Source organism: Rhodococcoides fascians A25f (genome assembly GCF_000760935.2).
GTDB lineage: Bacteria > Actinomycetota > Actinomycetes > Mycobacteriales > Mycobacteriaceae > Rhodococcoides.
In genome coordinates this window covers 5,514,459-5,570,905 of sequence record NZ_CP049744.1, presented here as the reverse complement: position 1 = coordinate 5,570,905, position 56,447 = coordinate 5,514,459, and the positions used below count along the sequence as shown (strand labels likewise).

59 protein-coding genes and 1 pseudogene (2 of these 60 cut by a window edge) are annotated in these 56,447 nt (G+C 64.5%); 31 read left to right on the top strand and 29 right to left on the bottom strand.

What is annotated here, in order from left to right; translation table 11 throughout:
- Positions 1-18, bottom strand: the 5' portion of a protein-coding gene (locus tag BH93_RS26150; protein WP_037172480.1) for an aldo/keto reductase. The gene continues 927 nt to the left of window position 1, outside the view; only the first 18 of its 945 coding nucleotides appear in the window; its start codon is at positions 16-18; its stop codon lies beyond the left edge, outside the window.
- 51 nt (positions 19-69) lie between these two features.
- Positions 70-1,002, bottom strand: a complete 933-nt coding sequence (locus BH93_RS26145) for a DNA-3-methyladenine glycosylase family protein (protein WP_037172483.1) — start codon at positions 1,000-1,002, stop codon at positions 70-72.
- Between the two features lie 122 nt (positions 1,003-1,124).
- Here BH93_RS26145 and BH93_RS26140 point away from each other — a divergent pair, with 122 nt between their 5' ends.
- Both BH93_RS26140 and BH93_RS26135 read left to right on the top strand, forming a co-directional pair.
- On the top strand, positions 1,125-2,318 hold the full coding sequence (locus tag BH93_RS26140) for an MFS transporter (protein ID WP_037172485.1): 1,194 nt from the start codon (positions 1,125-1,127) through the stop codon (positions 2,316-2,318).
- A 112-nt stretch (positions 2,319-2,430) separates the two neighbouring features.
- Entirely contained in the window at positions 2,431-3,045 is a 615-nt protein-coding gene (locus tag BH93_RS26135; protein WP_037172488.1) for a ribonuclease H family protein, read from the top strand.
- A gap of 17 nt (positions 3,046-3,062) precedes the next feature.
- Here the strand turns inward: BH93_RS26135 and BH93_RS26130 are convergent, their stop codons facing one another.
- The 4 genes and pseudogenes from BH93_RS26130 to BH93_RS26115 form a co-directional block, all read right to left on the bottom strand.
- Positions 3,063-3,947: a pirin family protein gene (locus BH93_RS26130; RefSeq protein ID WP_037172491.1), complete on the bottom strand. Its 885-nt coding sequence runs from the start codon at positions 3,945-3,947 to the stop codon at positions 3,063-3,065.
- Positions 3,944-4,402 carry a MarR family winged helix-turn-helix transcriptional regulator gene (locus tag BH93_RS26125; RefSeq protein ID WP_037172493.1) on the bottom strand — a complete coding sequence of 153 codons (459 nt, stop codon included), beginning with the start codon at positions 4,400-4,402 and terminating at the stop codon, positions 3,944-3,946. Before BH93_RS26125 ends, BH93_RS26130 begins: the two co-directional genes overlap by 4 nt.
- A pseudogene (locus tag BH93_RS26120) lies at positions 4,392-5,481 on the bottom strand (LLM class flavin-dependent oxidoreductase). The gene BH93_RS26125 and the pseudogene BH93_RS26120 overlap by 11 nt, the downstream one beginning before the upstream one ends.
- Before the next feature lie 86 nt (positions 5,482-5,567).
- Positions 5,568-5,942, bottom strand: a complete 375-nt coding sequence (locus tag BH93_RS26115) for a hypothetical protein (protein ID WP_037172495.1) — start codon at positions 5,940-5,942, stop codon at positions 5,568-5,570.
- A gap of 195 nt (positions 5,943-6,137) precedes the next feature.
- Between BH93_RS26115 and BH93_RS26110 the strand changes: the two genes are divergently transcribed.
- Together BH93_RS26110 and BH93_RS26105 are read left to right on the top strand one after the other, a co-directional pair.
- Positions 6,138-6,638: a GNAT family N-acetyltransferase gene (locus tag BH93_RS26110; protein ID WP_037172496.1), complete on the top strand. Its 501-nt coding sequence runs from the start codon at positions 6,138-6,140 to the stop codon at positions 6,636-6,638.
- Positions 6,639-6,857: 219 nt separating this feature from the next.
- On the top strand, positions 6,858-7,238 hold the full coding sequence (locus BH93_RS26105; RefSeq protein ID WP_037172499.1) for a hypothetical protein: 381 nt from the start codon (positions 6,858-6,860) through the stop codon (positions 7,236-7,238).
- Here BH93_RS26105 and zapE read toward each other — a convergent pair.
- Complete coding sequence (gene zapE / locus BH93_RS26100) at positions 7,194-8,108, bottom strand: cell division protein ZapE (protein WP_052064932.1); 915 nt, start codon at positions 8,106-8,108, stop codon at positions 7,194-7,196. The two genes, BH93_RS26105 and zapE, sit on opposite strands and share 45 nt — an antisense overlap.
- A gap of 60 nt (positions 8,109-8,168) precedes the next feature.
- Here zapE and BH93_RS26095 point away from each other — a divergent pair, with 60 nt between their 5' ends.
- A complete protein-coding gene (locus BH93_RS26095; RefSeq protein ID WP_037172501.1) occupies positions 8,169-8,711 on the top strand; it encodes a TetR/AcrR family transcriptional regulator in 543 nt (180 codons plus the stop codon).
- On the opposite strand, the gene BH93_RS26090 is transcribed toward BH93_RS26095, so the two are convergent.
- Positions 8,699-9,586 (bottom strand): oxidoreductase, encoded by an 888-nt coding sequence (locus BH93_RS26090; protein WP_037172503.1) that lies wholly within the window; start codon positions 9,584-9,586, stop codon positions 8,699-8,701. The genes BH93_RS26095 and BH93_RS26090 overlap by 13 nt on opposite strands.
- Before the next feature lie 35 nt (positions 9,587-9,621).
- On the opposite strand from BH93_RS26090, the gene BH93_RS26085 reads away from it, so the two are divergent.
- Entirely contained in the window at positions 9,622-9,831 is a 210-nt protein-coding gene (locus BH93_RS26085) for a DNA-binding protein (RefSeq protein WP_032378562.1), read from the top strand.
- Between the two features lie 3 nt (positions 9,832-9,834).
- Here the strand turns inward: BH93_RS26085 and BH93_RS26080 are convergent, their stop codons facing one another.
- The gene (locus BH93_RS26080; protein ID WP_037172583.1) at positions 9,835-10,644 is read right to left on the bottom strand and encodes a pentapeptide repeat-containing protein; all 810 of its coding nucleotides are present in this window, start codon (positions 10,642-10,644) and stop codon (positions 9,835-9,837) included.
- 43 nt (positions 10,645-10,687) lie between these two features.
- Positions 10,688-11,071 (bottom strand): MmcQ/YjbR family DNA-binding protein, encoded by a 384-nt coding sequence (locus BH93_RS26075; protein ID WP_037172505.1) that lies wholly within the window; start codon positions 11,069-11,071, stop codon positions 10,688-10,690.
- Positions 11,072-11,155: 84 nt separating this feature from the next.
- Between BH93_RS26075 and BH93_RS26070 the strand changes: the two genes are divergently transcribed.
- From BH93_RS26070 to BH93_RS26055, 4 genes are all read left to right on the top strand, one after another.
- Positions 11,156-11,917, top strand: coding sequence for a putative protein N(5)-glutamine methyltransferase (locus BH93_RS26070; RefSeq protein ID WP_037172507.1), 762 nt, complete (start codon positions 11,156-11,158; stop codon positions 11,915-11,917).
- A 48-nt stretch (positions 11,918-11,965) separates the two neighbouring features.
- Positions 11,966-12,667 (top strand): type 1 glutamine amidotransferase domain-containing protein, encoded by a 702-nt coding sequence (locus tag BH93_RS26065; RefSeq protein WP_037172508.1) that lies wholly within the window; start codon positions 11,966-11,968, stop codon positions 12,665-12,667.
- Between the two features lie 180 nt (positions 12,668-12,847).
- Positions 12,848-15,103, top strand: coding sequence for an endopeptidase La (gene lon / locus BH93_RS26060; protein ID WP_242459261.1), 2,256 nt, complete (start codon positions 12,848-12,850; stop codon positions 15,101-15,103).
- An 87-nt stretch (positions 15,104-15,190) separates the two neighbouring features.
- A complete protein-coding gene (locus tag BH93_RS26055; protein ID WP_037172512.1) occupies positions 15,191-17,149 on the top strand; it encodes an ABC transporter ATP-binding protein in 1,959 nt (652 codons plus the stop codon).
- Here the strand turns inward: BH93_RS26055 and BH93_RS26050 are convergent.
- The 3 genes from BH93_RS26050 to BH93_RS26040 all read right to left on the bottom strand — a co-directional run bounded on the left by BH93_RS26050 (position 17,071) and on the right by BH93_RS26040 (position 21,900).
- Positions 17,071-18,060 (bottom strand): iron-siderophore ABC transporter substrate-binding protein, encoded by a 990-nt coding sequence (locus tag BH93_RS26050; RefSeq protein ID WP_037172513.1) that lies wholly within the window; start codon positions 18,058-18,060, stop codon positions 17,071-17,073. The two genes, BH93_RS26055 and BH93_RS26050, sit on opposite strands and share 79 nt — an antisense overlap.
- 85 nt (positions 18,061-18,145) lie before the next feature.
- Positions 18,146-19,360, bottom strand: a complete 1,215-nt coding sequence (locus BH93_RS26045; protein WP_032402152.1) for a lipase family protein — start codon at positions 19,358-19,360, stop codon at positions 18,146-18,148.
- 233 nt (positions 19,361-19,593) lie between these two features.
- Positions 19,594-21,900: an ATP-dependent DNA ligase gene (locus BH93_RS26040; protein ID WP_037172516.1), complete on the bottom strand. Its 2,307-nt coding sequence runs from the start codon at positions 21,898-21,900 to the stop codon at positions 19,594-19,596.
- A 59-nt stretch (positions 21,901-21,959) separates the two neighbouring features.
- Between BH93_RS26040 and BH93_RS26035 the strand changes: the two genes are divergently transcribed.
- Positions 21,960-22,388 carry a type II toxin-antitoxin system Rv0910 family toxin gene (locus tag BH93_RS26035; RefSeq protein ID WP_032378553.1) on the top strand — a complete coding sequence of 143 codons (429 nt, stop codon included), beginning with the start codon at positions 21,960-21,962 and terminating at the stop codon, positions 22,386-22,388.
- A gap of 85 nt (positions 22,389-22,473) precedes the next feature.
- Here the strand turns inward: BH93_RS26035 and BH93_RS26030 are convergent, their stop codons facing one another.
- The 4 genes from BH93_RS26030 to BH93_RS26015 all read right to left on the bottom strand — a co-directional run bounded on the left by BH93_RS26030 (position 22,474) and on the right by BH93_RS26015 (position 25,467).
- Positions 22,474-23,946, bottom strand: a complete 1,473-nt coding sequence (locus BH93_RS26030; protein WP_052064933.1) for an HNH endonuclease signature motif containing protein — start codon at positions 23,944-23,946, stop codon at positions 22,474-22,476.
- Positions 23,947-24,079: 133 nt separating this feature from the next.
- Positions 24,080-24,667 (bottom strand): hypothetical protein, encoded by a 588-nt coding sequence (locus tag BH93_RS26025; RefSeq protein ID WP_037172519.1) that lies wholly within the window; start codon positions 24,665-24,667, stop codon positions 24,080-24,082.
- Positions 24,668-24,689: 22 nt separating this feature from the next.
- Positions 24,690-25,094, bottom strand: coding sequence for a hypothetical protein (locus tag BH93_RS26020; protein WP_032378551.1), 405 nt, complete (start codon positions 25,092-25,094; stop codon positions 24,690-24,692).
- Positions 25,087-25,467, bottom strand: a complete 381-nt coding sequence (locus BH93_RS26015; protein WP_032378550.1) for a hypothetical protein — start codon at positions 25,465-25,467, stop codon at positions 25,087-25,089. Before BH93_RS26015 ends, BH93_RS26020 begins: the two co-directional genes overlap by 8 nt.
- Before the next feature lie 272 nt (positions 25,468-25,739).
- Here BH93_RS26015 and BH93_RS26010 point away from each other — a divergent pair, with 272 nt between their 5' ends.
- The 8 genes from BH93_RS26010 to BH93_RS25975 are packed head-to-tail and all read left to right on the top strand — an operon-like array spanning position 25,740 to position 33,106.
- Positions 25,740-26,264, top strand: a complete 525-nt coding sequence (locus BH93_RS26010; protein WP_027495238.1) for an MSMEG_0572/Sll0783 family nitrogen starvation response protein — start codon at positions 25,740-25,742, stop codon at positions 26,262-26,264.
- A gap of 9 nt (positions 26,265-26,273) precedes the next feature.
- Positions 26,274-27,329: an MSMEG_0568 family radical SAM protein gene (locus tag BH93_RS26005; RefSeq protein WP_037172522.1), complete on the top strand. Its 1,056-nt coding sequence runs from the start codon at positions 26,274-26,276 to the stop codon at positions 27,327-27,329.
- Positions 27,316-28,743 (top strand): MSMEG_0567/sll0787 family protein, encoded by a 1,428-nt coding sequence (locus BH93_RS26000; RefSeq protein WP_052064940.1) that lies wholly within the window; start codon positions 27,316-27,318, stop codon positions 28,741-28,743. Before BH93_RS26005 ends, BH93_RS26000 begins: the two co-directional genes overlap by 14 nt.
- Positions 28,740-29,621 (top strand): carbon-nitrogen hydrolase family protein, encoded by an 882-nt coding sequence (locus tag BH93_RS25995; protein WP_032378548.1) that lies wholly within the window; start codon positions 28,740-28,742, stop codon positions 29,619-29,621. The genes BH93_RS26000 and BH93_RS25995 overlap by 4 nt, the downstream gene beginning before the upstream one ends.
- Positions 29,614-29,904, top strand: coding sequence for an MSMEG_0570 family nitrogen starvation response protein (locus BH93_RS25990; RefSeq protein WP_037172524.1), 291 nt, complete (start codon positions 29,614-29,616; stop codon positions 29,902-29,904). The genes BH93_RS25995 and BH93_RS25990 overlap by 8 nt, the downstream gene beginning before the upstream one ends.
- Entirely contained in the window at positions 29,901-31,190 is a 1,290-nt protein-coding gene (locus tag BH93_RS25985; RefSeq protein ID WP_242459074.1) for an MSMEG_0569 family flavin-dependent oxidoreductase, read from the top strand. Before BH93_RS25990 ends, BH93_RS25985 begins: the two co-directional genes overlap by 4 nt.
- A 6-nt stretch (positions 31,191-31,196) precedes the next feature.
- On the top strand, positions 31,197-32,048 hold the full coding sequence (locus BH93_RS25980) for a carbon-nitrogen hydrolase family protein (RefSeq protein WP_032402146.1): 852 nt from the start codon (positions 31,197-31,199) through the stop codon (positions 32,046-32,048).
- Complete coding sequence (locus BH93_RS25975) at positions 32,045-33,106, top strand: MSMEG_0565 family glycosyltransferase (protein ID WP_037172527.1); 1,062 nt, start codon at positions 32,045-32,047, stop codon at positions 33,104-33,106. The genes BH93_RS25980 and BH93_RS25975 overlap by 4 nt, the downstream gene beginning before the upstream one ends.
- On the opposite strand, the gene BH93_RS25970 is transcribed toward BH93_RS25975, so the two are convergent.
- The 3 genes from BH93_RS25970 to BH93_RS25960 are packed head-to-tail and all read right to left on the bottom strand — an operon-like array spanning position 33,088 to position 37,833.
- A complete protein-coding gene (locus tag BH93_RS25970) occupies positions 33,088-34,119 on the bottom strand; it encodes an adenylate/guanylate cyclase domain-containing protein (RefSeq protein ID WP_032378544.1) in 1,032 nt (343 codons plus the stop codon). The genes BH93_RS25975 and BH93_RS25970 overlap by 19 nt on opposite strands.
- Entirely contained in the window at positions 34,112-35,539 is a 1,428-nt protein-coding gene (locus BH93_RS25965; protein ID WP_037172530.1) for an HAD-IB family hydrolase, read from the bottom strand. Before BH93_RS25965 ends, BH93_RS25970 begins: the two co-directional genes overlap by 8 nt.
- Positions 35,536-37,833 carry a glycerol-3-phosphate 1-O-acyltransferase gene (locus BH93_RS25960; protein WP_032402142.1) on the bottom strand — a complete coding sequence of 766 codons (2,298 nt, stop codon included), beginning with the start codon at positions 37,831-37,833 and terminating at the stop codon, positions 35,536-35,538. The genes BH93_RS25965 and BH93_RS25960 overlap by 4 nt, the downstream gene beginning before the upstream one ends.
- Positions 37,834-38,303: 470 nt before the next feature.
- Here BH93_RS25960 and BH93_RS25955 point away from each other — a divergent pair, with 470 nt between their 5' ends.
- A complete protein-coding gene (locus tag BH93_RS25955; protein ID WP_037172532.1) occupies positions 38,304-39,053 on the top strand; it encodes a DUF6319 family protein in 750 nt (249 codons plus the stop codon).
- 66 nt (positions 39,054-39,119) lie between these two features.
- Complete coding sequence (locus BH93_RS25950; protein ID WP_032402140.1) at positions 39,120-39,776, top strand: hypothetical protein; 657 nt, start codon at positions 39,120-39,122, stop codon at positions 39,774-39,776.
- Between the two features lie 85 nt (positions 39,777-39,861).
- Here the strand turns inward: BH93_RS25950 and BH93_RS25945 are convergent, their stop codons facing one another.
- Complete coding sequence (locus tag BH93_RS25945; RefSeq protein ID WP_032378539.1) at positions 39,862-40,479, bottom strand: TetR/AcrR family transcriptional regulator; 618 nt, start codon at positions 40,477-40,479, stop codon at positions 39,862-39,864.
- 189 nt (positions 40,480-40,668) lie between these two features.
- Here BH93_RS25945 and BH93_RS25940 point away from each other — a divergent pair, with 189 nt between their 5' ends.
- On the top strand, positions 40,669-42,828 hold the full coding sequence (locus BH93_RS25940) for an MFS transporter (RefSeq protein WP_037172534.1): 2,160 nt from the start codon (positions 40,669-40,671) through the stop codon (positions 42,826-42,828).
- Positions 42,829-43,022: 194 nt separating this feature from the next.
- Here the strand turns inward: BH93_RS25940 and ilvD are convergent, their stop codons facing one another.
- From ilvD to BH93_RS25925, 4 genes are all read right to left on the bottom strand, one after another.
- Positions 43,023-44,750: a dihydroxy-acid dehydratase gene (gene ilvD / locus BH93_RS25935; RefSeq protein WP_037171477.1), complete on the bottom strand. Its 1,728-nt coding sequence runs from the start codon at positions 44,748-44,750 to the stop codon at positions 43,023-43,025.
- Between the two features lie 157 nt (positions 44,751-44,907).
- A complete protein-coding gene (locus BH93_RS28185) occupies positions 44,908-45,231 on the bottom strand; it encodes an alpha/beta hydrolase (RefSeq protein ID WP_277950848.1) in 324 nt (107 codons plus the stop codon).
- Positions 45,132-45,824: an alpha/beta hydrolase gene (locus tag BH93_RS28180; RefSeq protein ID WP_197914503.1), complete on the bottom strand. Its 693-nt coding sequence runs from the start codon at positions 45,822-45,824 to the stop codon at positions 45,132-45,134. Before BH93_RS28180 ends, BH93_RS28185 begins: the two co-directional genes overlap by 100 nt.
- Positions 45,821-46,360, bottom strand: coding sequence for a cupin domain-containing protein (locus BH93_RS25925; protein WP_037171475.1), 540 nt, complete (start codon positions 46,358-46,360; stop codon positions 45,821-45,823). Before BH93_RS25925 ends, BH93_RS28180 begins: the two co-directional genes overlap by 4 nt.
- Before the next feature lie 90 nt (positions 46,361-46,450).
- Here BH93_RS25925 and BH93_RS25920 point away from each other — a divergent pair, with 90 nt between their 5' ends.
- The 7 genes from BH93_RS25920 to BH93_RS25890 all read left to right on the top strand — a co-directional run bounded on the left by BH93_RS25920 (position 46,451) and on the right by BH93_RS25890 (position 51,313).
- Positions 46,451-47,068, top strand: coding sequence for a TetR/AcrR family transcriptional regulator (locus BH93_RS25920; protein WP_165712870.1), 618 nt, complete (start codon positions 46,451-46,453; stop codon positions 47,066-47,068).
- Positions 47,069-47,150: 82 nt separating this feature from the next.
- Positions 47,151-48,152, top strand: coding sequence for an Acg family FMN-binding oxidoreductase (locus BH93_RS25915; protein WP_037171472.1), 1,002 nt, complete (start codon positions 47,151-47,153; stop codon positions 48,150-48,152).
- Positions 48,149-49,030 carry a universal stress protein gene (locus tag BH93_RS25910; RefSeq protein ID WP_037171471.1) on the top strand — a complete coding sequence of 294 codons (882 nt, stop codon included), beginning with the start codon at positions 48,149-48,151 and terminating at the stop codon, positions 49,028-49,030. Before BH93_RS25915 ends, BH93_RS25910 begins: the two co-directional genes overlap by 4 nt.
- Positions 49,027-49,461 carry a hypothetical protein gene (locus tag BH93_RS25905; RefSeq protein WP_037171470.1) on the top strand — a complete coding sequence of 145 codons (435 nt, stop codon included), beginning with the start codon at positions 49,027-49,029 and terminating at the stop codon, positions 49,459-49,461. Before BH93_RS25910 ends, BH93_RS25905 begins: the two co-directional genes overlap by 4 nt.
- Positions 49,462-49,726: 265 nt before the next feature.
- On the top strand, positions 49,727-49,999 hold the full coding sequence (locus BH93_RS25900) for a hypothetical protein (protein ID WP_155290845.1): 273 nt from the start codon (positions 49,727-49,729) through the stop codon (positions 49,997-49,999).
- Between the two features lie 122 nt (positions 50,000-50,121).
- A complete protein-coding gene (locus BH93_RS25895; RefSeq protein ID WP_155290844.1) occupies positions 50,122-50,385 on the top strand; it encodes a hypothetical protein in 264 nt (87 codons plus the stop codon).
- Positions 50,386-50,434: 49 nt separating this feature from the next.
- Entirely contained in the window at positions 50,435-51,313 is an 879-nt protein-coding gene (locus tag BH93_RS25890) for a universal stress protein (protein WP_037171467.1), read from the top strand.
- Between the two features lies 1 nt (position 51,314).
- Here BH93_RS25890 and BH93_RS25885 read toward each other — a convergent pair whose 3' ends face one another.
- Positions 51,315-52,748: an MFS transporter gene (locus tag BH93_RS25885; protein ID WP_037171466.1), complete on the bottom strand. Its 1,434-nt coding sequence runs from the start codon at positions 52,746-52,748 to the stop codon at positions 51,315-51,317.
- A complete protein-coding gene (gene lppU, locus BH93_RS25880; RefSeq protein ID WP_037171506.1) occupies positions 52,745-53,347 on the bottom strand; it encodes an LppU family putative lipoprotein in 603 nt (200 codons plus the stop codon). The genes BH93_RS25885 and lppU overlap by 4 nt, the downstream gene beginning before the upstream one ends.
- Before the next feature lie 104 nt (positions 53,348-53,451).
- Here lppU and BH93_RS25875 point away from each other — a divergent pair, with 104 nt between their 5' ends.
- Positions 53,452-54,501, top strand: coding sequence for an ATP-dependent DNA ligase (locus tag BH93_RS25875; RefSeq protein WP_037171505.1), 1,050 nt, complete (start codon positions 53,452-53,454; stop codon positions 54,499-54,501).
- A gap of 2 nt (positions 54,502-54,503) precedes the next feature.
- A complete protein-coding gene (locus BH93_RS25870) occupies positions 54,504-55,589 on the top strand; it encodes a DNA polymerase domain-containing protein (RefSeq protein ID WP_037171464.1) in 1,086 nt (361 codons plus the stop codon).
- Between the two features lie 6 nt (positions 55,590-55,595).
- Here BH93_RS25870 and BH93_RS25865 read toward each other — a convergent pair whose 3' ends face one another.
- Positions 55,596-55,982: an SdpI family protein gene (locus BH93_RS25865; RefSeq protein ID WP_037171463.1), complete on the bottom strand. Its 387-nt coding sequence runs from the start codon at positions 55,980-55,982 to the stop codon at positions 55,596-55,598.
- A 54-nt stretch (positions 55,983-56,036) separates the two neighbouring features.
- Positions 56,037-56,447 carry the 3' end of a Na+/H+ antiporter NhaA gene (gene nhaA, locus BH93_RS25860; RefSeq protein ID WP_037171504.1) on the bottom strand. 1,461 nt of this gene lie beyond the right edge of the window, so 411 of the gene's 1,872 nt are visible here — the last part of the coding sequence; the start codon falls outside the window, past its right edge — the gene reads right to left on this strand; it ends in the stop codon at positions 56,037-56,039.

Genomic DNA, 56,447 nt, shown 5'->3' with positions numbered 1-56,447 from the left:
CGTGCCGATGGCAACCACGAAGTACTCCTTACGTTGGCGAACAACTCGACTGTACGAGCAGCCGAGGGCTCAGTGCCACGTGTGATCCACCAGAGCGGTTCGCGGACCGAACTTCGGCTTGGTGGCCTTCCCACTCAGGTACAGCAAGCGAATCGCGCGATGCCGATGCGGAGCCAGGGGCCGCAGGTACTCGACCATTTCGGCGTCGTTGATGGGCCTGCCCAACAGCGACCAACCCACCACCGCAGCCAGGTGATAGTCGCCGACCGATAACGCGTCGGGATCCCCCAGGGCACGCTGCGCGGTCTCTGCCGCGGTCCAGATACCGACGCCCGGGATCGCCCGCAGCCTGCGTTGCGCATCCTCGGGTGTCATCGTCGACGCCTCCTCCAGGCGTCCGGCCGCCTGCGCGGCGCGGACGATGGTCTTCGACCGGGCGGGGTCGACGTTGGCGCGGTGGTACTCCCACGAGGGGATACGACGCCACACGTCGGGTGCGGGGAAGACGAACATGGGCTTGGGAGTCGGCCCCGGTGCGCTCTCGCCGAACTTGCTCACCAGATAACGCCACGAACCGAACGCCGAAATGCCGTGTACGCGTTGCTCGATGATCGCCGGGATCAACGCCTCGAGTACCAGGTCGGTTCGGCCGAGACGCAGATGCGGCAGCTGCCGGTGTGCCTCTCGCAGAATCGGGTGCTCCGGTGCGAATGTGCTGGCATCGTCGCCGTGGCCGAGCAGCGCGGGCACCGCGTCCAGCAGTTCGAGTGCGCCGGGGCCCCATGCTCGGGCCTGGACGCTGGTCGGCGACGCTTGGGTCAGACGGTAGGTCACCGGACCCGACTTCATCCGCGACGTGCGCCAGATTCCGCCGTCCGGCGTCGACTCGTAGGTGGGATCGCCGCGGCCCCGACGCAACGGCGACAGCGACATCCGCACGTCGAGCCGCTTCTCGGACGTGACGACGCGTACGGTTCCGCTCGACCCGGTGGCGTCGGACATTGCGGTTCGTCACCTCCCGGACTGTCAGGACCAGCGTCGACGGTGTATCTCTGGCAGAGCCCAGTCAACACCCTCGGCGGAGTCGACGGGAAATATCGTGTACCCGTACAAGGAGGACAACCGTGACTCGATCGAGGGCAGCATCGTTCGTCGGGGTCGCATTCGCGTTCGTCGTCGCGATGATGGGCACGACGATGCCGACGCCGCTCTACGCGTTGTACGAGTTCGAATTCGGGTTCTCGGTATTCGTCGTCACGTTGGTGTTCGCCGCGTACGCAGTGGGCGTGCTCGGGGCACTGTTGGCCTTCGGTCGCTGGTCCGATTCGCTCGGTCGACGTCCGATGTTGTTGGCGGCGATCGCTTTCGGTCTCGTCAGTGCCGTGGTGTTCGTGACCGCGGACTCATTGACGGCCCTGGTGATCGGGCGCGTGTTGTCCGGTGTCTCGGCCGGGATCTTCGTGGGTACCGCCACGGTGACCCTGCTCGAACTGGTTCCCGAATCGTGGCGTGATCGGGCTCCGGCGATCGCCACGGCCGCCAATATCGGAGGTCTGGGTCTCGGGCCGCTGGTGGCAGGTCTGTTGGTGGAATACCTGCCGCAGCCCTTGCGGCTGACGTTCTTCGTCGACATCGCGCTGCTTCTCGTGGCGGCAGTTGCTGTGTACTTCGCGCCCGAAACCGTCCGAGTCGTCGCCGGTGCGCGTCCGCACGTGCAGCGTCTGTCCGTTCCGGTGGAGGTGCGCGGCACGTTCTTGCGCGCTGCGGTGGGCGGTTTCGCAGGGTTCGCGGTACTGGGGTTGTTCACCGCCGTCTCACCGGGATTCATCGCCGGTGTGCTGGGGATCGACAATCACGCGATCACAGGTGTGGTGGTGTTCGCCGTCTTCGCCGCGTCCGCGACCGCCCAGATCACGCTGCGCGCAGCCGATCCCACCTCGGCTCAGCGCTGGGGATGCCTGGTCTTGGTGTTCGGTCTGGCGCTGCTTGCCGCGTCGTTGCTACTGACGTCTCTGGTCGTGTTGGTGTGCGCGGCGCTGCTCTGCGGAATCGGGCAGGGCGTGACGTTCAGCAACGGGATGGCCGCGATCGGTGCGCAGCTTCCGCCGCACCGGCGCGCCGAAGTGACCTCCACCTTCTTCGTCGTGCTCTACGTGGCGATTTCGGTCCCGGTGATCGGTGCCGGGGCTGCGGCGACGGAGTGGGGCCTGGTGACTGCGGGGCTGGTGTTCTCGGCGCTGATCGCGGCGCTGGCAGCGGTGGCGTTCGTGCTGCTCACCGTCGACGGCCGAAGGGCCACGGGTACCGGCACGTCGTGACCCGGTTCGCCGAGATCGGTTCTCAGCACAGCGCAGACGATCACCAAGTAACTCGATGGCGGTGAGCGAGTCACCCGGAGTTTGTCGGTGGCCCGACGTAGGGTCTGAGACCGTGATCATCGTGAGTACGGACGGCTCGTGTCTGCGTAACCCCGGCGGAGCAATCGGGTGGGCGTGGGTCAACCACACGGGGCCGAGCAACTCCGGTGGTGAGCCCTCGGGCACCAACCAGGTAGCCGAGCTCCGTGCCCTGCTCGAGGCAGTGCTGGCCCACCCCGGGCCCGAACCGCTGTTGATCGAGTCCGATTCTCAGTACGCAATCAAGTGTGCGTCCGAGTGGCTCGCCGGCTGGAAGCGCAAGGGTTGGAAGACGGCGAGCGGCACTCCGGTACGCAACCTCGAGCTCGTGCAGAACATCGAGCGGGCCATCACCGATCGTGAAGGACCCGTCCGGTTCCGGTGGGTCCGTGGACACGTCGGCAATCACTTCAACGAAGCAGCCGACGCCTTGGCAGGCGAAGCTGCCAGGGCAATCGCAGCAGCGGGAGCCAACGCCGGGTCCAAGCCGGCCGTGACCGCACCGGCCGTGACCGCACCGGCCGTGACCAAGCCTGCCGTGACCAAGCCTGCCGAGGACGAGCCTGCCGAGGCCGTGCCCGCTGTGACCCAGCGCCGCAAGAGCGCAGCTCCGCGGTCGTCGGAGCCGGAGATCGCGACGCTGTTCTGACGGTTTGTGCTCGGCAGTCAGCCGCGAGGTTTCATGCGGGCGTTCGGAAGTTCGGGCGCATGGAGCCGCGGCCCGGGATAGCCCTCGACGGTGCCGAACTGACCGTTCTCGGCCTCGTAGGCCGCTCGATACTCGACGACGTCTTCGTGGCTGCGGCCGACGAAGTTCCACCACATCACGATCTGCTCGCCGAACGGCGGACCGCCCAGTAGCAGGAACCGAACCGGCTCCTGCATCGAATTGTGCAGGTGCAGTTCGTGTTCACCGGGTTCGACATAACCCAGTTCGGCAGCGCCTAGATCGACATCGGCCAGGGTCACCGATCCTCGGTCGACGATGATCCCGTGCTCGAACGTCGGGTCGACTTCGAGAGTGACCCGCGCGCCGGCGTCGAGCACCATCTCTGCCCCGAGCAGTGGGGTGTACGTCGACACCGGTGAGGTCTCGCCGAGCACGGTGCCGAGGAACACTCGGGCGGCGAGTCCGGGTGCAGTGACCGGTTCCGGCACGTAGTGCTCGAATGTCGGTGCCACAAAACGGGATACGGCCGGAAGAGCGACCCACAACTGCATGCCGTGCAGGATGTCGGTCTGCGGGGTGGAGACCTCGGAGTGACTGATGCCATGCCCGGCCGTCATCAGGTTCAGTTCGCCCGGCCGAACCATGGCGTGCGAACCCACACTGTCGCGGTGCTCGATCTCGCCCGAGAACAGCCAGCTGACCGTCTGCAGTCCGGTGTGCGGGTGCGGTGCGACATCCATGCGCGAGCGCTCCGGGCCGTAGTGATCGGCGAAACACCATGCGCCGATGAGGGATCGATCCTTGTGGGGCAGGGTGCGACGAACCTTCATGGCGCGGGGACCGCCGAGTGGAACTTCACGAGGGGTGAGGACCTGGATCATGTGTGCTCCCGGATGTCGGTCTGGGCGAGTCTGAGCTTGGTGCACAGACTTCGGAGTGTCTTCAGCTCGTCGGCATTCAGAGCGTCGCCGACGTAGCGCCTGATGCGGGCGGCGTGTTTCCGTCCGATGTTCGTCTGCACGTCCGCTCCCGTATCGGTCAGGCAGATGACCGTCCCGCGTTTGTCCGACGGATCAGGTTCTCGGGCAACGTAACCCAATGCTGCAAGGCGGTCGCACATCCGACTGAGCGACGGTTGGCTGAGCAGGATCTCGTCGTTGAGTTCGTGCAACCGGAGTCGGCGGTTCGGACTGGTACTCAGGGTGAACAACACGTCGTACTCACGCATGCCGATCGGATCCCAGATGTCGTCTGCGGTGAACCGGCGCATCAGCGCGACCTGGGAGCGAAACAGCGCCTCCCAGGCCTGGATCGACAACTCGGTGTCAGACGGCAACAGCTGCTTCTTTCTCCGCCAGCATCGACGCGTGAGTCGGGGGATTCTCCGGAACACCCTCGGGGCGTCGGGCAGCGAATTCTCTGCGCAGTACCGGCACCACGTCCTCGCCCAGGATGTCGAGCTGTTCGAGCACGGTCTTCAACGGCAGACCGGCGTGGTCCATCAGGAACAGTTGACGCTGGTAGTCGCCGAAGTAGTCCGCGAATGCGAGCGTCTTCTCGATCACCTGCTGCGGAGATCCGACGGTCAGTGGGGTCTGCTCGGTGAAGTCCTCCATGGTGGGGCCGTGGCCGTAGACGGGTGCGTTGTCGAAGTACGGCCGGAACTCCTTGACCGCGTCCTGGCTGTTCTTGCGCATGAACACCTGACCACCCAGGCCGACGATGGCCTGGTCGGCACGGCCGTGGCCGTAGTGCTCGTACCGTTCGCGATACAGGTCGATCAGCGCGATGTAGTGCTCCTTGGGCCAGAAGATGTTGTTCGCGAAGAAACCGTCGCCGTGATACGCGGCGATCTCTGCGATCTCCGGGCTGCGGATCGAGCCGTGCCACACGAACGGCGCAATGTGGTCGAGTGGGCGCGGCGTCGAGGTGAACCCGTCGAGGGGGTGCGGAAGTTGCCCTTCCAGCTCACGACGTCCCGGTCCACAGTCGTCGGAGGAGTTGGTAGTTCTCCAGCGCGAGCGGAATTCCCTGACGGATGTCCTGGCCGAACCACGGGTAGACCGGACCGGTGTTGCCGCGACCCATGATGAGGTCGACGCGTCCCTCGGACAGATGCTGGAGCATCGCGTAGTCCTCGGCGATCTTCACCGGGTCGTTGGTGGTGATCAACGTGGTCGACGTGGACAGAATCAGCTTCTCGGTCCGGGCCGCGATGTAGCCGAGCATCGTCGTGGGCGACGACGGCACGAACGGCGGGTTGTGGTGCTCGCCGGTAGCAAAAACGTCGAGGCCCACTTCTTCGGCATGTTCGGCGATGGTGACCATCGCGCGGATGCGCTCGTGTTCGGTGGGCGTCACACCGGTCGTGGGGTCGGTGGTGATGTCTCCGACGGAGAAAATTCCGAACTGCATGGTGCGCTCCTACCCGAACAAAAGTTCATGCGTTTGCATCGACTACGCCGTACAACCGACGTGCCGTTCGGGCTATTCCGTGTCGATCACCGGACGAGCGACGCGGTTCCGCCGAGCGAACGCACGTCGTACGACTCGGCCGCGCCGTGCTGCTCGGACGACCCGCCGTGCACGGTGTACAGCACTGCATAGGAGGTGAACGTGACGTCTTGGCCGTCCTCCGCGTCGATGTTGATCCGCGGCAGAACGATGAGTAGGTGGGTCCGGTTGCCGTCCGAGAGAGTCTTCACGAGGGTGCGCACCTCGAATCCCAGATCGGAGCGGGTGACGTCCGTGGATTCCAGCGTCTCACCACTGAGGACGAGCTGCGCCGCCCAGACGCCGGCGGATCGATGGGCGTCCACGGTTCCGGTGATGTCGTCGCCACTGAACTCGTAGTGGTTCGCTGCTGTGAAAGGCATGGTCACAGGCTATGCCCGGGCGGGTGAAAAAACTTCGAAAGAATTTCCCATCCGATACCCATCCACCCGGTGACGGGCCCCGAATGGTCAATGAGACACCCGCTGCTGCTGTCGCCCCCGACCGCCGTCAGTAGTGGGTGTCTCCCTTAATTTGTGAGCCCTCGTCGGCCCGACTCTTTCCCTAGCATCGACGTCATGGCGTTTCGCATCGTTCCTGTCACGGCCGAGTCCTGGCCGCTGTTCCGCGCTCTTCGGCTCGAGATGTTGGCAGACTCGCCGAAGGCGTTCGTCGAGACTCTCGATGCTGCGTCGCGACAATCGGATGACGACTGGGTGCGGCGAGCCGCCGAAACCAATTCTGCGTTCTCGTGTGGCTTCGCCGCGGTGGACGACGCGGGTCGGTGGGTAGGAATCATGCGGGCGCGGGTCGAAGACGGTAGGACATTTCTGCTGGGCGTCTACGTGACGCCCCTCCTCCGCGGCGAAGGCCTCGCCGAAGCCTTGCTGCTCGAAATCGAGCGTTGGGCCGGCGAACGCGGGCACGACCAGCTGACGCTCGAGGTGCACGAGCACAATCGACGCGCCCAGGCCTTCTATCGGCGCAGGGGATTCAGCGCTACCGGTGAAAGAGTTCCCTACCCTTTGGCTCCCCATGAGTTCGAAGTCGTGATGATCAAACCGCTCGGTGCGGAGTAGGTCTGCCGCGCTCTATCGGAGGAGCGCGATTCGCTGCTCGTCGAACGTCGTCATGGTGGTCGGCACATCCCTGGTTTTGTTGTGCTGAAGTAGTTCTTCGGTCCGATCGCGCGGATGCGGCAACTACACCGAACGCGATAGTCGCGCGACTTCGATGACCGTACCGAGCGTGGAACGCCCTTCGCTGAGTTTCACGCCGACGGCACTTAAGCTGCCCGTGTGTCCAAGAAAGACAACACGTCGGCGATCGAAGTGCAGACACTGCTTCGGCAGGATCGCAGAGATCTCGCCGCCCGGTTGCTCGTCTCCGCCTTCGTGCCGGTGATCGACGACCCTTACCCGTTGATGACGGGCGCGCGGCTGGGTGAATCGCTCGCCCGTGACGCCGGAATCCGAGTCAGTACTTGGTCCTGGAGCATCCGCCGCAATCCCGACGCCACCCTCGCGCGGCTGATTCTCGAACTGGTTCTGCTGTGGGAAGGAGCCGGACTGGCATGCCGCGGGCTCGCGCTCGACGGCAACGAGGTCGTTCTCCTGGCTCGCGGCGAAGAGCTGTTACGTACCGGCGGCGTCGACGCTGTCCGCCGTGCGCTCGCGTGAAGAAGACCCCAATTCGCTGAGTCGACTGACCAACCGATCGGTGTCGAGACCGGAACACCCGACGGCAAATTCGTGCAGCGGGACGAGAGCGTGGAAGTCGGTCCGTACGTCCCGGTCGTACAGGACATCCACGAGATTCGCGAAGCGCTGAGCGGCGAATTCGTCGACACCCGCAAGAGCCGGAATCTCGGTGACCGTCAAACTCGTTGCCGTCTCGATCATCTGGAGGTAGTCACCTGTCGAACGAGCGGCGTAGCACAACTCGGCAAACGTATGACCACCCGAGACCGGCTCGAGACTCCAACTCCCCGACGCGAATCGCGATCCGCTGGCGCCGGCGGAACGGTAGTCGACGGGACCGTCGACGCAGACCACGTCGAGTTCTTCCTTCAGTTTCTCGATCGTCGGCAGGAACGTCGGGTGGAACAGCGGATTCGGCAGCAACTCGTCGGGCGCGTAGTTCGAGGTGACGACCAGGACGACTCCGCGAGCGAAGAGGGCGTCGAGCATGCGGGTGATGAGGCGGGCATCGCCGATGTCGTGGACGTGGAATTCGTCGAAGCACAGCAGTGATGCAGGAGAGGATTCCGTCGACAGGATGTCGTCGATGGCCGCGTCGATCGAGAAGTTGCGGCGAAAGTACGCCGCGTGCAGGTCGCGGAAGAAGCTGTGGAAATGGACGCGCTTCTTGGCCGTGACGTCGACGTTGTCGAAATAGGTGTCGAGCAACCAGGTCTTACCGCGTCCGACCGGCCCCCACAGATAGAGGCCCTTCTTGCCGGGCGTGGACAGCGCGTCAGCTGCTGCGGCCTGGGCATCGTCCAGGATGAAGTCGGTGTCGAAGGTGCATCGCGGTGCAGTCGGCCTCATGAACCGAACCGTACTCCGACAGGCTCTACATTTGTAGAGTGCGTGTGTAGGCTCACGCCCATGGATCGTCGAACTGCCATCGCCGACGCCGCGCTCGGCGTCGTTGCTCGCGATGGTCTGCGCGCGTTGACCCACCGCGCGATCGACTCGACGCTCGAGTACCCGGCCGGGTCCACGTCGTACTACTTCCGAACCAAGTCCGATCTGCTCGCTGCGGTGGCCGCCAGGCTGGTCGAGCTGTCGCACGCGTCGTTCGTGGACATTGCCGACCACGAGACCGATGTCGCCACGGTGGTGGGGCAGTACCTCCACCGTGCGCTCACCCATCGCATGACCGAACTGCGGGCTCGTTACGCCCTGATGCTCGATCCTGCTGTTGCGCAGGATGTTCGGGATGTCCTGGCCCGCTCGTTCTTTTCGCTCGAACTGGCCCGCGAACTGTTCGACGAACCCGCTCACGGCGACGGACTCGTCTCGCTCTGCGAGGGCTTGGTTGCCGACGTGGTGTTCGGCCGTCGGACATCGAATACCGTTGCAGCGCTACGGTATCCGATCGCCGTCTACCTCGAGGGTGCTAAGGGGGCGGAGAATCAGAGCGGGTAGCCGACTCCGGTCAACTTCTCGCTGACGTCCCACAGCTTCGCCGCGAGTGCGGGATCCTGTGCCATGCGAGTCATCGACGCCGGGCCCGGCTTGCCGCGTGACTCGAACAGCGACGTGGGGCCGCTGTAGGTGCCGCCGCCTGCGACGTCGACGGCATAGATCGTGGGAAGTGCTCCGGCACGGGCGGATTGCGAGATGAACTTCAGTCCGATGGGTGCCAGTGCCGCCAGGATCTTGTTGCTGCCCAAGCCGTCCGGGCTCGAGTACAGCTCGGTGGAGGAGATGCCGGGGTGCGCAGCATTGCTGGTCACCTTCGATCCGGCCTTGTCGATCCGGCGCTGCAATTCCAGCGCGAACAAGATGTTCGCGAGCTTGGAGTTCGCGTACCCACGCTGAGCGCTGTAGCCCCGCTCGAGCTGGAGATTGTCGAAGTCGAGTTTGGGGCGCTGACGGTGCGCGACGGACGCGATGGTGGTGATCTTCGCGTCGTCGGCGAGCTTGGGAAACAGCAGGCCGGTCAGGGCGAAGTGGCCGAGGTGATTGGTGCCGAGCTGAAGCTCGAATCCGTCCTCGGTCTCGGTCCGCGAGGCCGGCATCATGACGCCTGCATTGTTGATCAGTACGTCGATCGACTCGGGAGCCGACGCGGCATATTCCCGCACCGAGGCCAGGTCGGCGAGATTCAGGGTCGCCGTGTCGACGGTTCCGTTCGGTGCCTCCGCTCGGATCTTCGCCGCTGCGGACTCGGCTTTCTCCTGGTTACGGCAGGCGAGCGTCACATGGTCGCCACGGTTCGCGAACTCCAAGGCGGTGAAGTAGCCGATACCGGTGTTCGCTCCGGTGATGACAACGCGTCTCTGCTTGGTTTCAGGCACGGCGTCAGGCTACCGGTCTGCTTTAGGATGCGCCCGTGAGCACAGCAGAAACCGATGAACATCCGGCCTTTCCGAAGGGGACCGGAAATCCTGCGTCTCGGGCGTTCCGTGCGGCGGGCTACCTGTGTCTGGACGACCTCGCAGGTGTGTCGGCGGCAGAGTTGAGAAAGCTGCACGGTGTAGGTCCGAAGGCGCTCACGGTCGTCCAAGCAGCATTGGAGCAGACCGGTAGATCACTCGGCTGATGGTCAGGCCCAGTGGCTCGGACGGGTCAGGGATTCGGGTAGCCGTGTCGCTCGGTCACCCCGTGCGGCGTTGATCTGGAACTGCGTGGCATAGATGCTGCCGCGCAGGTCTGCGCCTCTGAGGTCGGCACCGCGAAGATCCGCACCGATCACGTCCGCCAGTCGCAGGTCGGCCCCGCGCAGGTCGGCTCCGATGAGGTAGGTGCCGCGCAAGCTTGCGCCGCGCAGATCGGCACCGGCAAGCTTCGCGCCGATCATGTCGCGTCCGCGGTAGTTCGTCTTCTTGCCCACGACCTCGGCGCGCACCTGGTCGCCGGCATCGAGCAGCACGTCGTTGATACGCGAGCGCAGGACGGAGATGTCGACCGACATCAGGATCTCGGGAGTCGCCGAAGTGAGCGCATCCAGCTCGTCGTACTCGCAGGCAAGCCGGGTGTGCAGGCTTTCGGTCGACGTCCGGCCACGCGCATCCGCCAGATACCAGAGCAGTTCGTGCAGATCACGCATCACCGGAAAGACCGCGAACATCTCCGACGCGTTCGACGGCTGCTGCCGCCAGTCACGTCCCTCGAACGTGGACTGCGACACCTTCTGGCCCGCACCGAAACAGTCGTACACCGTGCACCCGGGAAAGCCCTTCTCCCGGAGCGACGAGTGAATGCCGCACCGCGAGTCCTCCAGGAGGTTGCGGCACGGTTCCCCAGCGGCCTTGTCCATTGCGAAATCCGATGACTTCGCGAAGGGCAGAGCGACGCAACAGAGCCCGAAACAACTGCCGCAATCGGCCAGCAAGTTCTCGCTCGGGGCAGCCATGCGTCCACTGTGTCCCTCGGCGTGCGTCAGCGTCAAACGAGATTCACTCGGGTAGATCGAGCAGTGCGACGAGCTTCTTCGGTGCCCGGTTGCAGTAACTCTCGGTGATCAGCTCGCCGAGTTCCACGCGGTCCACGGAGCCGTCGAGTTTCATGCCGATGATCTCGGGTCCCCAACCCGGAGCGAAGAAGCCGTCCCGCTTCGACAATGCGTCGAGTTCGATTCCGCGAGAACGGAAGATGAGGACATGGGCTGGGCCGTCGGTGCCTGCGGCCTTCGCGAATGCCGGCGGACTACCGTCGCGAATCTCGAGTAGGTGGGCAAACGTGCGACCGCGTATCCGCCAGCGCTCACCGACCCAGGCCTGTTCCTCGTACGTCTCGGGCAGCGCCAAGCACATTCGACGGACTGTGGCATCCCAGCTCATCGCCCTCTCCTTTGCTGCGACATACCGGGCTACAGTATTTCAGCGGGGTAGCTGGGCGCACAGCAATCCAGGAGGTCGAGCGCGTTGGAACCAGGGTTCGACGAGGTGGTGCCCGCGCTGCGCGCTGCCGGGTGTGTGTTCGCCGAGGAGGAAGCACACATCCTCGTCGAGTCCGCCTCGAACCCGGCAGAGCTCGCCCACATGCTGGGGCGACGCATCGCCGGTGAACCGCTCGAGCACGTCGTCGGGTGGGTGTGGTTCTGTGGTCGACGCATCGCCGTCGAACCGGGTGTGTTCGTTCCCCGCCGCCGCACCGAATTCCTCGTCGAATGCGCTGCAGCACTGCATCCTTCGACGCTCCTCGACCTGTGTTGTGGTTCCGGTGCGATCGGCCTGTCGGTTCCGGGCGTCACCGAGTTGCATGCGGCCGATGTCGACGCCGCGGCGGTGGAGTGCGCCGAACGCAACCTGAATGCCGTCGGAGGTACGGTGCACCGCGGCGACCTGTTCGACGCGCTGCCGCCGGAGCTGCACGGCAGATTCGACGCGATAGTCGTCAACGCCCCGTACGTTCCGACGGGCGAGATCGGGCTGATGCCGAGAGAGGCGCGACTTCACGAGCCGCGCATCGCACTCGACGGCGGCGTGGACGGTGCTCGTCTCCATCGGCGGGTAGCGGCGCACGCCCACGAGTGGCTGGCTCCGCACGGCAGTCTGTTCATCGAAACCAGTGCCCTGCTGGCGAATTCGACGTTCGAGGCCATCCACGAGGCCGGGTTCACGGCCGGTATCAGCGAATCCGAGATGTTCGACGCCGTTGTGGTGATCGGGTCGACGAGCACGTAGCGATCCAGCGCGTGTTTCGATCGCGGGTCTTGGTGGCATTCGTCGACCATGACTACATTGCTGTTCGCGGTAACCGCTGCCGACCACTGGACATTGAACGACGGAAGCAAGCACCCCACCGGGTACTGGGCCGAAGAGCTCGTCGAATCCCACCGCACCTTCGTCGACGCGGGATGGGACGTCACGGTGGCCACGCCGGGCGGCAAGGCACCGGTCGTCGACGAGGGCAGCCTGGCGGTCGACGCCAACGGCGGTGACGAGCAGAAGGTGGCGGATCAGAAGAGCTACCTCGCGTCCATCGAGTCCATTCTGTCCTCCCCCGCAGTGCTGGAGGAGCAGAAGGCGTCGGACTTCGACGTCGTGTTCGTTCCCGGCGGTCACGGACCGATGGAGGATCTCGCCGTGTCCGAGAGCTTCGGTGCGCTGGTGGTCGACTTCCTCGACGCCGACAAGGTGGTGTCCGCGGTGTGCCACGCGCCGGCCGCCCTGCTTCCTGCCGTGCGTTCCGATGGATCCTGGGCGTTCGACGGATACGAGCTCACCGGCTTCACCGACGAGGAGGAGACCCAGGCCGGGCTCGCAGACAAGGCCCCGTGGCTCCTCGAAACCCGGTTGCGTGAAAACGGTGCGAAGTTCGAGAATGCTGACGCATGGTCGCCGCATGTGGTCGTCGACCGAAACCTCTACACCGGACAGAACCCGGCCTCGACGCGTCCGCTCGCGGAGAAGCTGGTCGGCGCACTGAAGTAGTCGTCCTGATGTGAAGACGGTGGCGGCCGGTGTTCTGCCCACGGAGAACACCGGCCAGTAGCGGGAACATCACTACTGCTTTCGAAGTTGAGTCCCGATAGCTCAATCTTTGGAGGAGAAGTGACCGAAACCGTTCGTGTCCCCGTACTGTTCCTGACCGACCCGATAGTCCTGCCCGGAATGGTGGTGCCCGTCGAACTCGACGAGGCCGCGCGCGCCGCCGTCGATGCGGCGAAGGCCAGCAACGACGGCACGCTGCTCGTCGCACCCCGTCTGGAAGACCGCTATGCCGCGTACGGAGTCCTCGCGACGATCGTGCAGATGGGCCGCCTGGCCGACGGACGACCGGCCGCCGTCATCAAGGCCACGCGCCGCGCGCATATCGGCCACGGAGTCAGCGGTCCCGGTGCTGCCCTGTGGGTGGAGGCGGAGCCCGTGCCGGACGTGACCGCCAGTGATGACCTCAAAGCCCTTGCGGCCGAGTACAAACAGCTCGTCGTGGCGATGCTGCAACGCCGAGACGCCTGGCAGGTGATCGACTCGGTCAACAAGCTCACCGATCCGAGTGCCATCGCCGACACGGCCGGATATGCGTCCTACCTCACCGACGTGCAGAAGCGCGACCTTCTCGAAACCCCGGATGTGGCAACGCGTCTGGACTCTCTGATCGAGTGGACCAAGGCGCATCTCGCCGAGGTCGAGGTGAACGACAAGATCTCCGGCGACGTACGCGAGGGGATGGAAAAGACCCAGAAGGAATTCCTGCTCCGGCAGCAGCTGGCCGCCATTCGCAAGGAACTCGGCGAGGACGAGCCCGACGGTGCCGACGACTATCGTGGCCGCGTCGAGGCCGCCGACCTGCCCGAGAAGGTGCGCGAACAAGCGCTCCGCGAGGTCGGCAAGCTGGAGCGCGCCAGTGATCAGAGTCCGGAATCGGGCTGGATCCGAACCTGGCTCGACACCGTGCTCGACCTACCGTGGAACAACACCACGACCGACAACACCGATATCGATTCTGCGCGTGCCGTTCTCGACGCGGATCATCACGGACTCGACGATGTGAAGGATCGGATCGTGGAGTACCTGGCCGTCCGTGCGCGACGCTCCGAACGGGGCCTGCAGTCCGTCGGTGGGCGCGGATCCGGTGCCGTCATGGTGCTCGCGGGCCCACCCGGGGTGGGCAAGACCTCACTCGGCGAGTCTGTTGCACGTGCGCTCGGACGTACCTTCGTGCGCGTCGCTCTCGGTGGCGTTCGAGACGAGGCCGAGATCCGTGGGCACCGTCGCACCTACGTCGGCGCACTGCCGGGCCGAATCGTGCGGGCCATCGGCGAGGCGGGATCGATGAATCCCGTTGTGCTGCTGGACGAGATCGACAAGGTCGGTTCGGACTACCGCGGCGACCCGAGTGCCGCACTGCTCGAGGTGCTGGACCCGGCGCAGAACCACACGTTCCGTGATCACTACCTCGATCTGGATCTCGACCTGTCCGACGTGGTGTTCCTCGCCACGGCCAATGTGATCGATCAGATTCCCGGGCCGTTGCTCGATCGCATGGAACTGGTGACCATCGACGGATACACCGAGGACGACAAGGTCGTCATCGCGCGGAACTACCTGCTTCCTCGTCAGATGGACAGGGCAGCAGTCACGTCCGAGGAGGTGACGGTGACCGACGCCGCACTGCGCAAGATCGCTGCCGACTACACCCGCGAGCCCGGGGTGCGGCAGCTGGAGCGGTTGTTGGCAAAGGCCCTACGTAAGGTGGCGACGAAACTCGCGGGTACCGCCGACGTTCTGGAGATCGACGAGCCGGATCTGGTGACCTACCTCGGTCGTCCACGCTTCACGCCCGAGGCGCACGAGCGAACGGAAGTGCCGGGTGTGGCAACGGGTCTGGCGGTCACCGGACTCGGCGGCGATGTGCTGTTCATCGAGGCGGCCTCCACCGACGGCGATCCCGGGTTGAAGCTCACCGGTCAGCTGGGCGATGTGATGAAGGAATCCGCGCAGATCGCGTTGTCCTATGTACGTTCGCACGCAGCACAATTCGGTGTCACGCCCGAATCGCTCGATCGCAGCATTCACGTGCACGTTCCGGCGGGCGCGGTGCCGAAGGACGGCCCGTCGGCAGGCGTGACCATGGTGACGGCACTGGTGTCGATGGCCACCGGACGGCCGGTGCGATCGGATGTCGGCATGACCGGTGAGGTCACGTTGAACGGTCGGGTGCTGCCGATCGGCGGGGTGAAGCAGAAGTTGCTCGCTGCGCAACGAGCGGGGCTGAAGACGGTGTTCATTCCGGCTCGCAACGAACCGGATCTGGACGACGTGCCCGCAGAAGTGCTGGAAGCGTTGGACGTCCGACCGATGACCGACGTCGCCGACATTCTGGCGCTCGCGCTGGAACCGGTGGCAGCATCCGCGGCGGCTTGATCGTGGCGAGAGGAGCCGCGCTTGACCTCGAGCTATGTCGAGGTTCTACCGTGATGACATGAGGGTGACTGACATGAGGGTGCTGCCATGAGCATGGAGATGACCGCCTGGAACCAGATGTATCGGTCGATGAACAGGCCCGATACCCAGTCGTCGTTCTCGAAGGAGACGGCCCGCAGGATCCTGACGTTCGCGGCACCGCATCGTCGCGCTCTGGGCGGGTTCCTGGTGCTCAGCGTGGCCTCCGCTGTTCTCGCGGTGGCCACGCCGGTACTGGCGGGCCGAGTGGTGAACGCCATCGTGGACGGACGAGAGCTGCGCGTGGTGGTGCTGCTGGCAATCGCCATCGCGGCGATCGCTCTGGTGGACGCCGTGGTCGGTCTGATCAATCGGTGGCTCTCGGCGAACATCGGCGAGAGCTTGATCCTGGATCTGCGGACGGCGGTGTTCGACCATGTCCAGCGCATGCCGATCGCCTTCTTCACGCGGACGCGCACCGGTGCGCTGGTGAGCCGGCTCAACAACGATGTGATCGGAGCGCAGCGCGCATTCAGCACCACGCTGTCCGGGGTCGTCAGCAACTTGGTGACGTTGGCGTTGACGTTGGTGGTCATGATCGGAATTTCCTGGCAGATCACGCTTCTCGCGCTGATTCTGCTGCCGGTGTTCGTGCTTCCCGCGCGACGGATGGGTCGACGCCTCGCTCGGCTGCAGCGTGAAGCGGCAGCGCACAACTCGGCGATGAGCACGCAGATGACCGAGCGATTCTCGGCTCCCGGCGCGACGCTGGTGAAGCTGTTCGGTCATCCCGAGCAGGAATCGGTCGAGTTCGCGGTACGCGCCCGGCGCGTGCGCGACATCGGCGTTCGCAGTGCCATGGTGCAAACGGTGTTCGTGACGGCACTGACGCTGGTCTCGGCACTGGCTCTGGCCGTGGTGTACGGCTTGGGCGGCTTTTATGCCCTCCGGGGGTCACTGGACCCGGGTTCAGTTGTGGCACTGTCGCTTCTGCTTGCGCGGCTCTACTCTCCCCTGACCGCGCTGGCGAGTGCGCGCGTCGAGGTGATGAGCGCACTGGTGAGTTTCGAGCGGGTCTTCGAGGTGCTCGATCTCGTTCCGCTCATCACCGACAAGCCCGATGCGAAGACCCTGCCTGCGGGGCCGGTGGCCGTCGAACTCGACGATGTTCGGTTCGCGTACCCCTCTGCGGACAAGGTTTCGCTCGCCTCTCTGGAAGAGGTGGCAACCTTGGATTCGCGCGGCGGAGAACAGGTTCTGCACGGTGTGTCGTTCCGCGCCGAGCCCGGCCAGATGGTGGCGTTGGTCGGGACCTCCGGTGCAGGCAAATCCACGATTGCGCAGATGATTGCCCGCCTGTACGACGTCGACGGCGGCGCCGTCCGCCTCGGCGGTATCGACGTGCGAGATCTGACGGCCGAATCGGTCCGCGGCACAGTCGGAATGGTGACCCAGGACGGTCATCTGTTCCACGAGAGCATCCGGTCCAACCTGTTGTTGCCCAGGCCCGATGCCACCGACGACGAAGTGTGGGATGCCCTGTCGAGGGCGAGGCTCGCAGATCTCGTTCGTTCCCTGCCCGACGGCCTGGACACGGTTGTCGGTGAACGTGGATACCGGCTCTCCGGTGGTGAGCGTCAGCGCCTGACGATCGCGCGGTTGCTGATCGCGCAGCCACGGGTCGTCATTCTCGACGAGGCCACGGCGTCACTGGATTCCACGTCCGAGGCCGCGGTGCAGGCGGCTCTGTCCGAGGCGTTGGAAGGGAAGACCTCGGTGGTGATCGCGCACCGACTGTCGACCATCAGGGCAGCCGACGTGATCCTGGTGATCGAGGACGGGCGAATCGCCGAGCGAGGCACGCACGACGAGCTCCTCGCGGCGGGAGGCCGCTACGAGGAGCTGCATCGGACGCAGTTTGCTCAGACGGGCAGGTCGGACCAGGCACTTCAGGGTGCCGGCACCACTGTGGACGGGTCGTCGTCGGTTGCCGCGGCGAGCATCGGGGTGAATCCGTCGATTGCGTAGTCCAGCGACAGCGGGCTCGAATAGCCAAGAGCCGAGGGCAGATCCGTGCTGAACGAGCCGATGTAGACCGTTCGATCCTGCTTCACGACGTCGAGGGCCGCGATCAGTGGGTTTGCCTGGAGCTGCTCGCGGCTCTGGCCGGCGATGACGAGGACGTCGGTATCGAGACGCCCGAGGTTCTCGGGACTGATCGTCTCGGATGCGTCGGGAATCTCGAAGCCGAGGTCGGTGAAGAACAGCGCCCGGATGTCGTCTTTGCCGAGTAGTAGGTAGCTGCCGTCGTCCATGACGAACGCGAGAGACAGTGACTTGCCGGTGAACTGGGGGTTCTCGGCCTCGGTGGTGGCGAACTTCTGCTCGAGCGTGGCCGTCTGGTCCTGTGCTTCCTGACTCTTGCCGAGGGCTTTGCCGACGACCGCGAACTCCTCTTGCCAGGTTGCCGCGGGCACGTTGTCGTAGCCGCCGATGTCGGCGATCGTCGGAGCCATTCCCGAAAGCTGGTCGTACTGGCCCTGATCGATGAAGGAGTACGGCCCGAGGATCAGATCGGGTGCCTGCGCGGCGATCTGTTCGAGGTTGAGGTCGGTGCTGCCGACCTCGGGAATCTCGGTGCCGCCCAGTGCCTCCTGGGCCCACGGGCGCTGCCGGTAGTCGTAGCTCAGGTTGCCGCGCGTCGCCACAGGCTTGACTCCGAGAGCGAGCGTGAAGTCCTGCTCGTTGAACCCGATCGTCACTACGCGGGTGGGCTCGGCGTCGACGACCGTCTCGCCGAAATGGTGCTCGATGGTGACGGGAAAGCCCGCCTCGCTTCCGGAATCACCGGCTGTGGCGGTTGTGTTGTCGGACGAACAGCCGACCGCCAGTGCCAGAACTGAGGCACCGGCGGCGACGAGCTGTACAGACTTCTTCATGTGATCTCCTCGCGCAGGAACTGAGCGAGGTTAGCCTAACCGACCTATCAAAGCTTCGATCACGTGCCATGGGTCGGTGGTGCGATCAGCAGTTGGTCGTGGCCGGCACACCCGCGAATCGCTGGTCGATCCATTCGAGGGCCTGAGGCAGGCCCAGCACCGCAGCGGTCAGGTGATCGTTGCTGGGCACCTTCACCTCGGTCACCAGTACCCCGGCGCGGCAGTATCGGGCGATTGTATTGTCGATTGCGCTGACCGGGATCAACGCATCGGTGGGGCTGTGCCACTCGAAATACGGTGCCTTCGGCACTCCGGGATACAACTCGACGCTGTTCTCGTTGACGGCCGCGATCATCTCCGGGCTGTTCATCAGGTCCAGCGTGCCGGCGACCTCCATGGCACTCTTGCCTGCGCCCGCGGCAATGATGTCGTTGGTGCACCCGTTCTGGATCTTGCTCTCGATCTCCTTACCCACCGGGTTGAGCTGAGAGCTGATCGGAATGCGGGTGGGGTACTCGCGTTCGATACCGAGCGCGGCCGCAAACGCGAGTCCGAACATGGGGTGCGGGGCAAAACCGAGATCGCGGGCCATGCGCTCGAGGTTCATCGGAGCGCCACCGTTCGCGCTGCCGACGATGTTCAGCTCGGGTGCGTAATCGTTCTGCAACGCCGCCGCCCATGCCGTGGCCATGCCGCCGCCGGAGTAGCCGGCCAACGCAACCGGGCTCTGCTGAACCTGGATGGGCTCGAAGCGCTGAGTGGCGCGAATGCTGTCGAGCACGATCTGCCCGCCGAGCTTGGCAGCACCGTAGGCGCTTCTCGGTCCGAGATGATCGGCGATGACGACAGTCCAGCCGCGCTGCAGGACAGCGTTCAGTGCCGGTGCCTCGCGAATCGCCAAATTGGGGTCATTGGACCAGAGTGCTTGTGAAGGTGCACATTCGAGACCGAGTGCATTGATGATGTGTTGGTAAGAAAGCAATGGGCCGTTGGGCGCTTTGTTATGCGGAACCATAATCGTATTGATTGCAGCAATGGGATCGCCCGCTGAGTCGGTCGAGCGGAACTTCAGCTGCCACACGTCGATATCGAAGAATCCGGGCGGCGGGGGCATGGGTCGGCTGGAGATCACATCTCCCGGTTGGAGGGCGTCCAGATCCGCAGGCGGCGCACCGAACCCGTCCGCGATGGGGGTCGGCATCAGTGGCTCCGCCGCCGCCTGACCTGCGCCGACGACCGACGAACACAGCAGTGCTACCGCCGTCATTCCGGCAGCGCCTGCCAATTTGAGAACCCGCATGTGTTAAACCCCTCCGTGCCTGAATCGAAACGACGCGCGTTCCGATGATCCGGCAAGCCCCCGTAGAGCCGGCCCGCAAATCGGTATAGCTGTTAGAGCGTGACTCGTTACGCTCCCCCCGGAAACGATAGGACGAACGGTACGCACTCGGACATTCTATGGCAACAGAAGAACGGTCTCTGTGCCGGTTTCTCTCGAAAGTGCCGAACGTCGTGTCGGGCGTGACGGTATCGCTATTCGGCAACGACGTCCCCGGGTGATTTGTCGGAGCGAAGACCGCGCCAACTCGGATGCCGTAGATGACCCGATTCGGTCGCTTCGTAGAACCGGACCTCACCGACGAGAGTCGGTTCCACCCACACCGCACCGTTCCTGTCGGCCGTGGGCAGCGCCGAGGAGAAGGGACTGTCCGACGTCTCGAGGGGCGTGAGAAGAGCGGCGAGAGTGTCGAGTGCACGGTCGTCGAACCCGGTTCCGACGCGACCCACGTAGCGAAGGCCGTCGCCGTCGGGTATCCCCATCAACAACGAGCCGAACCCGCCCGCGCGACGACCCTGGCCCCGACGCCACCCACCGATCACGACTTCCTGCGTCCGCCAGTTCTTGTGTTTGATCCACGTGTGGGCGCGCTTGCCGGGTTGGTAGACGGAGTCGGTTCGCTTGGCGACGACGCCTTCCCACCCACGTTCTCGGCTTTCGGCGATGGCATCCGCGGCGGAGCCGGTCAGTCGGGCAGGCACCAACACCGAGTCGAGTCCGGTGGTGAGCAGCTCGAGCAGCCGTCGTCGATCGGAGTACTTCTTACGCAGCAGTGAAGTGCCGTCGAGGTAGAGCAGATCGAAGGCGATGAAACGGATGTCGTCACGGTTCGCGTTCTGCAGCATCTCGAAGCTGCTGATGCCGTTGTCGTCGAACACGACGACCTCTCCGTCGACGACGGCATCGTGGTCGGAAAGGTCGTCCGCCAGAGATTGGAGCGCACCGAACTTCTCGCTGTAGTCGTTGCCGCTGCGGGTGCGGAGCGTCATGGACCCGTGTGTGAGTTCTGCGACGATGCGGAACCCGTCCCACTTGCCCTCGAACGACCACTCGTCGTCGCCGAGACCCAGAATGTCGCCGGCGGTGGCGAGCATCGGCGAGATGTTCTTGGCTGGGGTATTTTCGGTCGTCGCGCTCTCGGTCGTTGCGCTGGGTGCGTCCTTCATCAGATGCATCAGCCACTGGTTGCCCTTGGTGCGAATCAGAGCGAACCTGCCGCGGGCCTTCGATCCGTTCAGGACGACGATGACTTCGTCGTCGCGCCATTTCTCGAGCTCGTAGGTTCCGCTGTCCCAGATCGATACGTCGCCACCGCCGTACTCGCCCTTAGGTATCCGACCGGAGAACGTTGCGTATTCGAGTGGGTGGTCCTCGGTGTGTACCGCCAGCCGGTTCTGCTTGGGATCGTCCGGGATGTTCTTGGGGACGGCCCACGAGACCAGGACGCCGTCGTGTTCGAGTCGGAAGTCGTAGTGCAGGCGTCGGGCATGGTGCTCTTGGATGACGAAGGTGTCGTTGTCGCCCTGCGGCTCGGCGGTCGCGGGCACTGGCTCGGGAGTTCGGTCGGCGCTCCGCATGCTGCGATACTTGTCGAGTTTGTCTGTGGTGGTGTCGCTTTCGGGTCGCTTCTCGTCCGAGTTCACGGCGGGATCCAGGTCGGCGAGTAGATCGCCGATATCGGTGAGGCGCTCGAGCACTTCCTCGAACCGAAGCTGTTGCAGGCCAGGCGCTTCCAGCTCGTCCCAGGTGCGAGGTGCCGCGACGGTGGGGAGTGCTCGCCCGCGGAGTGAGTACGGTGCGACCGTCGTCTTCTTGCCGTTGTTCTGGCTCCAGTCGACGAACACTCTCCCGGTGCGCTTCGCCTTCGCCATGGTGGCGGTCACCCGATCCGGCGAGCGCTCTTCGAGCAGCGTGGCAACACGTTTCGCGACGGTGGATGCGCCCGACGTCGACAACGGCTTGTCGAGCGGAACGTACAGGTGAATTCCCTTGCTACCGCTGGTGACGGGATACGCTGTCATGCCGATATCGCCGATCAGATCCCTTATCTCGCAGGCTACTTCGGCGCACCGGGCGAGGTCGACGTCATCACCGGGATCGAGATCGAAGACCATGCGGGTGGCGGGGCCGGGCTCGGTGCCGTCGAATCGCCACTGCGGCACATGGGCTTCGATGGCTGCCTGTTGGCCGAGCCACGCCAGATCGGCCGCGGTGGAGAACAGTGGGTAGGTGACCACGCGATCCGAATGTTGCATCGACCGGCGATCGAGCCAGTCGGGTGCGGATGCTGCGAGGTTCTTCTCGAAGAACGAGGACTGGTCGACGCCGTTCGGCCAACGTTTGCGGGTCACGGCGCGGCCGACGAGGTGCGGCAGCATCGCATGCGCGGCGGCAACGTAGTACTCGATGATGTTGCCCTTGGTGGTGCCGGTGTCGGGGAACAGCACTTTGTCGAGGTTGGTGACGGAGACCTTCCGTCCTTCGATCTCGAGCGTGGCCATCGTCTCAGGTTAGTGGCCGACGTCAGAACCTGCGGGCAAGTTGTGACAGGCTCGATCTCATGGCGACGATCAGTGTCTCGGTACAGATGCCCGAGAATCCGCAGGGCGCGTGGGACAAGGCTTCCGCGCTCGACCGCTTCGACGAGTGGATGACCATCCACGGTGGGTGGTGCAGCCCACCACCGAAGAAGGTCGGCAAGGGCACCGAAGTGGAGTCGCTGGTGAAGGTCAAGGGTTTCAAGAACACGATCAACTGGACCTTCACGCAATACGACGAGCCCAAGCTGATCGAGATGTCCGGCCGCGGCAAGGGCGGGGTGCGAATTTCGCTGACCGTCCATGTGCGTGAGGCCGAGGGCGGTTCGGAGCTGACGCTCGACGCGAAATTCGGCGGGGGTGTGCTGTTCGGTCCGGTGGGATCGGTGGTGGCGCGGGCTCTGGACACCGATGTCAAGAAATCCGTTGCGAACTTGGCGGCGTTGAAGTGACCGATCCTTGCTGAAGTAGCTGCACGACAACCTCTTCCAGCCCCGCACCGTGTTCTCGGTGCGGGGCTGGTCTTGTTGTCGGTGGCTATGTGATGTGGGGGCCGGCTCGGGCGTGGGATTGTCGGGGTTGTCGGTAGGGGTCGACGGTGGCGGGTGGGATGAACCAGGGGTGGTTGTCTGCGGCGATGAACACTTCCCAATCCGAATGGTGGATGAGTCGGTGGTGGAATCCGCAGAGCAGGACGAGGTTGTTCATGTCGGTGGGTCCGCCGTCGGTCCAGTGCCAGATGTGGTGACCTTCGGTCCAGGCGGCGGGTTTGCCGCAGCCGGGGAACGCGCAGCCGTGGTCGCGGGCGGTCAACGCTCGTTTCTGTTTCGCGGTGACGGTGCGTGCGGTGCGGGCGAGGTTGATCGGGGAGCCGTTCTCGTCCATGACGATGGCGGTGAGGATGCAATCGCAGGCCAGTTGGCGGGACGTCTCGCGGGAGAGTGGTCCCATCCAGGGGAGCCACCCGACGGTGGTGCCGTCGCCGAACAAGTCGCGATACGCGCCACGATCGGCGGCCGGTCCACTGTCGCAACCGTCAGCGTCACCGTCGCTGCCTTCATCGCAATCATCGCTGCGGCCACTGGCACAATCATCGCTGCGGCCACTGGCACAACCATCGCTGCTGCTGCTGTCGCCATTACCACTGCTGCAGTCGGATTCGGTTGCGGTGCTGCCATTCTCGTTGCCGTTGCCGTTGCCGTTGCCGTTGCCGTTGCCGTTGCCGTTGCCGTCGCCGTCGTCCTGGCCTCGGCGGAGGTCGACGAGGTCGCGGAGGGTGATGTGCAGGTTGACGTGCGGCTTCTCCCCGCCTTCGGTGGGTCGGTTGCTGGAGGCGAGGTAGCGGTCGAGGATGTGCCCGAAGGCGTCGGCTCTGCGCCGGGCGGGGCTGCGTTCGTCGGGGGTGCCGTCGGCGGCCGGGCGGGGTTCGGTCAACGGTGACAGGGCGGTGAGCAGTTTTTCTCCGGTGATGGCGTCGAGATCCATCTTCGCCACGAGACGTCCGTTGAGGGTGGTGGAGGCGAAGAGTTCGTTGCGGTCGGTGTCGTCGGGTGGTTTCTTGGTGCCGTAGGTGTCTTCGAGTTTGGTGATCGCTGCGCGTAGTGGGCCGGTGCGGGCTCCGGGTCCGGTGGCGGCGGTCAGCAATGCTGCCCTGGCAATGTCCTGGCCTTCTTGCGGGAGGTTCTTCGGTGGTGCTTCGGCGAAGGCAAGAATCAACGCGGCGTGGTCGACGGAGATGCTGCCGGTGTTCACGGCGTCGGCGATGTCGGGGAAGTTCTTCAGTCCGCGGGCGAGAGCGACGATTTTGGTGGCTTTACCCGGGGAGAGCAGGGTGGTGGAGGTCAGCCACCCTGCAGGGCCGGGGAAGCCGAGCTTCTCGCGGGAGACGCGAGCATCGATCTCGGCAACGAGAGCAATGCGGTGGGCTTCCAGGAGTTGGATCTGGTGGGAGGCCGCGGTGGCGGCAGCGAGAAGCTCGCTTTCGCTTAGTTGCCAGATCGCGGTGGTCATGGCGATAAGTGTATCGAACGCCTGTTCGATAAGCAATGGTAGTCGAATCGAAAACTGTTGCCTTACACAAGGATTCGAGAAAGCAAACCTGTCGGTGGGGTGTGTTAACAGCCACGTCGAGAGTCGGAGATCTTCACGCTTCCTCGGGATCCCAGCTGACCGGACCGCGCAGACGTACCGTCGCATCGCTGTAGGGATCGAAATTCGACCTCGAAGTCGACGTACTCGGGGGCCGTACCGAACCGGGCTTCGAGGTCTGTGGACCGTTCGTGGTCTTCACGCGCGTCAACTCGCGTCGCATCGTCGCGGGCCAGATCTCGAAGAGATAGTCCTCGACCGGTTCGCTCACGTCCGAATCCCAATGGGTACCTCTACCTATCGAACTCACGCGAACTCCCAAAAAGCCGCTCACGGGCGGCGAGACCGTAGTCGCGTCCGTACCTACGTACCCCAGCGCGGAGACGAAAGTTAGCGTCGCGTCCACGGCGATCGAGACCTCGGCCGCGTCCTCCCACGACCCGTCGATTTCGACTGCTGGTGCTTGCGCTAGGACGTCGACGGCAACGCGAACGGGCCCCGATGCAATTCCCGTGTGGACGTGAATGCAGTTGTCGGAGGCGTCGATCAGCTCGCCGAGGGCGCCCGGGGGCACCGGCTCACTGTGCGCCGCTGCAAGCGAGAACAGGTGGTAATCGACATCGACGGTCGTCCAGGCGGTCATGGCCGATTCTGGCCACAGACCCCTACCGCTGTCGAGTCTTTCGCAACCACCACAGTCCCGCGATGGGGAGCACCACCGGGATGAAGACGTAGCCGGATCCGAAGTGCGACCACACCGTCGGCTCCGGGAAGTCCTGGGGCTGGATGTAGCTGAGGGTGCCGATGCCGATGACTCCGACGAGTTCGATGATGCAGGACACCGTCACCACGCGTCGGGATGCTTCGGTTGCCCTCGCCAGTCCCACTGTCGCGATGATGTAGACCACCGCAGCGAACGCCGACAGGAGGTACGCCACCGGTGCGTTGTCGAATCGGGTGGTGAGCTGCACTATCGAGCGCGATGTCGCGGCAACGGCGAACACCGCGTAGACGGCGATGAGAAAGCGCCCGAAGCCGGTGCGCGTCGCTTGCTGGAGGTTGTCAGGCATATCCGGCCCAAATCTGGCTCAGGCGCAGCACCATGGCTGCGAGGGTGAGGACGGCGACGAGCAGCACCGCTGTGCCGCCGCGGGAACGGTCTCCCAGGGACCACCACGTTCCCAATGGAAGCAGGAACAGCAGTCCGACGAGATAAGAGCCGAACGTCAACCGGTGTATCTCGCGATCCGAGGTGAACATCATGACGAACCCGATCACGGCCTGAAGCGCGACGACGGCCTCGGTGGCTGCGATCGTCCAGAACAGTGCTCGGTCGGCCTTGTTCTTCAACAGAACGGGCCGGTTCGTGGCGAGCTTCACGAGCACCCAGATGCCCACTACCAGGGACAACGCGTACAACAAGCCGGTGACGGCGCCGATCATCGTGTTCCTCGTCCTGCTCGCTATGGATGGGTGGACCGGCCTTCACAGTAGCCGCGTAACACCACGTCAACACTGTGAGGCCCTCGAAACACGGCGTTGTTCCGAGCGTGACCAACCGGAAATGGATGGGGCTTGTACTTGTCCCATGGCCGAAGAGGATCTGCTCTTTCGCCGGACATGACCTCTCTTCCTCAGGTGGCCATCGACGCCCACCGCATCTCGAGTAGTTGCCCATTGCATTCAGCCAGCTCTGCGAACCTCAGGAGACACCAGTGTCAGACCTCGACCAGTCCATCGCCGAGAACATCAAGAAGTCCCTCGAAGAGATCCCGCACCCGTCACTTCCCAAGGGCAGCAACATCTACGGCTCTACCAAGATCTTCCCCGACTACAAGGCCGAGAACGGCGAAAGCTACTTCACGCTGGTGCACGGCATCGCCCACGAGTCCTCGGTATCGTTCGTCGCGGTACTCCAGGCGACGCGGGCCCTGCGCAAGGGCTTCGAGTCGGCCATGTACTTCTACGGCCCCGGTGCCATCAATTGCCTTGCCACTCGCGGATTTCCGACCACCGGTGATTCCGGCTTCCCGGGCGAGCAGAACATCAACGATTCCCTTGCGACGTTCATCGCCGAGGGCGGCACGGTGTTCTGCTGCCGCTTCGGGCTGGCTCTGCACGGCGGTCGTGAAGAGGATCTCATCGAAGGTGTCATCCCGGCCCACCCCCTCGACGTGCAGGACGCGCTGATCCACTACGCGCGCAAGGGTGCCATCATCAATTCGACCTACATGGTCTAGGAGCGAACCATGTCGGTCAGTACGCGTGTAGATCTGGCGTTGCTCGGAATCCGAGGATCCACGCCGGTCTCGAGAACGGCAGGCGCCGGGCCGAGCGACGACGGGCATGTCACCATCGATGGCCTCGGCGCAGCCATCCCCCGCAATCCGCTCAGCCCGTACGTTCTCGAAGAGGGCCGAGTGTTGTTCGACGGCAACGACATCGGTCTCGATGTTCAGGCTGTCGACCGTCCGAAGTTCTACGATCTCGCCACCGCCGACGGGATCGGCTACGAAAAGATCGCCAAGCTCCATGGCTCCAACGTTCTCGCAACGACCGTGGTGCAGACGTGCATCCGTTACGACGCCGACCAGCGGTGCCGGTTCTGCTCCATCGAGGCCTCGCTCGAGGCAGGCGACACCATCGCCGTCAAGACCCCGGCGCAACTGGCCGAGGTGGCAGAGGCGGCGGTACGGCTCGACGGTGTCACCCAAATGGTCATGACCACAGGCACTTCGGCCGCGAAGGATCGCGGTGCCCGTCATCTGGCCCGATGTGTACGCGCCATCAAGGCCGTGGTTCCCGATCTGCCGATTCAGGTGCAGTGCGAACCTCCGGGTGACCTGCAGACAATTCAGGATCTGTACGACGCCGGAGCCGAATCCATCGGCATCCACGTCGAATCTCTCGACGACGACGTTCGACGCAGGTGGATGCCGGGCAAGGCGTCGGTCTCGATGGACGAGTACCGCGCGGCCTGGAGAGAGGCAGTCCGGATCTTCGGACGCAACCAGGTCTCGACGTACATTCTGGTGGGCCTCGGTGAGGATCCGGACCAATTGGTTTCCGGTGCTGCGGAACTCATCGAGATGGGTGTGTATCCCTTCGTCGTTCCGTTTCGTCCGCTTGCCGGCACGTTGGCAGTCGATGTCGATCGTGCGACGGCTCCGGACCGGGATGTACTCGAAAGCGTCACCCGACGCGTCGCCAAGGAGCTCCAGGCAGCAGCGATGCTCGGCTCCGATCAGAAGGCAGGCTGCGCGGCATGTGGTGCGTGCAGCGTCCTGCAGAATGCGGGAGGCTGAGATGTACGGGGTGGACGCGCAGGATCTTGCCGGATTGTCGGGCGCTGCAACCACTGTCGTCGAACCCAGGTTCATCGTGCAACCGTGCAAAGGCGCAGCGCAGCTGGACGCCTATCGTGCGCTCAGGAGAGCGACCTTCGTTGCCGAACAGGGCTTGTTCGCCGGCACCGATCACGACGACGTCGACGACGATCCGCGAGCAGTCGTTCTGGTCGCTACCGACCGGGACGGCACTCTGCTCGGTGGAGTACGTCTTGCTCCCTGCACCGCAACGGATCTGGGATGGTGGGCCGGCAGTCGCCTGGTGGTGTCTGCTTCGGCGCGCACCTCCGGTGTCGGTCCTGCACTGGTTCGCGCAGCCTGTGCGCATGCCGAGAGCCGAGGTGTACTTCGGTTCGATGCAACGGTGCAGAAGCGCAACGAGAGACTGTTCACCGGTCTCGGGTGGACCAGACGCGGCGACGTCGAGGTGGCCGGTACCCCGCATGTGGCGATGTACTGGCCCATCGACCGAATCGAACGGCTGGTGTCGTCGACCAAAGCGATGCTCGCCGGTGTGCTCGCACCCCTGAAGGCACAGCCGCTCGGGCTCGGGGCCAAAGGCTTTCGAGGCGACGACGGGGTACCGGTACCGGGCAGTGACATGATCGCTGCCTGCGACGCAATCATTCCCTCGATGGTCGATCGTGACCCGGAGTGGGCCGGGTGGTGCGCGGCCCTGGTGAACTTGAACGACCTCTCTGCCATGGGAGCCCGAGCCGTCGGCATGCTCGATTCCGTCGGCGCACCCACACAGTCCCGACTGACTCGCATCATTCGCGGACTCGCCAATGCCTCTGCGGCATGGCAGGTCCCGGTACTCGGTGGCCATACCCAGGCCGGGGTGCCGTCCTCACTGTCGGTCACTGCTCTGGGGCGCACAGCGAACCCGGTGCGGGCCGGCGGCGGCAACGTCGGCGACCGGCTCACGCTCACCGCCGATATCGAAGGTGAATGGCGACGCGGATACTTCGGTCAGCAATGGGATTCGTCCTCGCGACGCAACACCGAGGAACTGACAGCTATGGCGTCGTTCGTCGCCCGAACAGCGCCCAAAGCAGCCAAGGACGTCTCGATGGCCGGCCTGGCGGGCACTACCGGGATGCTGGCCGAGGCAAGCGGAACCGGTGCCGTACTGGACGTTTCCTCGATCCCGAAGCCCGACGCCGCGTCGATGGGCGAGTGGATCACGTGTTTTCCTGGGTTCGCGATGATCACCGCGGACCGTCCCGGTGCACCTGTTGCACCGTCCGGACCTGCACTGTCCGCAGTCTGCGGAGAGCTCACCGATATTCCGGGCGTCGCGCTGCGATGGCCCGACGGAATCACCACTCGCGCGGTCACGTCCACCGTGACCGGATTGGGAGAAGCATGAACGCCATCACCATCTCCGTTGCCGCAGCCGAATTCGGGCGCGACATGGAACAGAGCTACGCCACCATCGCCGCGTTGCTCGAGGAAGCGCGCAATCGCGGCAGCCAACTGCTCGTCCTGCCCGAAGCCTGCCTCGGCGGTTACCTGCCCAGTCTCGGCGGAGGCGACGAGACCGAGGAATCGAGGCAGCGTCGCTTGAAGGCACTGCCTCCCGCCCTCGAACTCGACGGACCCGAGATCAGACGCGTCATCGACATGGCGGGTGACACCGTCATCACCTTCGGCTTCTGCGAGAAGGACGGCGACACCCGCTACAACGCCGCAGTGACGGTCGACGGCAGCGGCATCCTCGGCTCGTACCGCAAGGTGCACCAGCCGCTCGGTGAAAACCTCTGCTACGACGCGGGAGACAGCTACTCCGCCTTCGATACTCCGGTCGGCCGAATGGGCATGCAGATCTGCTACGACAAGGGATTCCCCGAAGCCGCCCGCGAACTTGCCCTCGACGGTGCCGAGATCGTCGCCTCCATCTCCGCATGGCCGACGGCACGTACCGCGACCGTGGAGAACATGGAGGAGGACCGCTGGAAGCAGCGCTTCGACATCTACGATCGCGCTCGTGCGCTCGAGAACCAGATCATCTGGGTCGCGGCGAATCAGGCCGGCACCTTCGGATCCTTGAGATTCGTCTGCAGCGCCAAGATCGTCGGGCCCGGCGGGGAGATTCTTGCCGGCACCGGCGTCGAGCCGGGGCTGGCGACGGCCACCGTCGACGTCGATGCGCTCATCGGGGCGGCACGTGGCGGCGGTATGTACAACCTGCGTGATCGCCGGCCGTCGGTCTATCGGACCATCACCAAGGAGCCGGTCCATGCCTGAGATGTCGTTCGTCGTTCGTTGGCCCGATGGGCGCGAACAGTCCTGCTATTCACCGTCGCTGGTGATGCACGATTACCTGACGCCCGGTGCGGAGTACACGGTCCAGGACTTCGTCGAGCGCACGTCCGAGGCGCTGACGGTGGCGAGTGATCGAGTACTCGCGAAGTTCGGTATGCGGTGCACCTCGGCCGCACAGCAGATGGAAGAGATTCACGGCGTCAGCGCTTCGTACCGGGCCGGTGCCGTTCGCGTACTGAGCATGTCGGGAGCTGAATTGCTGTGAATCCGAACAGTGTGACAGCGCACCACAGTGCGATAGAAAACTACTCCGTGATCGTCATCGGCGGCGGGCAGGCCGGCCTGTCCATCAGCTGGCATCTGACGCAGCGCGGCGTCGAACATGTTGTGTTGGAGCGTGACACGATCGCGCACGAGTGGAAGGACTCCCGCTGGGACAACTTCACTCTGGTGACTCCGAACTGGCAGTGCGCGCTGCCCGGGTACTCCTACGATGGTGACGATCCCGACGGATTCATGCAGCGCGACGAGGTCTACGCCTTCGTGCGTCGTTACGCCGAGAGCTTCGATGCGCCGGTGCGAGAGCATGTTTCGGTGGATCAGGCCTTGCAGTCAGCGGATGGTGGTTTCGACCTCCAGACCTCTGCCGGACCGATGCATGCCGACCAGATCGTCGTTGCGGTCGGCGGTTACCACATCCCCACCATTCCGCGATTCGCCGAGAAGCTTCCACGGGACATCGTCCAGATCCACTCCTCCGAATACCGCGGCTCGCATCAGTTCCCGGACGGGGACGTCTTGGTCGTCGGCACCGGCCAGTCCGGCGCGCAGATCGCCGAGGACCTACATCTCGACGGCCGACGCGTCCACCTGGTGGCCGGCACCGCTCCCCGCGTCGCACGCTTCTATCGCGGCCGCGACTGTGTCGCCTGGCTGCACGACATGGGCGTCTACGATGTCTCCATCGAGGATCAACCCGGTGGCGTCGGCAAACGCGAGAACACGAACCACTACGTCACCGGCCGTGACGGTGGTCGAGACATCGACCTGCGTGCATTCGCCACCGAGGGCATGCAGCTCTACGGTCGATTGCTCGGAGTGGAGGACGGCGTGCTGCAGTTCGCGCCCACGCTCGGGGCGTCCCTCGATGCTGCGGATCGTGTTGCCGAGAGCATCAAGGACAACATCGACGCGTACATCGAGCGCGAGGGCATCAGCGCGCCCACCGAGGAGCGCTACGTACCGGTGTGGCGCCCCGAGGTCGAGACCACCGAACTGGATCTCGCTACCTCCGACGTCACGGCCGTCGTGTGGTCGGTGGGCTTCCGCACCGACTATCGGTGGCTGAAGGTCGGGGCCTTCGACGGGGAGGGCCACCCGACGCACAACCGAGGCGTTACCTCGGTCTCCGGCCTGTACTTCCTCGGCCTGCCGTGGCAGCACACCTGGGGCTCGGGTCGTTTCGCCTCGGTGGCCCGAGATGCCGCGTTCCTGGCGGATCAGATCGGTCTCGAGATCAGTGCCGCACAACCCCAGAGTCAGATGGTCTGAGCTGACGTGGCCCCCATCAAGATCGGCGCGCTGGCAGCGCATTTCGGCAGAGATGTCGATCGGGCCGTACTGAAGATCACCACGATCATGTCCAGTGCGGCCCGAGAGGGTATCGATCTCCTGGTGCTGCCCGACGCCTCCCTCGGGGGCTACATCGACAGTCTGAGCAATCCGGATCCCGCGGAGTTACCACCGACGCTCGATCCGGACGGTCCCGAGCTGGCCGCGATCATCGCGGCGGCGGGGGACATGACGGTCTGCATCGGCTACACCGAGTTGTCGAAAGGCCTGCGGTACAACGCTGCTGCGTGCCTGACCGGCGACGGGATTCTCGGCAGTCACCGCAAGGTGCATCAGCCACTCGGAGAATCCTTGGCCTATGCCGCCGGCGATCGGTTCGAGGCCTTCGACACCCCTGTCGGACGGATGGGCATGCTGATCGATTACGACAAGACGTTTCCGGAATCGGCGCGCGCGTTGGCGCTCGACGGTGCGAGAATCATTGCGGCACTGTCGGCGTGGCCCGCCAGTGTCACCGATCGGGCGTCCTCGCTGCCGAACGACCGGCAGTCCCGGTTGTTCGATCTGTACGACGCCGCCAGGGCCGCGGAGAATCAGGTGGTGCTGGTGTCGTCGAACCAGACCGGGGTGATGGGGTCGTTACGCTTCTTGGGGCAAGCGAAGATCGTCGGACCCGGTGGTGACGTGCTGGCGAAAACGTGGTCCAAAGGCGGCCTGGCCGTGCACGAGATCGATGTCGACGCCGAAGTGGACCGGGCCCGAAGAGGGTTGCACCACCTCGCCGAACGTCGTGTCGACGCCTACCCCAATTTGCTGCAGGAGAAGCCGGATCAGTGAAGATTGCGCTGTTGACCTACTCGTCCAAACCGCGTGGCGGCGTAGTACATACGCTGGCCTTGGCCGAGGCGTTGGCGCGCTCCGGGCAGGACGTGTCGGTGTGGTCTCTCGGCCGCGGCGGCGACAGTGAGTTCTTTCGTGCGGTCGACCCCGCCGTCACCGTGCGGATGGTGCCGTTTCCTCAGCGGGAGAACGAGAGTGTCGGTCAGCGGATACTGCGGTCGATAGACGTTCTGCGACAGGCGTTCACACCGGAGCAATACGAGATCGTCCACGCTCAGGACTGCATCTCCGCAAACGCCGTCGGTCGCTGCATCAGGACCATCCATCACCTCGACGAGTTCACCACGCCCGAACTGGCGGCGTGTCACGAGCGCGCGATCACTGCGCCCTACGCGCGCATCTGTGTATCGGCAGCGGTGGCAAGCGATGTTCACCGCGGATGGGGACTCGAACCAACGGTCATCCCCAACGGCGTCGATGCCGAGAGATTCACTGCTGCTGCGCAGTCGGGTCGAACGCACTGGCGTGACAAGCTCGGCCGATATGTGCTAGCCGTCGGCGGTATAGAGCCACGCAAGGGCAGTCTCGATCTGCTCGACGCCTTCGCCGGGCTGTCCGAGCGAAACGTGCAACTGGTGTTCGCCGGCGGGGAGACGCTGTTCGACTATCGGGACTACCGGGCGGAATTCGACCGTCGTGCAGCAGAACTCGGCATCGAGCCGGTGATACTCGGAACCGTCGACGACGACGAACTACCGCACCTCGTGGCGCAGTCCGCAGTGCTGCCGTTCTTCTCCAGGAAGGAGGGCTTCGGCCTGGCCGCCATGGAGGCACTCGCCGCGTCGATCCCGGTGGTGGCGCGTGATCTGCCGGTACTGCGAGAAGTGTTCGGAGACAGCGTGACCTACGCGTCGTCGGTGGAGGCCATGTCGAGCGAGTTGGACCGTGCGTTGCACGAGCCGCGGGATCCACTACCGGGGCTGGCGCTGGCGCGCAGCCTCACCTGGGACGAGGCTGCGCGTCGACACCTGGGGTTCTACTCCTCGCTCTTGTGACCGCCCCGTTTGTTGCGGCGGAGCGCATGCGGCTTGAGCTTGTGAAAACCCTTGACCCGCAGTGAGCGAATCGATTTCAGGTAGAACTCGGAATCGTGGCGGAGTTCCTCGGTCATGACGGTATCGACCAGGGTCGTGCCGGGATTGGCAGAGCTGGTCAGCCGCGCGGCAATGTTGACCACCGAGCCGTACAGATCCCCGTACCGGGCCAGTACCGGCCCCCAGGCCAGTCCGACCCGCAGGTCCGGCATGTCCTCCTGCTCGTCGAACGCGTCCTGCAGGTCGAGGGCGATGTGGGCGGCATCCTCGGGTGTCTGCGCGCTGAACATCACCTCGTCGCCGACGTTCTTGATCACCGAACCACGTCCGCGGGCAATGATATTGGTGGCCAGCGACTCGAACTCCTCGAGCAGAGTCGTCAACTCACCGATGTCCAGCCGACGCGTCAAGCTGGTGTAGCCCACCATGTCGGCGAACCCGACGGCCATCGTGGGACTGTCGGTGGCGTCGTCGGGCGCGGCGATGGATCGACCGGCGGCTGCGGCCAGATGCCGACGCCAGGTGTATCCCTGAAGTGCCTCGAGGGTGGGGACGGTTTCTGCCGCGATCGCTCGGGCGTTACGCCGAATCGCGTCGATGTCGTTCTTGTCTTCGTCACTGTCGATTATGCGCTCGAGTATGTGAGAGTTCACAACGCCCACTTGCCATTCCGCGAGCCTGGACATGGATTGCCCGAGTGTCCGCGCGATAGCGACCTCCATCTCGGGCTTGATCACCTTCTGTGCGGTGAGTGCAGTGATCAGCTTCAGAGCCTCGAGATCGGCGTCGGTGTAGACGAGTGCCTCGGTATCGGTGTGGATGGGGAAGCCCATGCCGATCCACAGAGCAATGACTCGCTCGAGTGGAATGCCGGACTTCTCGACGATGTCCGCACGGTTGTACTTGGGCTCGCCGCCCAATAGATTCCGCTCGATTTCCGTCTGCACTACCGAGTTGATCTGGTTCTCAGGCATATCCCAACGTTCTGTCGAAATAGGAACGAACATCGTCCACGTACTCGTCGATCTTGTCGGGCTCCCAGTCCGTGGTGGGAATGGGCTCGCCGACGGTGACCTTGACCGTACCGGAGTGGACGGTGAAATCCTTTTTCCACATCACGTCACCCGCGTTGTGGATGACGATGGGCACGATGGGCACACCTGCTTGCATGGCCAGGTGGAAGCCGCCCTTCTTGAATCGGCCGAGACGTGACGTCGGCATGCGCGTCCCCTCGGGCGCGATGGCGACGGAGATACCGCTGTGGAGCTTGTCGATTGCGGGGCGCATCGCCTCGCGCGCTTGTGCGGGGTCACCACGATCGACGTAGGCGACGTCGAAGATCCTGCCCAGCAGCGCGAATCGTGGGTCGCGTTCGAGCTCGCGTTTCGCCACAGCGGTGATGTCTCGCCGGAGGATCGACGTGACGATGATCGAGTCGGCAGTGCTCTGGTGGTTGAACATGAAGACGGCCGGGCGGGCCGACCAGGCATTTTCGGTGCCGGTGACGTCGAGCTTCACGCCGGCCAGAGTGAGCGCGATGTCGGGTGCGATGGTGCTGGTGATGTTGGCACCGGTGCGGCGACTCCGCGTCAGAATCCCCAGGCCCAGCCCGATCGACGCGCTTGCGAGCACCGATCCGAGCGCCGCTGTGCTGCGTACGGCCGACGTGATGTCGGTGCCGCGCTTCGGGCTTTCCAACGTCAGAGCAGGCCACTTCTTCTTGGCGGCATAGCGTGCGAGATCGGGGTCTGGGTTGAGGGCAACGGGTCGTCCCACGGCCTCGAGCAGTGGCACGTCCTCGCCGCCGTTGGAGTAGGCGAAGCAGCCCGCCAGAGCGATGCCTTCACGTTCGGCGTAGTCGATCGCTGCCTGCGCCTTGCGCGGACCCCACAGCGAGTCGCCGACGAGTTCGCCGGTGAGGATTCCGTCGGTGACGACGGGGGTGGTGCACAGCAATTCTTCGAACATCATGTCCTGTTGCACCGGCAGTGCCTGGTACGGCGTGGCGGAGGTGGCCATCACGAGGCGATGTCCGGCATGCCGGTGAGCCTCGACGAGGGCACGGGCCTGCGGGTAGATCATCGGCGCAATCTCGTTGCGGAACAGCGTGTATGCCTGTTCCATCAGATCGTCCTCCCGACGGCCCTCCAGGCCGCGGACGGCCTTACCCATCAGGTTGTCGACGGGGGAGTTGCGCATCCGCATCTCGACGACGGCACTGGAGATCTCCCACAGCTCCTTCACCGTCACGTCGAGGGTCTTGAGACGTTCGAGAAAGACTGCGCGGGCGGAGAATCCGTTGATCAGGGTGCCGTCGAGATCGAAGAATGCCACGGTGTCTCGGCCCGGTGGTGCGGCGGCGATCGCGATCAGTCGATCGTCGAACTCGGTCATGAATTGTTCTCCTCGGGGGCCGAGATCGGTTCTACCGCACGCAGCATCTGGTGGGCCATGTCTCGGATCGTGCGAACCTTGCGGGCCCACTCGTCGATCTCGAGCGCAAAGTCTCTGCGCCGGCGCGCGACACCGTCGGAGCCGGAGTCGACGAGATCCCGGTTCTCTGCCAATTGCAGTGCAGTATCGAACAACTCGCCGGAAATGGACTCGCTGTGATCGAGTTGCTGACGCAGTCGCCTGGCCTGAGCGGCGCCGAGGCACTCCGCGATGAACTTGGGCTTGTCGAACTCGCCGCTCTGCGGCAGCAGCATCAGCTGATCTGCCACTACCTGGTACGCCTCGAAGATCGGCTGCAATACGCGGTGCGCCAGGTGCAGATCCTGTGACTGCAGTTGGTGCGCAGCATAATCGGGGTCGCTGATCTTGGTTCGCCAATCCGGGTCGATCAGGTCGACCTCGGATTCCAGCCTCTGCCCGAAGTCCTTCTTGTCGCCGAAGAAGAACTCGAACTTGAGCAGATCGCGCAATTGCAGCGCCGACTGCCACAGCGACTCCTGCGTCAGAGGTGCCGAATCGCCGCTGGTCGGCAGCACCACCAGTTCTCCGATGGCACGCATGACGAAGAAGTGAATTGCGTTGTTACGGAAGAATGCTGCAACCAGATGCTTGTCCTGCGCCAGATAGAACAGTGGCTCGGGCCCGTCGTCGAAACGCTTGACCACGTTGGCGTTGACCTGAGCGACGACGGCCGATCGCACCACATCGACGTCGGCAATGTCGACGCCGCCCGCGGTGGGCAGGTTGCGGCGTTTGATGTAGCGGGCGAGCGGGGCGATGATGGCCCACATCTCGTTGACGTTGAGTGCGCGATCCTCGATGCCCAGCAGTGCCATCGTGACCAAAGCCGCCGGAGTCACCGGTGTTGCGTCGTTGATCGCGTGAGAGACGCCGAGTGCGATCTTCTGAACCGCGACACGCTTGTCGGTGTTCTCGGCGACGATCGACGCCACCGACATCGGTTCGCCGAAGTTCAGATACACGTTGCCGCGCAACGTGCCCTGCGCACGGATGTACCCGATGGCCATCCGAATGCCCTCGGCCTGCTTCTTCGCCCCGTGCGATTCCTCGGCCATCGCGCCGACCTCGTGCAGGCGGTCGTAGGTGATGGACGTCGGAACCAGATAGACGTCCTCTGCGTCGCTCGACTCCAGGGCGTCGACCAGATAGGTGAGCAGGCCGAACCTCGGCGGGCGAAGCTTCCCGGTGCGGCTGCGTCCGCCTTCGATGTACCACTCGAGGTTGAACCGCTTGCTGAGCAGAAAACTCATGTACTGACGCAGCGTCCACTTGTAGATCGCGTCGGAGAACTTCCGCTGAATGAGCACGACGCCACTGCGTTTGGCGATCGGACCCAGCGGCCAGAAGCCGACGTTGATGCCGCCCATGACGTGATTGAGCGGTAGACCCTCGGCCAGCAGCGCCGGGCGTAGCACGAGCGGGTCGAGGTAGGAACGGTGATTGGGTAGGAACACCAACGGATAGTTCTTGTTGAGTTCGCGGACCTTCTGCAGCTGATCGCGATCGACGTCGACCTTGTACGCCCGCGAGAAATATGCCCCGAGGGTGCCCCACATCTCCACTGCCCGGCGGGTCTCGGTTGCGACCATCTCACCGAGGATGTCGTTGACGCGCTTGTCGACTGCGTCGCGGTCCTGACCGACCTCGTCCGCGAGCGCGGTGATGCCGTCGTGGAACTTCTTCTGCTCCGTCATGTCCTCGACGACGAATCGCGGAATCTTGTACTCGGAGCCGATGACGCCACGCTCGGCCTTGTCCAACGCCAGACTGGCCTGTCGCAGGATGAACGACGAGAGCGAGGTGCCGCCGCCCCGCTCGAACCGATCCTGCAGATCACGGAGGGTCGCGGGCTCGCCGACCAACACCGCCGAATGATCGGGATCGTCGTTCGCCACCCACCGCTGCCATACCTGGGTGGGCTTCGATCGACCGCGCGGAGCGAAGATGCGGTGGAGAATGCCGTTCTTACGATCGGACAACGTCACGCGCAACGGAATGAGGAGCGGATCGTCGGCGTACCCGCGAACACTCTCCGCCAGTGAGGTTCTCGCTTCACCGGACAACACCACCGACGGCGGCCTCGGCTCGCCGTCGGGAGTGGTCGCATCGATCCACTGATTCAGAGCCTGAACCTCGAGGGTGGATTTGGCGTCGAGCAAATACACGTGCGGACCGTCGCTGAGCGATTGTTCGTCCGCGTCGAGGTGGTACATCGAGGCTCCTGTTCCGTACCCATACAAGAAGGCACGGTCGCCAGGCTACGCGGGAGATACCGGCCGCGAGGGCGGTTCGGTGAGGTCGCAACGGGACGAAATATCTCGACGCCGCGCACCGCTACTCGCGGGTACCTGGCCGGTAGTCGATGTGACGTTCAGTGGTCAGGAGTGGAGCCTGCGGAACGACCGCAAGCACTTGTCGGGGGTCAATGTCACGTCGAGTGGACTCGGCGGGCGTTCGGAAAAACCGTCGTATAGAGTCAGGTCATCGGCCTTCTCGGCCACCCAAATCTAAGTGTTAATCCAAGTAACAGTTACTTACGGTTACAGTTACTTGGATTAACAGATACCTTCCCGATATCCATTCCGAACGTGTGCTGTCGACGTGTCCCGCGCTCGGTCGATGACATCGGCCCAGTATCTGTGCGACAGTATTCGCAAACACTTTCGAGAGAGGCCGGTAGTCGATGCCACCCCGTGGGCGCGCCGTGAACGATTCGTTGACCCCGGAGAATCTGACGACGCTGGCTGCGGCGCTCGCCGAGGGGCGTCGGGCAACCGTCTATCTTCGTGAACCGAACCCGAGCCTCGGACTGTCCGACGGAACGTCGGCGAAGGTGATCTCGATCGACGGCACCACGGTCACTATCAGTCCGAAGGGTGTCAACGACGAATTGCCTTACGAGGCAGAGGAACTACGTATCACTCGCAACGCGGCAACCCCGCCTGCGCCGGCCAAGCGCGTACCTGCGAAGAAAGTGGCGCCGCCGGTGTCCGCCGCCCCGACTCGGACGGAAGCAGTCGCAGCAAAGCCGACAACAGCTCCGGCACCTGCCAAGGCCGTGGTGGAAAAACCCAAGGCAGTGGTGGAACAACCCAAGGCAGTGGTGGAACAACCCAGGGCGCAGCCGCAACAGCAGGCTCCCCGTCGCGCAAAAAAGGCTCCAGGCGGGGTCAGCGTCACTATTCACGCCGGGGCGGACAACGATTGGTCGGTCACGGTCACCCAGGGCGCGAAGCGCCCCACCAAGGCGCAACCGGTGAGTCCGGAGTCGGTGAGCAGGGCCGTGCGAGAGTTGGGCGATCCCATCGCACGCGACGCAGTCGAGGCCGTCATCTCCCACGCGCGCGAAGAGGCTGCTCGCCGCGTTGCAGAACTGAGTCGCCAACTGGAGGAAGCGCGCACCACCCTTGCCGCCCTCGAGCAGGACGTATGAACCACTCGCTCGTGTTCGTACACGTGTTGTTGCTAGGGTTCTGCCGACACCGCTGAGAGGGAGTACATGTTCAAGAAATTCATGCTCGTCGTCGTGGGGGCGGCTGCAATCGTAGCCAGCGTCGGCGTGGGGACCGCATCCGCGGCCGCTCCAGCTGCTCTCGGTGGTGGGTCGGGAATCATCGTCGGAGGTCAGGCCGAGTGCACGCTGACGACGATCGGTAACGACCGCAGCGGAAATCTCGTGGGCTTCACCGCCGGCCACTGCGGCCGCGCAGGCGATTCCATCGTCCCGGAATACGACACCTCCCTCGGCGAGGTCGGCCGCATCGCATTCTCCAACCCGGAGTACGACTACGCCGTCATCGAATTCCAGCGCGACAAGGTTGCACCGATCAGCCGCGTGGGCAACGTGACCATCTCTCAGGTCGGCCCGCCGACGGCGTTCCCGAACATCGTCTGCAAGGAAGGCCGTACCACCGGCAACACCTGCGGCCTCGCGTACGGCGACATCCTGCAGTCGCAGGAGACATGGGCGCAGCTGTGCGTCGTCGAAGGTGACTCGGGTAGCCCGGTCGTCGTCGGCAACACCCTCGTCGGCATGGTCAACGCCTACCTGGGCGTCGCGTGCTTCGGTCCCGAGGTCGGCACCAACTTCGATGCGATCCTTCGTAACGTCGATCAGGGCAACGGACTCGGCGCAGGATTCGTTCCGGCTCCCTGACAGTCCACAGTTCGCACCGAATGTCCCGCTCGAGCAATCTGTTGCTCGAGGCGGGACATTCGTCGTTTCGGAGGCTCGGGAGTTGTCAGCGGGCGCGCGCGGACGAGTCGGACGCCCGCACATCGGCGACGATTCGTTCCGCATCCTCCGGGGCGATCCCCAGCAGAACAAGGCTCGACGTCGTGGCGGCCCCTGCCGGGTCGGTGAGCAGTCCGGCGTTGGTGGCATCGAGGATGGACAGCGCAATCGCCTCGATGTTGAGGATGAGTACCTCCGCGGCTTGGTACGAGGAGAACACGCCCTCCCGCTGACCGCGCCGGATGACGGCGGCGGCCGCTTCTCGCATAGGACCGAGAAGATTGTGAATACCGTTGTGGCCCAAATCTGTTCGCGCAACAGCGAGAAGTAGACGGTACTGGTCGCCGACGCGAGTGAGAGCCAGCGTCTGCCGGACGAAGACCGTCACGGCCGATTCGTCGGCGGCGGGAACGCGGCCGAGAGCCGCCGAGATGCTGTCGGCCGCCTCCAGGGCGATGCCGTCGATCAGCGCCTCGCGAGAGGCGAAGTGGGCGTATACGGTTCGCCGAACCACCCCTGCCGCGGCTGCGACGTCGTTGATGGTCGCATCCGGATTGTCCGCCAACACCCGTTGTGCGACATCGAGAATTCTCGCTCGGTTCGACCTGGCGTCACGGCGCTGCACGGGTGGCGCTGCGGCATCCCGTGCAGTCGATCTCGACTCCGTCGTCTTTCGCACAGGTCAACAACTAGCACGATCGTGTGCGGAGAGTGTGGCTGCCGCCACAAAAGATTGCCGATCGTAGACGATTCTTCTTAAGCTGCACAGCACTGTGCAAGGTGTGTCGGCACTTTGCCAACGGGGGGGAACACAATGACGTTGCTTGCGATGACGCCTGTCCAAGATATGAACAAACCGTATTCACGACGCTGGTCGGCTCTGGTGGTCCTGTGCCTGAGTCTGCTGATCGTGGTCATGGCCAACACGGCCCTGCTGGTCGCGGCACCATCGATGACTCTCGACCTGAGTCTGACCAGCAGTGACCTGCAGTGGGTGATCGACGGCTACACCGTCCCATACGCGTCTCTGATGCTGCTGTGCGGCGTGATCGGCGATCGCTACAGCCGTCGTGGGGCACTGATTCTCGGCTTGATCATCTTCGTGGCGGGTTCGATTGCCGGGGCACTCACCGACGCCACCGTCGGAGTCATCCTGGCGCGCATCGTCATGGGCGTCGCCGCGGCGATCGTCATGCCCGCAACGCTGTCGCTGTTGGTCGCCACGTTCCCGAAGCGAGAGCGCGCCACCGCCGTCACCGTATGGGCGGCTACCTCGGGACTCGCCATTGCAGCCGGACCACTGCTTGCGGGTTGGCTCCTCGAGAGCTTCACCTGGCATTCGACTTTCCTGATCAACGTTCCTATTGCGTTGGCGGCCATCGTCGGAGCCGTCGTCCTGGTTCCGCCGTCGCGGGCCGTCGACCCCGGCGCGATCGACTGGGTCGGTGGATTGCTGTCGGTCCTGGCCGTGTCGACCGTCGTGTACGCCATCATCGAAGGAATGCACTTCGGCTGGACCGTCGGGCCGTTGTACTTCGCGCTCGTCGGCCTGCTGTCGATCGTGGGCTTCGTGGGATGGGAACTGCGCCATCCCAATCCGCTGCTCGACGTCCGAATGTTCTCCTCCCGCATCCTCAGTGGCGCGACCCTCGCGGTGCTGGTGTTCTTCCTGGTCACGTTCGGTGCGATCTACTTCGTCGCCCAGTACCTCCAGTTCGCCCTCGGGTACGGCCCGGTCTCCACGGGCGTGCACCTCTTGCCGTTGGCCGGCGCAGTCTTCGTCGGATCCGGAATCACGATGTGGCTCACACCGAAGCTCGGACCACGCGTCACCGTGACCGCGGGCATGGTCGTGGGAACGCTGTCGGTCGTCTCGTTGATCGGAATCGACCCGACCGCAACGTACTCCGACTTCCTGCCCGTGCTGACGCTGCTCGGTCTCGCGATCGGCTTGTCCGTCTCGCCGTGCACCGACGCCATCATGGGCGAGTTTCCGGACAGCAAGCTCGGTGTGGGCGGCGGACTCAACGACACAGCGCTCGAACTCGGCGGCTCGCTCGGAATCGCCGTGCTCGGTTCGGTGCTCGCCGCGTCCTATCGGCAGGGAATCGAAGGCTTTCTGCAAACCTTCCCCGGTAAGCAACCGAACGGCCAGTACACCGGGCAGGCAGCGGAAGGGCTTGCTGCGTCCCAGGATTCGCTTGCCGGTGCAGTGATCGTGTCCGACATCATTCGCGCCCAGAATGCGTTTCTCAGCGGGTTCGCAGACAACTTGCAGGCCAATGCCGTCGCCGCGTTCGGCGACGCGGTGACGCACACCAGCCTGGTTGCCGCCGTGGTGTTCGGCGTCGGCACGGTGATCGTGGCGCTGCTGATCCCCTCGCGGAGCGCGGCACTGGCGACGTCGTCGGAGAGGATCCCGTTCGAGCCGATCGTGCCCTTCGTCGTTCCGCCTGCCAAGGATGGAGCAGCCGACCGTGAGGTAGCCGAACTCGAGCAGCTACTGGAACGGCCGTCGGCCGCAAAAATCGAAAAGCCGAGTGCGCGGCACGCACTACGTGCCGCCGAGGAAGACACACCGAAAGTCGTGCCGAAGAGTGAGCCGACGCGCACCGTGGCCGAGCCGGCTCTGGTGGACGCAGAACTCGAACGCCCCAGCATCTACCAGCTGGCCTCGAAGGTGTACGAACTCGATGCATCCGTTGCCCGACAGGCCCGCGTGGACGCCAAGTCCGGTGAGCGGGTGACGATTCACCAGCTCGCGTTGTCGAACCTGGCGCGCACCCGACGCGTCGAGGCAGAGGAAGCCCTCGACGCCGCACTCGAACTCAGCGATCTCCCGGTTGCGCCCGCTTCGGAGCCGGTGCAACCCGCTGCTCCGCTGCAGACCTTCTACCAGAGGGCGAGCAAGCAACACGCGAACTGCACCGAATTCAAGGAACGCTCGAGCTCCATGTGGGCAATGCCGCTGTAGCTCTCCCTGCCCGCCCCACCCGCCCCACCCGCCCACCCCGCTCGCGTGAATGGACCATTGCATCGCCGAGACGTGTGCAGTGGTTCATTCATGCGCGGGCATCGCTGCGTGAATGAACCCTTGCACTTCTCAGACGTATGCAGTGGTCCATTGACGCGGCGGGGGAAGGGGGGCGGGGAGAGGGGAGGTGAGGGCTAGATCAGCACCGCACCGTTCGAGGCCGATCCCACCAGCTTCGAGTACTTCGCCAGCACTCCGCGGGTGTAGCGCGGCGGCAGCGGAGCCCAACCCTGTGCGCGGGAGTCCAGTTCGGCTGCATCGACCAGGAGGTCGAGGGTGCCCTTGCCGACGTCGAGTCGGATTTGGTCACCGTCGCGGACGAAGGCGATGGGACCGCCGTCGACTGCCTCGGGGGCAACGTGTCCGACGCACAGGCCCGTGGTGCCGCCGGAGAACCGTCCGTCGGTGAGCAGCAGGACATCCTTGCCGAGGCCCGCGCCCTTGATCGCTCCGGTGATCGCGAGCATCTCACGCATTCCCGGCCCGCCCTTGGGGCCCTCGTAGCGGATGACGACGACGTCGCCGGCGGTGATTGTTCCGTTCTCCAGAGCATCCATTGCCGCACGCTCGCGCTCGAAAACTCGTGCGGTACCGACGAATACGTCGGAGTCGAAGCCTGCGGACTTGACGACGGCCCCGCCCGGAGCAAGTGAGCCCTCGAGAATGGTGATGCCGCCTGTCGGGTGGATCGGCTTGTCGAGTGCGCGCAGCACCTTGCCGTCGGGATCGGGCGGTGCGATGTGAGCGAGGTTCTGTGCCACGGTCTTTCCGGTGACCGTCATGCAGTCGCCGTGCATCAGGCCGGCGTCGAGCAGAGCCTTCATCACGACGGGTACTCCGCCGATGGCGTCGACGTCGGTCATGACGTGCTTGCCGAACGGCTTGACGTCCGCGAGGTGGGGAACCTTTGCGCCGACGCGGGTGAAGTCGGCCAGGGTCAGCTCGACCTGCGCTTCGTGGGCGATGGCGAGGAGATGCAGGACGGCGTTGGTGGAGCCACCGAAGGCCATGACGACGGCAATGGCGTTCTCGAACGCTTCCTTGGTGAGGATGTCGCTGGTGCGGATGCCGCGTCGGAGAAGGTCGACGACGGCCTCGCCGCTGGCGTGTGCGAATCCGTCGCGTCGACGGTCCGGTGCGGGCGGTGATGCGCTGCCGGGCAACGACATTCCCATTGCCTCGGCTGCACTGGCCATCGTGTTGGCGGTGTACATTCCGCCGCAGGCACCTTCACCGGGGCAGATGGCGCGTTCGATGGTGTCGACGTCGGCCCGCGACATCAGTCCGCGTGAACAGGCCCCGACGGCCTCGAATGCGTCGATGATCGTCACCTGGTGCTCGCTGCCGTCGGACAGGGTGGCGAAGCCGGGCAATGTGGAACCGGCGTAGAGGAACACGCTCGCCAGGTCCAGACGTGCTGCGGCCATGAGCATTCCGGGCAGAGACTTGTCGCACCCGGCGAGCAGGACCGAGCCGTCGAGGCGCTCGGCGCTGATGACGGTTTCGACGCTGTCGGCGATGACCTCACGGGAGACCAGCGAGAAGTGCATGCCCTCGTGGCCCATCGAGATGCCGTCGGACACCGAGATGGTGCCGAATTCCAACGGATACCCGCCGGCGGCGTGGACGCCCTTCTTGACCTCTTTGGCCAGCCGCTCGAGCGAGAGGTTGCACGGGGTGATCTCGTTCCACGACGATGCGACACCGATCTGGGACTTGACCCAGTCGTCGTCGCCCATGCCGACGGCGCGGAGCATGCCGCGCGCTGCCGTCTTCTCCAGTCCATCGGTGACGTCGCGACTACGCGGTTTGACGTCGATGTCGGGGGATTGCTTTTCCGGGGGATTCTGCGGGGTCGTCATGACACTCCTGAGCGGTCGGCGGACGCGCGTCCTCAGGTTCCGCTCCTGAGTCGCATTCGTCGTCAACACTAAACCCGCTGTTTCCGCGCGTTCGCCGGGGAGACGGATCACCGTCACCGTCCGTGTGGACACCCCTCGGGTACGGCCCCCGTCCGGGCTACGAGCGGCGAGTCGGTGACGCTGACGCGAACCCGTGTCGCTCCATGAAAACGGCCACGGCGTTCAGCGCGCGGTCGGCGTCGTCGAGCAGAGCGGCGAAGCCCTGGAAGACGTGTGGTACCTCCGGCCAGACCTGAAGGTCCACCTCGACGTTCCGATCAGCCGCACGGGCTGCCAACCGGATAGCGTCGTCGAGCAAGATCTCGTGCGAGCCGACTTGGATCAGCAGTGGTGGCAAACCGGTGAGGTCGGCGTCGATGGGACTGGCGAGCAGTGGGTCCACGTCGTTGTCGCCGACGTAGTCGCGGGCACGCGTGCGCAGAGCCTCGGCGGTGAGCGCGGGGTCGAGGTCGGCTTTGGTGGTGGCGCTGTGCCCGACACAGTCAGATCGACCCAGGGTGAGAAGACCGCGGCGCAGCAGGGTTGCGGCAGATCATGGGCGCGGAGTGCGGCGAGCAGCGAGATCGCCAGGCCACCTCCGGCGGATTCGCCCACGACTGCAATGCTTTCGCTGGACGTGCCCTGATCGAGTAGGGCCCGGTAGACGGCCAGTGCGTCGTCGAGGGCCGCGGGGAATGGATGTTCGGGTGCAAGGCGGTAGTCGACCGAGATGACACGCGCACCGACTCGTCGAGAGACATCGTTGGCCAGCCCGACCGAGTCCGCCGCCGATCCGAGCGCGTATGCGCCGCCGTGCAGGTACAGCACCGCTCGGGACGGGTCGGTTCCAGGGGTGTCGACGAGAACGACAGGCACTCCGCCGAGTTCGTCCTCGACGGTCGACACATCACTGGGCAGGGGCACTGCCGAAATCATGTCGTGGAAGATCACGCGTTGCTCGGCGACGTCTCCTCCGACGTCGAGTGGGCCGTGGCGCAGCAGTCCGTCCAGTTCTGTGCGTTGCTGCTGGGTCATTGCTTCTCCGGCGGCAGCAACTCGGTGTGGAAGCTCGGAGCCAATGTCTGCGACTTCGCGATGAAAGCTTGTGTAGCGGCCGCGTCGAGCGGAACCGGAGCCTCGGTGCGGCTCGCAACGGCCTGGCCGACCAGAGTGAAGAACTCGTCCTGCCCTGCAGGGGAACACATGCACAGCAGCCGCGCGGCTCGATCGGAGCCGTTGACGAACGAGTGCGGGGCATTGGCAGGGATGTTGATCGTCACCCCGACTCCTGCGGTGATCTTCTCACCGCGAAACGTCACCTCGACCTCGCCGTCGAGGACCGTGAACATCTCCTCGAAATCGTGTCTGTGCGGCGGCGGTCCACCGCCAGGCGGAACGTGCATGTCGATCAGGGTGTATCTGCCATCGGTGTCGGCACCACTGACCAAGATCGTGTACGTGTCACCGACCAATCCGATATGGGGCAGCTGTGCGTCATCGGCCTGCGCGACGGTGAGCATGCGAGACGGATCGTCGTCCGGAATCGCGGTGGGTGCTGCCTGCCTGGACATCGGGGTCTCCTCGAGTATCTTAAACGGAAGAATTCGTCCGATTATGAATGTAGCCCAGACGGACTGCGTTGGAAAGCGATGTACGACGCAATGCCAGGAAAGAAAACTGCACCTCCACGCGACCGGCGGAGCGATGCGCTACGCAACCGACAGGAACTGATCCGCGCGGCAACGGCAGCGTTCCACCGCGATGGCCTGCAGGTGCCCATGAGCACGATCGCCGCCGACGCGGGCGTCGGAGTCGGGACCCTCTACCGACATTTTGCGACCCGCCAAGATCTGCTCGCCTACCTCACGCACCGATCTTTCGAGCAGGTGCTCGCCAATGTCCGAAGCGCCGAAGTCGACGGCATCGAGCCCATCGACAGTCTCCGCCGGTTCGTCGACGCCGCGATAACTCAACGAAACGATCTCGTTCTGCCACTGCACGGCGGACCGTCGATCACCTCCGCGGCCACATCGGAGGTACGTCGACAGGTCCACGACACCCTCCGCCGAATCATCGATCGTGGCATCGACGCGGGCGTGCTACGTCCGGACACGACTCCGAAGGACGTAGTGATTCTCGGCTCGATGCTCGCCCAACCACGCCGAGCCGACCCCGACTGGGACAGGACCTGCCACCGTCTTCTGGAGGCGTACCTGCGAGGTATTCGCCAGGATCGGCCTGCACCCAACTCACTGACCGGAATGCCCTCCATCAAGTGACGAATGGCCCTGTCGAGCACGGCGAGCTCGGGGCGACAGTGGGTGCAGCCACCGCGTCGGGGTGGGAGGCCGAGGAGAGTCGATGAACGATCAGCCGGATACGGCCGTGGTGGAGATGCTGGTGGAGCTCGCGTGTCGGGCACCGTCGGTGCACAACAGTCAGCCGTGGCGGTGGACCTACTCCGCACGCGGACTCGATCTGTACACCGACAGCTCACGGTTGCTCGGGGTGATAGACCCGACCGAGCGACAGATGGTGTTGAGCTGCGGGGCAGCGTTGGACCACCTCGAGAAGGCCGCCGCGGCGTTCAGGTGGACGACCGAGATCGATCTGCTGCCCACACCGGGTGCGCCCGATCATCTGGCGCACGTTCGCTTCGTGCACGACGCACATCCTCGCTCGCACGAGTTCGATTTGTTGGCTGCGATCAACCGCCGCCACTCGGATCGGCGGGCGTTCGGACCGGTGCCGAGCAATCGTATTCTGACGCGGTACCTCCGTCAGGCGCAGTACGGCACGGACATGACCGTCCTGTCGGCAGAGTCCAAACAGACGTTGGCGAAGGCCTCGACACTGAGCGCGAGCGTACGAAAGTACGACGCGACCTATCAGGCAGAGATCAGATGGTGGGCCGGGCACTCGTTCCGCTCGGGTGGAATTCCGCCGGAGGCTCTGACGAACCGGGCCGAGGCGTCGAGGGTGCAGGTCGGCAGGCAATTTCCCGAACCGCATCGGGTCGCCAGAACGGTCACAACCGAGCCGGTCGAGGACGAGTCCACGGTGGTGTTGCTCGGCACGGCATCGGACGAGCGCCTCGATTGGTTGCAGTGCGGCCGAGCCATGTCCGCATTCCTGTTGGCAGCGACCGCGGACGGGCTGGCGACATGCCCCCTGACGCATTTGACGGAACAGTCTGGAAGCAGGCACCTGGTCGAGTCCCTGGCCCCACGAAACGGTCTGGCGCAGCTGCTGATTCGAGTCGGCACCCCCATGATCGGCTCGCCGCTACCCCGAACCCCTCGACACGCCGTGGCGTCGGTGCTGTCTGCGCCCGCCCGCACACCGAACAGGAGACGATCGTGATTCTTGCAGCTCATCAGAAAATCGTTGTGGGCGTGGATGGTTCGCCCAACAGTGTCAGCGCTGCTCTGTGGGCGGCGGCCATCGCGGAGAGATTGGGTTCTCCGATGCACATCGCCGGTGCCGTGCAGCAGCCCGCGTTCTACCTGGGCGAGTCCGCATCGGTGATACCGAGGGACGTGTGGGACGAGCAGCGCCGGGCGGCCGAACGCGTCGTCACAGACGTTGCTGCCGCTGTGCTGGCACGGCATCCGAACAATGCAGTGACCACCTCGGTGGAGGAGACGTCCGCATGCGCGATGATGGTCGAACTCTCTCGTACCGCGCGCATGCTCGTCGTCGGCAATTCCGGTTCGGGTCCGATCGTGTCCGCATTGTTCGGGAGTACGACGCAGGAGATCTCGAACGCGGCCCAGTGCCCGGTGATCGTGTGGCGGGAGGGCGCAGACGTCGTCGATGCACCGATTCTCGTCGGTATCGACGGCAGCGCGACCAGTGAGGTGGCCGTCGGACAAGCCTTCGAGCTGGCCTCGTTGTTCGGTGTGTCGCTGATCGCCGCGCTTGCCTGGAACTCGCTGTCGCAGGGGGCGGCGCTCTCTCTACCCGGATCGCCCGACCCCATCGAGATCGAGAGTGAACAGCGAATGCTGATGTCCGAATGTCTGGCCGGGTGGGCCGAGAAATATCCGGATGTCAGCGTCGAACATATTGTGCAACAAGGAAACCCGGCGCATCTGTTGGTCGACCTGTCCAAACGAGCCGGTCTCGTGGTGGTCGGCAGTCACGGTCGAGGAGTGGTGGCCCGGGCACTGTTCGGGTCGACCAGTAGCAACCTCACCCGGCACGCCCACTGCCCGGTGATGATCTGCAGAGACCGATGACGAACCGCACAGTACCGAACAGCACGCACAATAGCGGCGAGCGTCGACGAATTCTCGATTCGGCCACTGCGCATCGGCTCGCGCGGCAAGCAACAGTGGCACGACTGATCGGCCACGACCACTTCGGGCCCACCATCGACATCGTGTCCATCGTCTGGATCGGAACTCGGGTGTACTTCTACGCAGATGGGCGGTCGCGATTGGGACGCAGTGTGCTCGATTCCGCGGTCGTCCTGGAAGTCGACGCCGAGGACGGCGCTCGTACGACCGACTCGACTGTGGTGATTCACGGAATTGCCCGTGCGGTCGTGGATGTGCGACTCGAAGTCCTCGAAGAATTACTGCCGCGACCACATTCGGACGGTCCGCCGATGCACAGACTCGTCGAAGTGAGCCCGACCTCGGTGTCGGGGGTCGAGCTGGCGCGCTGACCGATCATGCTCTGCGTCCTGCCCGCCGTCTGCGGGCGCACGGCGCTGCGGCGCGGCCACGCAATGTTCGCAAACATACTCTGCTGCAATGAAATTCGATGGCAACCACACGACCGAGGTGCAGCAAAGGATCCTCGGGCGTTCCGATGAGCCGTGGTGGAAGTTCGAGCCTCATGCCGAAAATATCGGGACTTTCGACTCTCCCAACGGCATGCGAGGGACGGCAATGTCGGCCTTACCGAATCGTCGACACGAGGAGTTCGAGATGAAGCATGAATTGCACGACGGGCACGACCGACGTTCCGTGTTGGCCGAAGCCGAAAACGTGCTCGCCGAGGTGCTGCTGGTCTGTGGTGTTGCCGCGGTGGGCCTGTTCTTGACATTGCTCGCGTCCGGTGTGGCCGGCTGGGCTGTGGTCAGCGGGGGTGGGGCAGCAGCGATGTTCGTTGCGGCCGCACTGAGCTTGCGAGCAGGGCAACATACCGCGCAGAGGTTGCATGCGACTTCGGATTCAGCCTCCGTCGCCGGGCCGAAGTGATGAGACCGGAGAACCCGACGACGACCGGTAACGAAGGACGCCAGGTTCCGGATCCAGTGCGAGTCGACTCCGACTCCGTCACGGTCGAAATACCGACAGAACCGAAACCGAGAAAGTTCCCGGTGACCACTGCGTCGATCGACGGTGTCGTCCGTGCGGTGATGATCGCCGAATACGGTCCGGCCAGCGGGGTCTCGCCGGACGGACACCTTCTCCGAACGGCTGTTCTCGATCGGTGGCCGGGCGCGAGAGTCCTCGAGCGACGCAACACGGGGGAACGAGGCGCGGACCCGCGCGGCTACGAGAGCTTCTACGTCGAACTGGAGCCGAGTGGTTGCCGGACCGACATCGATCTCGTAGAGGTGTCCGCACTCTTCGGCCGTTGACCGACTCGAATTTCGCCACTGCACACTTACATGGAGACAGGAAGAGCACATGAGTAATTCCACCGCCCGAACGCTTCCCATCCTCGTGGGCATCGACGGCTCGGCCGAGGCCGAGGCTGCAGCTCGATGGGCTGCGACGTATGCAGACAAGGTCCACGCGACCGTACGGCTCGTTCACGCTGTGCCAGTGGGGGACTGGTACGGGTCGGCGCAATTCGTCGACGGCGGCGCATTGGAGAGAGATCTTCGAGCCATGGGCCGCAAACAATTGGTCCGGGCGGAGGGAGCGATTCACGACGTCGCACCCACGGTCACCGTGGAAACCGTCGATGTCGACGGCAGCATAGCGTCGTACGTGGCCGACGTCGGCGCAGACATGGTCGTTCTGGGATCACGGAAGTCGAACGTAATCCGCGATCTGACGCTCGGTAGCAACACGCTTCGTGTCGTGACACACGCGCACTGCCCGGTATTGCTGCTCCGCAGCGAGACCGAGAGGGCTGAAGCAGGCCGCCCGATCGTGGTCGGGATCGACGGCAGCGAGCAGTCCGATCGAGCACTCGGCACCGCGCTCGAGATGGCCGACAACATGGGCGTACCGGTGGTCGCGGTCAACTACTGGGGGTTCGCGGCCCAGGCCGGCATCGGAACGGGGGCGGGTTACATCGATTGGGAGGCGGTGCGAGAACACGAGAAGCGTTGGCTCGAAATGCATGTGGAGAAGATGCACGAGAAGTATCCCGAGGTGAAGTTGACGACGGTGAGCGCCCAGTCGAGCCCGACCCGTGGACTTCGCGCGCTGTCTGCATCGGCGTCGATGATCGTGGTGGGATGCCGGGGTCGTGGCGCTCTGCGTGGGGCAGTTCTGGGATCGGTCAGCCAGAACCTCGTTCACCACGCCGACTGTTCGGTGCTGGTCGTGCGCTGAGTCACGCGCTCCGTCGCGGTGCCAACGGTGGTGACGTCATGTCGCAGTGCGGTGGACAGTTCGACGTGTCGCCCGTCCCTCGGATCAGTACTGCCGCGATGACGGCACCGATCACCAACAGTCCGGCACACAGGAGCATCGCTGTGTGGAAGCCGGCCGAGAACACCTCCGGCGCAGAGTAATCGGACCCGGCGATACCCGCGAGTGCAGGCAGCGCAGCCACAGCCAGAAGTTGGCTGGTGCGGGCCACGGCGTTGTTGACCCCCGACGCGATGCCGGCTCGGTCGGTGGACACCGCACCCAGGACGGCCGCGGTCAACGGGGCGACGAGCGCGGACAAGCCGAGACCGAACACGACGACCGCAGGCAGAATGTCTGCGACATAACTGGATCCAGGACCGATGCGCAGCATCAGCAGCAACCCGAGAGCCGACAGCAGTGGCCCGACCGTCATCGGAATTCGTGGTCCGATACGCCCGGCCACTCGGCCCGCGCGGGCAGACAGTACGAGCATCAGGGCTGTGATCGGCAGCGTCGACACTCCGGCCGCGATGGGAGAGTAGCCCACGGCGAACTGCAACTGCAACACCAGAAGGAAGAACACTCCGCCCAGGGCCGCGTAGACGGCGAAGGTAACGAGGTTGGCCGCCAAGAACACTCGGGAAGCAAACAGTGACGGTGGCACCAATGGATCGTGAGAGCGGCGCTCGATCACCACGAACACTCCGACCGCGACAACCCCGAGTACCAACGCCACGGTGTGCGACTCGATCAACCCGTACGTGAGCAGACCCAATGCGGCTGCAACCGTCATCGCGCCCGGCACGTCGAGGCGACCGGACGCGTGCGGATCTCGGCTCTCCGGAACATGTTTTGCAGCCACCGACACGACCACGACAGCGAGTGGGATGTTGATCAGGAACACCGCACGCCAGCCGACGGCGTCGACCAACCAGCCGCCGAGCAGTGGACCGATGGCCGACGCGACGCCGCCCAGACCCGACCAGAGCCCGATCGCCGCGCCCCGATCCTCGGCCTTGATGGACGCCGAGATCAGTGCCAGCGAACCGGGAGTGAGCAACGCCGCTCCCACGCCCTGCAGCAGCCGAGCGGCGATCAGCACCTCGATGTTGGGAGCAAGGCCGCACAGTACCGACGCGGCCGCGAACCAGACTGTGCCCCAGATGAACACCCGTCTGCGCCCGAGCCGGTCACCGAGGGAGCCGCCGAGCAGAATCAGCGAGGCCAGCGCGAGGGTGTAGCCGCTCAGAGTCCATTGCAGACCGGTGACGCCTGCTCCGAGGTCGCGGCCGATCGCGGGCAACGCGATATTGACCACGGTGGCGTCGAGCATCGCCAGAGCCGAGCCGAGCACCGTGGTCGCGACGATCCACCGCCCTCTGGCGCTGGAGAGTGCGATGCCCTCAGCGGTCACAAGCGTTCTACGCAGACGACGAAGTTGCGGGTGTCTTTCTCGTATCCGTAGAGAGCAGGGTCGGGGCAATCGTCGACCGAGGAGGTGCCCTGCAGGATCGTCACGACGCGGCGAGTGTCGGCACCGGGAGTGGCGCAGTCGACGCGCTGGGCGAACTCACCGACGATGTCCATGCATCCGCCGACAACCCAGTCGATGTCGAGGCACAGGGCTCCCTGCTCGATGTCGAAGTAGGTCTCGTAGTAGTACTGATCGGCGTCCGCGGGACATTCGGCCGATGTCGGCGTCTTGGCGAAGACGACGTAGTTGGACTCGGGCGATCCGCAGGCCGCATTGGCGATCGTGGCCTCGTCGACCGTTCCGCCGAGGTTCACACACTCGCCGATCTCCACATCGATGTCGACGCTGCCGCCGTCGTCGATCTCGGGGGTTGGAGCAGCGGTGGTGCGAGGAGCACTCGTCGTGGTGGGCGCGATGGTGGCACCCGAGATGGCGACGGCGGTACCGGACACTTCCGAGGCACACCCGGCGAGTATCAGGGCCGTGCACGCCGTCAGCGCGAGAACGAGAGCGCGGACCGAACGGTTGGATGACGCCATGGTGAGTCCTGCCCTCGTGAATTCAACCGTGCTGTGTGCATCGATCGTCTGTGTGTAGAAAATATCGGACTCGGTTGTCGGCCGCATGAGGCAGGATGATCTGCGTGGATCTTCCTCTTGCCGTGCCGGTCGCGCCGATGCTCGCCAAAGCAGCCAAAGTGGTGCCCGCCCAGCCCGAGGACGGGCCACCGGTGTGGTCCTACGAGCCGAAATGGGACGGGTTTCGCGCCATCGTCTTCCGCGACGGTGACGAGGTGGTACTCGGTTCACGCGGGGGCAAGGACCTGGCGCGATACTTCCCGGAGTTGGTCGAGGCGGTCAAGGCCGAGCTGCCGGAGAAGATCGTCGTCGACGGCGAAATCGTCGTTCCCCGGGAGAAGAACGGTTCCACGCGCCTCGACTGGGAGTCGTTGTCGGAGCGAATTCACCCCGCGGCGAGTCGGGTGACGATGCTGGCGGAGAAGACGCCCGCGCAGTTCATCGGATTCGACCTGCTGGCCGTCGGTGCCGAGGACCTGACGAGCGAGCCGTTCTCGACGCGGCGAGCGAGATTGCTCGACGCGGTCGGCACCGGCGGGCCGAGCTGCTTCGTCACCTCCGCCACCGATGATGCGGCGGTGGCCGAGGATTGGTTCGAGCGATTCGAAGGTGCAGGCCTCGACGGGGTGGTGGCCAAGAAGCTCGACGGGCTCTATCTGCCGAACAAGCGTGAGATGGTCAAGATCAAGCATGCCCGCACCGCGGACTGCGTGCTGATCGGTTATCGGATTCACAAATCCGGCAACGGTATCGGATCGCTACTGCTCGGTCTTTACGATGGTGACGATTTGCGGATGATCGGCGGTGCGTCGGCGTTCACCGACAAGCGGCGGCTGGAGTTGCTCGAAGAACTCGAGCCGCTCCGACTCGGCGAGGACGTCACGTACGACGGTGAGGCGACCCGCTGGAACTCGTCCAACGATCGCAACTGGATACCGGTGCGCATCGAGCGGGTCATCGAGGTGGCCTACGACCAGATGGAAGGTGCACGGCTACGGCATGTGGCGCGGTTCCTGCGCTGGCGTCCGGATCGCGAGCCGCGCTCGTGCGCCTACGACCAGCTCGAGGTTCCGGTGAGGTACGACGTCGCCGATGTGATTGCCGGGGGGCGATAGCCATGGCCGCGAAGACACCACCGGCGTTCGTGCAGGTCGGCGAACGCGAAGTACGAGTATCGAGCCCCGATCGCGTGATCTACGAGGCGACCGAGCGCACTCCCGGCATCACCAAACTGCAGGTGTGCGAGTACTTCGCCGCCGTCGGCGAGCCGTTGATGCGGGCGATCGGCGACCGCCCCACCGCTATGGAGCGATGGCCCGACGGCTATCGCGAGGGCATGCGATTGGCGCTCGGCCCACAGGACAAGGAGGGCGACGGCTTCTATCAGAAGCGGTTGCCCAAGGGTGCACCCGAGTGGATCGAGACGGTGAAGATCGCGTTCCCCAGCAAGCGCACTGCCGAGGAGCTGTGTCCCTCGGAACCGGCTGCGCTGGTGTGGGCGGCTCAGATGGGCACGCTGACCTTTCACCCGTGGCCGGTGCGGCGACCGGAGGTGGACCATCCCGACGAGTTGCGTCTCGATCTCGATCCGCAGCCGGGCACCACGTTCGCGGACGCTCTGCGGGTCGCCGACGTGACGCGAGAGCTGTTGGAAGAGTTGGGGTTACGTGGATATCCGAAGACGAGCGGTAATCGGGGGATTCACATCTACGTCCGCATCGAACCCGAGTACACCTTCGAGCAGGTGCGCCACGCGGCCATCGGACTGGGCCGAGAACTCGAACGTCGCGACGACGGGGTGACCACGAACTGGTGGAAAGAGGAACGCGGAGAACGCATCTTCATCGATTACAACCAGAACAACCGTGACCGGACGATCGCCAGCGCATGGAGTCTGCGGGCTCGACCGGGCGCACCCGTCAGTACTCCGATGACGTGGTCGCAGTTGGCCGACGTCACCGATCCGCGTGAATTCAACCTCGTCACGGTGCCGGAACTGGTGCAGGACGGCGACCCGTGGGCAGACATGGATTCCCAGGCCTACTCGCTCGAACCCCTTCTGCACCTGTGGGAAACATTGCCGGGCGGAGAGCTCAACTTCCCGCCCGACTATCCCAAGATGCCCGGCGAGCCGCCGCGAGTGCAGCCGTCGAAAAAGGTCGCCGAGCATTGGGATGCGGAGGGCAACCGCACCGAGAGCTGACTTCGCTCACTCCGCGCGCACATGTCGTTTGGCCTCTCGGTCGGCTTTGATTCCGGCACCCGTCAGGATGACGGCGGCCCCGAGCGTGAGCGCCACCGACAGCAGCAGCAATGCCGTGGCGGGGACGAAGCCGAGGGCCAGTAGCCCCACGATCAACGCTGCGGACGCCAGGCAATGGGCGGCACCCGCCATCATGTAGGGATACGCGGCTCGATGGCCGGCGACCCAGGCTTCCTTACCGGACTTGGTCGCTCGCGTCTTGATGCCGATCAGCGAATTGGGTTCCTGATCAGGCCCTTTGGTCACCAGCGCCGTCATGTACACCGTCAGCGACAACACGAACAGTGTCAGCGCGAACGCACCGGCTACTTCGCGAGCGGACTGTGGGTCCACCGTCGATCCCTTCGTCGGCGTGGGTTACGTTCCGAGAAAGAATACCGGCAAGTTTTATTCGGTGGTCTGGCGACTCTCCTCCAGCGCCCGAATCAGCGTCGCCGCATCATACGGTCCGATGTGTCGGGTCAGGTTCTTGTCGCCACGGCCCAGGTAGAACGTCGGAGTGCCGCCCACGTCCGAGGAGGTGGCGTCGAGTTCGTCGTCCTCGACACGCACCACGTAGTCGCCGGTGCGGATGTCGTCCTCGAATCTGTCCATGTCGAGGCCGAGTTCGCGTGCGTAACCGTCGATGTCGTCGGGTTCGAGGGCGTCGCTGTTGCGGAACAACACGTCGGCCATTTCCCAGAACTTGCCCTGCGCGGCGGCGGCCTCGCTGGCGTAAGCCGCGTAGCGAGCGTGCGGGTGGTAGTCGTCGAGCGGCAGGTGGCGGTAGACGTACCGGAGGTCGTCACCGAAGTGCTT

Coding starts and splice junctions, on each gene's coding strand:
- BH93_RS25870 (WP_037171464.1), top strand. CDS start 54,504: ATGGCCGCGAAGACACCACCGGCGTTCGTGCAGGTCGGCGAACGCGAA.
- BH93_RS26075 (WP_037172505.1), bottom strand. CDS start 11,071: ATGAGCTGGGATGCCACAGTCCGTCGAATGTGCTTGGCGCTGCCCGAG.
- BH93_RS26110 (WP_037172496.1), top strand. CDS start 6,138: ATGGCGTTTCGCATCGTTCCTGTCACGGCCGAGTCCTGGCCGCTGTTC.
- BH93_RS26040 (WP_037172516.1), bottom strand. CDS start 21,900: ATGGCCACGCTCGAGATCGAAGGACGGAAGGTCTCCGTCACCAACCTC.
- BH93_RS26030 (WP_052064933.1), bottom strand. CDS start 23,946: ATGACCACCGCGATCTGGCAACTAAGCGAAAGCGAGCTTCTCGCTGCC.
- BH93_RS26055 (WP_037172512.1), top strand. CDS start 15,191: ATGAGCATGGAGATGACCGCCTGGAACCAGATGTATCGGTCGATGAAC.
- BH93_RS26145 (WP_037172483.1), bottom strand. CDS start 1,002: ATGTCCGACGCCACCGGGTCGAGCGGAACCGTACGCGTCGTCACGTCC.
- BH93_RS26035 (WP_032378553.1), top strand. CDS start 21,960: ATGGCGACGATCAGTGTCTCGGTACAGATGCCCGAGAATCCGCAGGGC.
- BH93_RS25950 (WP_032402140.1), top strand. CDS start 39,120: ATGTTCAAGAAATTCATGCTCGTCGTCGTGGGGGCGGCTGCAATCGTA.
- lon (WP_242459261.1), top strand. CDS start 12,848: ATGGTGGTGCCCGTCGAACTCGACGAGGCCGCGCGCGCCGCCGTCGAT.
- BH93_RS26115 (WP_037172495.1), bottom strand. CDS start 5,942: ATGCCTTTCACAGCAGCGAACCACTACGAGTTCAGTGGCGACGACATC.
- BH93_RS28180 (WP_197914503.1), bottom strand. CDS start 45,824: ATGACCCAGCAGCAACGCACAGAACTGGACGGACTGCTGCGCCACGGC.
- BH93_RS26025 (WP_037172519.1), bottom strand. CDS start 24,667: ATGACCGCCTGGACGACCGTCGATGTCGATTACCACCTGTTCTCGCTT.
- lppU (WP_037171506.1), bottom strand. CDS start 53,347: ATGGCGTCATCCAACCGTTCGGTCCGCGCTCTCGTTCTCGCGCTGACG.
- BH93_RS25925 (WP_037171475.1), bottom strand. CDS start 46,360: ATGTCCAGGCAGGCAGCACCCACCGCGATTCCGGACGACGATCCGTCT.
- ilvD (WP_037171477.1), bottom strand. CDS start 44,750: ATGACGACCCCGCAGAATCCCCCGGAAAAGCAATCCCCCGACATCGAC.
- BH93_RS25920 (WP_165712870.1), top strand. CDS start 46,451: ATGCCAGGAAAGAAAACTGCACCTCCACGCGACCGGCGGAGCGATGCG.
- BH93_RS25890 (WP_037171467.1), top strand. CDS start 50,435: ATGAGTAATTCCACCGCCCGAACGCTTCCCATCCTCGTGGGCATCGAC.
- BH93_RS26000 (WP_052064940.1), top strand. CDS start 27,316: ATGCGGGAGGCTGAGATGTACGGGGTGGACGCGCAGGATCTTGCCGGA.
- BH93_RS26080 (WP_037172583.1), bottom strand. CDS start 10,644: ATGGCTGCCCCGAGCGAGAACTTGCTGGCCGATTGCGGCAGTTGTTTC.
- BH93_RS25990 (WP_037172524.1), top strand. CDS start 29,614: ATGCCTGAGATGTCGTTCGTCGTTCGTTGGCCCGATGGGCGCGAACAG.
- BH93_RS25995 (WP_032378548.1), top strand. CDS start 28,740: ATGAACGCCATCACCATCTCCGTTGCCGCAGCCGAATTCGGGCGCGAC.
- BH93_RS25940 (WP_037172534.1), top strand. CDS start 40,669: ATGACGTTGCTTGCGATGACGCCTGTCCAAGATATGAACAAACCGTAT.
- BH93_RS25955 (WP_037172532.1), top strand. CDS start 38,304: ATGCCACCCCGTGGGCGCGCCGTGAACGATTCGTTGACCCCGGAGAAT.
- BH93_RS26065 (WP_037172508.1), top strand. CDS start 11,966: ATGACTACATTGCTGTTCGCGGTAACCGCTGCCGACCACTGGACATTG.
- zapE (WP_052064932.1), bottom strand. CDS start 8,108: ATGAGGCCGACTGCACCGCGATGCACCTTCGACACCGACTTCATCCTG.
- BH93_RS26020 (WP_032378551.1), bottom strand. CDS start 25,094: ATGCCTGACAACCTCCAGCAAGCGACGCGCACCGGCTTCGGGCGCTTT.
- BH93_RS26015 (WP_032378550.1), bottom strand. CDS start 25,467: ATGATCGGCGCCGTCACCGGCTTGTTGTACGCGTTGTCCCTGGTAGTG.
- BH93_RS25900 (WP_155290845.1), top strand. CDS start 49,727: ATGAAGCATGAATTGCACGACGGGCACGACCGACGTTCCGTGTTGGCC.
- BH93_RS26005 (WP_037172522.1), top strand. CDS start 26,274: ATGTCGGTCAGTACGCGTGTAGATCTGGCGTTGCTCGGAATCCGAGGA.
- BH93_RS26095 (WP_037172501.1), top strand. CDS start 8,169: ATGGATCGTCGAACTGCCATCGCCGACGCCGCGCTCGGCGTCGTTGCT.
- BH93_RS26045 (WP_032402152.1), bottom strand. CDS start 19,360: ATGCGGGTTCTCAAATTGGCAGGCGCTGCCGGAATGACGGCGGTAGCA.
- BH93_RS25965 (WP_037172530.1), bottom strand. CDS start 35,539: ATGACCGAGTTCGACGATCGACTGATCGCGATCGCCGCCGCACCACCG.
- BH93_RS25915 (WP_037171472.1), top strand. CDS start 47,151: ATGAACGATCAGCCGGATACGGCCGTGGTGGAGATGCTGGTGGAGCTC.
- BH93_RS25905 (WP_037171470.1), top strand. CDS start 49,027: ATGACGAACCGCACAGTACCGAACAGCACGCACAATAGCGGCGAGCGT.
- BH93_RS25960 (WP_032402142.1), bottom strand. CDS start 37,833: ATGTACCACCTCGACGCGGACGAACAATCGCTCAGCGACGGTCCGCAC.
- BH93_RS26130 (WP_037172491.1), bottom strand. CDS start 3,947: ATGATCCAGGTCCTCACCCCTCGTGAAGTTCCACTCGGCGGTCCCCGC.
- BH93_RS26050 (WP_037172513.1), bottom strand. CDS start 18,060: ATGAAGAAGTCTGTACAGCTCGTCGCCGCCGGTGCCTCAGTTCTGGCA.
- BH93_RS25970 (WP_032378544.1), bottom strand. CDS start 34,119: ATGCCTGAGAACCAGATCAACTCGGTAGTGCAGACGGAAATCGAGCGG.